Source organism: Halanaerobium kushneri (assembly GCF_900156285.1).
Taxonomy (GTDB): domain Bacteria; phylum Bacillota; class Halanaerobiia; order Halanaerobiales; family Halanaerobiaceae; genus Halanaerobium; species Halanaerobium kushneri.
In genome coordinates this window covers 1-53,628 of sequence record NZ_FTNC01000018.1, presented here as the reverse complement: position 1 = coordinate 53,628, position 53,628 = coordinate 1, and the positions used below count along the sequence as shown (strand labels likewise).

Below are 53,628 nucleotides of genomic sequence, written 5' to 3'. Positions count from 1 at the left end.
AGATATATTAAAAGCAATAGTTGGGAGGTTGATCCAAGATATGAAAGAAGAAAACTGGCAAGAAAATATGGAAATCCCATTCCATACCCCAGAAGACACAGACAAAGAGTGGTATAAATACGAATGTCCTAAATGTGGGGAGGAAGATGAAGTTCCAGGCTATGTGATAGATGAGTTTGCAATGGGAAAAGATTTGAAAGAGGGTGAGATGCCAGGAGTGGCATGTCCTGAATGTGGTGCGGAAATGAAGTTTAAATATACATTTGAAAGATAAAACCCTACTAAAGAAATATTAATTAACTTCTATAGTAGGGTGGCCGTCAGGCCATTTTGTTCTTAAAAAAGTTTATTATGTTATAGACGCTTTTCTCATCAGGTTTTAAAAGATGAATAAGTATAATGTTTGTGTAAGAGTATTTTTGGTTGTGGTAACTAGGAGTTCAGTTATCAAAATCTGAAGCAATAAGAGTTTTATCAATGGAAATAAGATGAACCTACAAATGTTATTTAAAACATATATTGATAATTTTTCTTTGTTCTAATAAAAAGTATCTTATAAATTTATTGCTTTATCATTTTAGTATATTAAACCTTGACATTGGCAAAGGAGCAAAATATAATACAAATTAAATAAACTTTAAACAAAAATTTTAAGATGGGGGTAAAAAGAAATGAAAAAAAACTCTGAGAAGCAAGAAGAGAAAATGGGACAAAGCAATTTTAATTCATTTTTAAAACTCTGTTTAACGGTTTTAGTAATTGTTGTAATTACCGAAATGTTTGGAACCAAGACCTTTAGACTGGGTCCGGGTAGGGTTGTTTTACTACCGATGTTATTTGCAGTCGTTATTGGAATGTTGATAACTCCTGATCTGCTGGGCAGTAAAATGGAAAGTTTAAAAAAGATTATTTCTATGGATGAGGTAAAGATGGCGGGATCATATGTAATGATTGCTCTGTTGCCATTAGGAGTTAAGTACGGAACACTTGTGGGACCAAATATTGTTGAAGTTGTAAAAGCTGGGCCTGCTTTTTTGCTGCAGGAATTAGGTAATTTAGGTACAGTCTTTATTGCTCTACCTTTGGCTCTATTTTTGGGGATGGAAAGGGAAGCTGTGGGTGCAACAGCAAGCATTTCTAGAGAACCTACTCTGGGAGTAATTGGAGAAAAGTATGGGATTTCATCTCCGGAAGGAACTGGTGTACTTGGTACATATTTAATGGGAACAGTATTTGGGACAATCTTTTTTGGATTATTAGGTGGTTATTCAGCAGCAACAGGACTCCACCCACTTGCCCTGGCAATGGCCAGCGGAATGGGAAGCGGTTCAATGATGGCTGCGGCCTCGGGAGCACTTGCAGAAGCAGTTCCAGAGATGAAGGATGGAATTCTGGCTTATGCTGCAACAAGTAATATGCTAACAGGAGTGACAGGTTTATATTCTGTTATCTTTTTAGGACTGCCGCTTGTTAATTTTCTTTATGACAAACTGTATCCATTTTTTTCAAAAAAGAACAGAGGTGATAAATAATGAGTCTTAACTTTGATAGAAGTTTAGAATATTTAAAGATGCTGATTATTGTTGGAGTTTTAATTTTAATTGGACAGAGAATTGGTTATGGAGTAAATGTGATGCCTGCACTACCAGGTATGTTAATTGTCATCTTAATTTCTTTTATTGCACTGACTATTAAAGATAGTTTTCCTGAGCTTAAGTTTCCAGCTTTTGCCTGGGCCTCATTAATTGCCCTGATTTTAAGTATGCCTTTTATGCCTACATCAGATATATTTTTGAAGTTTACAAATGAAGTCAACTTTTTGGGAACAACAACTCCAATTCTTGCCTTTGCCGGGATTTCCGTTGGTAATAAGATTCAAAAGTTGAAAAAATTAAGCTGGAAGGTATTTATAGTTGCTATTGCAGTATTTATAGGTACTTATTTTGGCTCTGCTATTATTGCCCAGATAGTTCTGAAGATGCAGGGTATTATTTAAAAATATTTATAATGAGGAAGTGTTCTGCTTGCAGAAAAGTGAGATAAAAGCAAAGATAATTGATGTTATTGAAAAAAATAAAGATCAGATCATTGAGCTGGTGGAAAAGATTTATAATAATCCTGAGCTCGGTTACAAAGAAGAAGAAACCACTAAAATTATGGCTGAAGCCTTTGCAGAATTGGAAATTGATTTTAAAGAACATGAAAACTTAAGTGGGATAAATGCTCACTTTAAAATGGAAAATCCGGGTCCTAAAATTGCTGTTTTGGGTGAGTTAGATGCGATTACCTGTGCTGAACATCCTGATTCTAATCCTGAGACTAAGGCTGTCCATGCCTGTGGTCACAATATTCAGCTTGGGGTAATGTATGGAGTTGCAGCTGCCTTAAAAAAAGCCGGAGTAGAATCTGAACTGGCCGGGAGTCTTAATTTTATTACTACTCCAGCTGAAGAATTTGTTGAGCTTGAATATAGAGATCAGCTCAAAGAGGCTGGGGAAATAAGCTATTTTGGTGGCAAACAGGAATTGGTTAAAAGAGGAGTTTTTGGGGATGTAGATATTTCAATTATGATGCATTCCCTTAATCTGGACTCAAAAAAGGCTCTGATTGCACCCAGAGGGAATGGTTTTATTGGTAAAAAGATTAAATTTATAGGAAAGGAATCGCATGCGGGCTCAGCTCCAGAAAAAGGAGTAAATGCTTTAAATGCCGCAGTTCTAGCAATTAATAATATTAATGCTCAGCGGGAGACCTTTGCTGAAGAAGATAGAGTAAGGGTACATCCTATTATTACCAAAGGTGGAGATATAGTTAATATTGTTCCGGCTGATGTTCGGCTGGAAAGTTATGTCAGGGCCAGAAATATTGAAGCAATGAAAAAGGCAAATCAGAAGGTTGATCGCTCTCTCAAAGGAGCAGCGATGGCGGTGGGGGCAGAGGTTGAAATCAAAGATATTCCCGGTTATCTGCCGCTTTTAAATAATCAGGATTTAGATGCTATTTTAAAATCAAATCTTTTAGAGCTGATTGATCAGAGTGAGCTTGCAGTCGGTGGTGATTTTACCGGGTCTTTTGACTTTGGAGATATTTCACATCTGATGCCCTCTTTACATCCGTTTTTTGGTGGTGTTATAGGAGACCTGCACACTAGGGACTTTAAAACTGAGGATCAGCAAACTGCCTATATTTTACCTGTAAAAGCCCTGGCAATGACTATAGTGGATCTGCTTTATAATCAGGCTGAAAAAGCTGAAGAAATAATAAAAGACTTTGAGCCCAAACTCAGTCAGGAAGAGTACCTTGAACTTTTAGAAGATTTTTCTTCAGAGTTAATCTTTAAAAGCTAATGATTAATCTTAATCAATTAAAATTTTAAAAATAAAAATTGTTTCAGCAGCGGCAGAGTTAATTCACTGCCGCTTTTGCTTGCTAAATACCTAAAGAATTATTATAATATGTATTAGTGGTAAAATTAGTAAGGTTATTTTATTGATTTTTTAATAGAAGAAAGGAATGATTTAAAATGGAATCAAATAAAACGCTCTGGCAGCTTTATAAATCGAAGCCGCTGGTTTTAAGGATAGGAATTGCATTTATTTTGGGTTCACTGCTGGGATTGTTTTTGGGGGAATCAGTACTTGTTTTAGAACCTCTGGGAACACTTTTTATTAAACTTTTAAAAATGATAATTATTCCAATTGTCTTTTTAACCCTTGTAGCTGGAATGAGAAGCTTAACCCCATCTAAGTTAGGAAAGGTAGGTGCCCAGACTGTTGCCCTTTATTTAATTACAACTGCTGTTGCAATAGTAATTGGTTTATTTACAGCAAATTTAATTGCTCCGGGAATAGGACTTACTTTACCATTGGAAGCAGAGATTATGACTAAGGAAGCGCCTTCACTGGCTGAGGTCTTTATGAATATTGTGCCCAGTAATCCTATTGCAGCCTTTGCTGAGGGTAATGTCCTGCAGACAATTTTCATTGCTATAGTCTTTGGTCTGGCTCTAGCTGTACTTCAGGAAAATGCAGAAGGTAATATTAAATCAGGTGTAGAGAGTATTTTTAATATGATTGAGGCTGGTGCAGAAGCGATGTTTAAAATAGTCTGGGGTGTTATGGAGTTTGGAGTTATTGGAGTCTTTGCGCTGATGGCTTCAGTATTTGCCAAAACAGGTGTTGACGCACTAGTTCCCTTTAGTAAACTTATTTTTTCTCTTTTAATAGCGGTAATTGTGCACATTGCTGTTACTCATCTGCTGGTAATAGTCAGCGGACTTTTAAAGCAGAGACCAATGGGCTTTTTAGCGGGCGTTAAAGATGCGATGCTTACTGCCTTAAGTATTAGATCGAGCAGTGGTACTCTACCGGTTTCCATGGCCAATGCAGAAAATAATTTAAGAATAGATGAAGAAATTTATAGTTTTACCTTACCGCTTGGGGCCACAATTAATATGGATGGTACTGCAATGTATCAGGGGGTAGCAGCTATCTTTGCTGCCAATTTAATCGGGCAGAGTTTAACTATTGCCCAGCAGGCTACAGTTGTTGTAACAGCAGTGCTGGCTAGTATTGGAACAGCAGGTGTTCCAGGTAGTGGTTTGATTATGCTGACCCTTGTTTTAACTCAGCTTGGACTTCCACTTTCAGTAGTTGGTTTTGTTGCGGGGATTGATCCAATTTTAGACCGCTTTAGAACAGTTAACAATGTAACTGGAGATTTGGCTGTAACTGCTCTGGTTGCAAAGTGGAATGATGCAATTGATTTTAGCTCAGGCAGCTGGAAGCAGTAGTGCTAATTTATTTGAATTGATAATGTTTTAAGTTAAAAAAATATATAAATAATAAAAAATCCCTTTTCTTAAAGAGTAGAATTTGCAGAGACTCCTTTGAGTAAGGGATTTTTTATATAATTGAGATATAATAATTTAAAATATAAAATTCAGCCTTTTAAATATCACTAAGTTTCTTTTTTTATATTTTTCCAGAAAAAGTCTATATGTTCTTCGGTTTCAGCTTCCAATTCTTCAAAACTGTCCAGTTCAAAGAGTAGATAACGCATTCTAAAAAATACAATGCCGCCAATGAATTCATTTGCCAGCAGAAAGCAGTTTAGATCACTCTTTATTTCACCTTTATCTTTCATTTTTTTGAAAAACCTTTCTCCAATTCTGACATTATTTTCGAGTCGCTCTTTCATTCTCTTTTTAACTTCAGGATGGCTGTGTTCCCGGAGCATAATTTTTAGCCACTTAGATTTATTTTTATCTTTCATCTCATCAATTATTAATCTGCCAAAAAAGTGAAGAATTTCAACTGGGTCTTCATTTTCATTCAATATTTTAGACTTATAAAATTCTTCTTCCATGTCAATCGGGGCCAGCTTTTTAAAGAGTTCAGAAAAAATAGCTTTTTTGCCCGAAAAGTGATTATAGATTGAGCTTTTCTGAATACCTACACTATCTGCTATTGCCCTGATCGAGGTTCCGTGATAACCATTTTTTGCAAAGAGATTTAAAGCAGAATTCAGTATCTTTTCTCTAGTATCTGCCAAATTATTTCACCTCCAAAAAGGCCGGTTTATAAATCAAAACTAAGGCCGGCAGGATTAAAAGTGAGCCAATTAAACAGCTGCCAACAGAGACTGTAACCAAAAAGGAAAAGAATTTAACCGGTAAAAAACCGGAGATTAATAAAACAGAAAAACCTACTATAACTGAGAGTGCATTAAAAACAATTCCTCTGCCTGATGTTAAAAGTGTTTTTAAGACCGCATCTTTTGCCTCCAGAGATTTTCTCTCTTTGCGGTAGCGCCAGAGGAAGTGGATTGTATAATCGATACCAACCCCGATCATAATTGAGGATAACATTGCTGTGATCATATTTAGTTCAATACTTAAATATCCCATTAAGCCAAAAAGAGAAATAACTGCAGTCAGTAGAGGTAATATTGAATAGAAGCCGGCTGTAAATGAATTGAAGAGGATCATTACAACTATGGCAACCAAAATAATGGATATCAAAAGACTCAGGACCTGACCTCTGATTACAACATCTACCATCTCAGATAAAAGGTCACCAAAACCCCCAACCATGGTAAAGATAGAAGCAGATTCTTTTTTGCTTTCCTCTCTTAAATAATGCACAGTACGGCTTATTTCATCTGTACTATTTGTCGGCATCCGGGCTGTGATCAGCGCATGCTGCCGGTTAAAATCGACCAGTTTATCCAGGTCACCAGACATTGAAAAGAGCAGAAAATACTGGGCCAGAGCATTACGAGAATCCGGTATTTTATCAAAGTTTATGTCACCATTATGCAGCTCTCTATTCATTTTTCTCATAATTTTGGAAACGGCAGTAACTTCACCAATCGTGTCATAAGTAGCAATATCTTCTTCAAATTCACTGATTTTCTGCATTATATCAGGTTCCATAATATCTCCTTCTGCAACTATGGAGATTGTGTTTGCTCCTCCAAATTTATTATTAACCAGCTCAGTTGCTTTAACTATTTCAGAATCTTTTTCATAAAAGCTCATTGGATTTGTGTCGATCTTTAAGAAGAAAATTCCACTGCTGATCATAATTAAGATAATTAGAGTAACAATAATAATTCTTTTGGGAAATTCAATAACTAGATTGGCAGTTTTACGGAGTATTTTTTCTAATATCCCCTGATCTTCCTCACTTTTTTTAAGAGGTGTTGCTACTTTTAAAAGGGAAAGAACTGCCGGGATAAATAAGATGCTGGCAACAATTGAAAAAGCAATACCTGCTGCTGCCAGAACTCCAAGCTGTCTGGCTGGAATAATGATATGACTGATCAGTGCTAAAAGACCAATCATCGTTGTTATTCCGGCTGCTATTACCGGCAGCCCGAGGTTGTTTACAGCATCTCTACTTATTTTTTTATCTAATTCAACATTTCTGGGGCCTGTTTTTTCGCCTTCTTCATCTAAGGCCAGCTCCTGATAGGCAGCAATAATGTGAATACCGTAGTCATTTGTAACGGCAATCATAATTATTGGTAAAATTATTGTAATTAGCTGAAACTTCCATCCTAAAATAGGCAGCAGGGCCAGTGAAAAAATTATTGACATTACAACAACCAAAAAGGGCAAAAACACTCCCCGGAGCTGTTTGAAAGCCAGGAATAAAAAAATCAACATAATTAATAAGCCAACCGGCATTAAAAGCCTCATATCGTGCTGGATTAGTTTTGCATTTAAGGCTCTAACTATCGGCAGGCCGGCCTTCATTAAGCTGCTTTGATCCGAAAATTTATTCTTTGCATCAGCAATTACCTGATCAATTTTATCTAAGACTACAGAGTCTGGAACATCTTCTTTGAGAACTGCTCCAATGGAAATCGCTTTGAAATCTTTGGAAACTACATTCCCGATAACCAGTTCATTACTTAAAAGGCGTTCTTTAAGTTCAGATTTTTCGGCTTCAGTACTGGGAATATCTCTGATTGCAGTTTCTATAATAAGCTGATTATCTTTACCTTCAATATCATTTAGGGTAAAGGGAGAATTAACCTTATCTATCTCTTTGATTTTCTCTAAGCTGTCTGAAATATATTTTACTTTTTCTAAAACACTTTTTGCTAACACATCATCTGCTTCAACTGTAATCATTACCATTTCCGTACCGCCAAAAATAGATTCGATTCCTTCAATTCTGCTGCGGGAGGGCATATGAGAAGGAATTAAACTCTTAATTGCAGTATCAAGCTGGATATTCTGCAGTTGAAAAGCAGCAGAAGTCGTGATCAAAAAGAAAATAATAATGATTATCCAGGGATGTTCAACTGCAGCCTGGGCAGCTTTTTTAATTATATTTCTTATCATTTTTTAGCACCCTCTCCTTAAAAGTAGCTGTTTATTCCCAGATAGATTAGCTCTTCATTTGCTCTGGCTAACTGACTTCTCTGATCATCATTAGCCTTAAGAACTGCACCTGCTTCTATTTCCATTGCTTCAGTGAGCGAATAGATAATCTTAGGTCTTAAAACAATGAGCTCAGAATTGAGATCATAGAGCAAATTGGCCTCCCAGCTGTGAAACTGCCAGAAAGGTTTTTCAGCGTGAAGAGAGATAATTTGAGAGTCATCGATATTTTCAAATAATCTTTTCTGATAATAATACTGACCTAAGAGATAGAGGTTATTTTCAAACTTGTAATCAAAGCCGACAACTGTCTCCAGCCCATCATTAAAGATGGGAGATTTGAAATCATTGTAAACCACTTCTGAAAAAATACCGATGTTTTTCTGGCCAATATCACCTGTGATATCAAAGCCTGCTTTAGTTACTTTGGGATATTCATTTTGATTATATTTCTCCAATTCATTACCCCTGAAGAGAGAAAGAGAAAAGTCAAAACCATGCCAGCGTCTTTTGGTAAATTTAAGGGCCTGCTGAAAATCATTAATATCTTCTCTTAAGCCAACTACAGCAGTAAAGTGCTGAACATTATTTAAATAATATTTAGCCTGCAGTGCATTAATACCTTCTCTGTTTTCTAAAGGGTTAATTGCACCGATGTCAATTGGATTGAAATAATTGCTGGGTTTAATGTTGTAGGAACTGCCCCAGTTAAAAATTTGTTTACCGGCTCTCCAGTCAATGTTTTCTGTATAATAATCGAAGTACCCTTCTTTAATTGAGAGTTCTGTTTCTCTATTTTTATTATTCATTAGATACTCAGAATAGCTTTCAAGCCCCAGATTAAGATAAAAGCCACCTGTATAGGAAAAATCTTTTTCAATTTCCAGGTTTAATTCTGTCTGATCCAGATTATTCTCATTTTCAAGATCATAGATATATTTTGTCTTAAAATCCCCTGAAAGAGAAAAAGGAAGTTCAGCTGCAGCCGTTGAGAAAGCACATAAAGTTACTAGAGTAATTAAAATTATTAAAGATAGATATTTTTTCATTTTTAGCACCCCATTTTATTTCGTTAAATTCTGCTATTAAACTATTATCTTTCTAAATAGCGGGTAGTAAAGAGCTGGTCATCAAGGTTAATGTTAAACTTGATTTCTGTCATTTTCATAACTGTTTTAGTTCCTTTTTGTTCGTTTTTAACTGTTATCTTTTGAGCAATCCAGTTATTATCTATTTTTTTAAAGTCTTCCAGCTGGACTGTTTTTAAAAGCTCTTCGGATTGATCATAAAATTCAACTTTTTTTGGGGACCAAATATCAGTTTTGACCCACATCTTACCATATTTATAGTTAATGTCGGGATCAGTCGGATTAAGTTTTAAAAGATATTCTTCGCTGCTGCTGTCTAAAACATCGGCCTGGTAATTATCTTTATAATTAGCTCCACTGAAAACAGTTAAATCAATATAGCTTAGATCAGATCCGACAAAATTGCCATTCTTTTGTGAACCAGAGATTTTTCTGACTGAACCAAGAACAGGTAAAAAGAGGTACATATCTTCTTCAGAACTGCTATTATCTTCCAGAGATAAGAATGCTGTCCCCGCAACATCAGCAGGAGAGGTAAATTCTATTAAAGATTTTTCTACCTCACCTTCTTTATGACGACTATTAAGCTGTCGGCTCCGCATATCACCGGCAGCATTATATAACTCCATAGTCATCTGCATGGAAGCTGTTTCGGCCTGACGGGCATTTTCAATGTTTGTTAGAACTTCTTCACCACTTAAATCCTGAGCAGCTGCGGCAAAAGAAAGAGTTAATATAAAAAGACCTAAAAGCAGAATCGTGGATATTTTTTTCATTTAAATCAGCTCCTATTTTGATTGATAATAATTTAAGCTAAAGTCAGAATAATTTATCTATCTTTATTTTAACGAACGGTCGTTAGTTTGTCAACCTTTTTATTTTGCTTAGAGGAATTTCTCTATTACTAAAGAAATATATTAATAATCAAAGCTTAATTATTGATTTTAGAATTGAGAAAATTTAAGGAGGGTTTAAGTTGAGTCGGGAATTTTATAAAGAAAATAAAATTTCTATTTTAAATTCACTTAATTCAGATTCTGATCAGGGTCTGAATAAAACTCAAGTTGAGAAAAAGAGAGAAAAATTTGGTTTAAATAAACTGCAAGAAAAAAGAGGAGTTTCAGTCTGGCAGATTCTTTTAAATCAGCTTAAAGATTTGATAATCATAATTTTGATCATTGCAGCTGTACTTGCCTTTTTGATTGGGGATACTCTGGAAGGCTATGCAATTTTGGCTGTCATTGTTTTTAATACAATTATTGGTTTTGTGACTGAATACCGGGCTCAGAAAGCAGTGGCTTCCTTAAAAAATGTTTTGAGCAAAAAGGCACTGGTAATTAGGGATGGGAAAAAGCAAGAAATCGAAGCTGTTGATCTGGTACCGGGAGATATAATATTTATTGAAGAAGGGGATCAGATACCGGCAGATGCAAGATTGATTGATACTAATAATCTAACTGTTAATGAGGCTTCGCTGACCGGGGAATCGGAAAGTGTTGCCAAAGAGGCAGAAGCTCAGTTTGATTCTAAAAAGACTCTGGCCGAAAGAAATAATATGGTTTACATGGGAACAACAGCTGCTCGCGGTAAGGGTAAGGCTGTAGTCACCGCAATTGCCGAGGAGACAGAAATCGGAAAGATTGGCGCCATGCTGGATGAAACTAAGGAGGGAAAAACTCCGCTTGAAAAGAGACTGGAGAGACTTGGAAAATCACTGATTAAAATTACTCTGGCAGTAATTGCAGTTCTGACAATACTCGGAATTTTTATGGGGCGGCCGGTCTACGATACAGTTAAAACTGGAATTGCCCTGGCAATTGCTGCAGTTCCTGAGGGTTTGCCGATAATTGCAACTGTGACCCTGGCCATCGGGATGAAGAAGATGGTTGAACATAATGCCCTAGTGAGAGAACTTCTGGCAGTTGAAACACTGGGTTCAGTTACCTCCATTTGTACCGATAAGACCGGAACAATTACTGAAAATCAGATGACACTCCGAAAAATTTACTTAAATGACCATCTAATTGAGATCAGTGGAACAGGCTATCAGCCGGAAGGAGATTTTCTGCTTGCTGGAGAAAAGATTGAACCGGCAGTTGAAGCGGGACTGGAGCTGACTTTAAAGTCCGGACTGCTCTGTACTTCAGCTGAATTAACTAAAGAAGATGGAGCTTATAAGGTGCTGGGAGAAGCAACAGAAGGAGCCCTCCTGACAGCTGGAAGAAAGGCTGGCTTTTCTAAAGAAAGTCTAAAAAATAAGGGATACCAGAAACTGGCTGAAATTCCTTTTAACTCAGATTATATGTATATGGCAGTTAGCTATGCTCTGCCTGAAGGAAAAGAACATCTCTATTTGAAGGGGTCACCGGATGTGGTACTTGAGATGTGTGATTCAATTATGCTTAACGGTGAGCAAAAAGAATTAACTGCTGCTAAAATAAATGAAATTCAGCAAAAAAATAAGAAGCTCGGTGAAGAAGGCCTCCGCATTCTGGGAGTTGCTTATAAAGAAGGCAAAAATTTAGATTCAGAAGAGAAGCTGCAGACTGAGATCAAAAGTTCGCTTACATTTCTGGCCCTGTCTGCGATTATTGATCCGCCAAGAGAGTCGGTTAAAGAGGCAATTAAAGAGACCAAAAAAGCGGGAATCAAAACTAAGATGATTACCGGTGACCAGATGGATACAGCTGCTGCAATTGCCAGGGAAGTAGGGATTACAGACAGCGATAGTGTAATCAGCGGTCAGCAGATCTCTCAGGCTTCTGCTGAAGAATTAAGAGAACTGATTAAAAACAATTCCGTTTTTTCGCGGGTTACTCCAGAAAACAAACTGCAGATCATTGATGCTCTGAATCAGGAAGAAGAGATTACTGCGATGACAGGTGATGGAGTAAATGATGCACCCGCTCTTAAAAAGGCCGATATTGGAGTTTCAATGGGGAAAAGAGGTACCACAGTTGCCAGAGAGGCATCGGATATGGTGCTTTTAGATGATGATTTTGCCACTATTGTTACAGCTGTTAGAGAAGGCCGAGTTATCTTTGATAACATCCAGAAGTTTATCTACTTTCTTTTTTCCAATAATCTGAGTAAAATTATTTATATTTTTTTGGGGATCATTTTCAATCTACCCCTGCCGCTTCTGGCGATGCAGATATTGTGGATTAATGTAGTAATTGATGTCTTTCCGGCTCTTTCATTGGCCTGGGAAAAAGAAGAGAATAATATTATGGGGAGGGAGGCCACAACCGAAAGAAATATAATGAACAGGGCATTTAAGAAGAAGGTTAGCCTGCACAGTCTTATTTTGGCAGCAGGTCCGATGCTCTTATATCTCTGGTCTTTAAATGCAGACTACAGTCTGGAACTCAGCCGAACTTTAAGCTTTGCTGCCCTCTCGTTTATCCAGTTGTTTCATGTTTTCAATGCCCGCCGCAAGTCAGGTCTGGCCTTTGATAAAACACTTTTAGAAAATTATTATCTCTGGCTTGCAGTAGGAATTGGAATTGTATTTCAACTGGCAGCTATTTATTTAGGACCACTGCAGAAGATACTTTCTACTGTTGCAATTCCAATAGAATTGCTGCTGCCAACAGCTGCAGCAATTATTCTGCCAATGTTTTTGATTCAGTTAATGAATATTTTTGCTGGTAGAGATAAAAAATGATTCTAATATCTGTTATCTCAATTTAAAACTGGAGGGATCAAAGCTATGTTTAAAGCAGTTATTTTTGATATGGATGGTTTGATGTTTGATACTGAAAGACTTTCTAAGAAACTCTGGCAGGAACTGGCAGCAGAAAGAGGATATAATTTTGCAGGTGATTTTTTTGATGAGCTGGTTGGTTTGGATCTGGAGGATACCAGAGAATCATTTAAAGAAGCCCATGGACAAGATTTTCCCTATCTTGAAATGAGAGAAGAGAAAAATCGATTATTAAAAAAATACGTAAGGGAAAATGGAGTTCCAGCTAAAGAAGGACTCATAGAAATTATTGCTTATTTAAAAGAAAAGCATTATCGGCTTGCAGTTGCTTCTTCCAGTTTTAAAGAAAAAATTGAATTTTATTTAGATTCTATTGCTATTAGAGATAAATTTGATTATATAATTGGAGGAGATGGAGTAGAAAAAAGTAAACCGGACCCAGAAATTTTTATTAAGGCAGTTAACGGACTTGGAGTTAGTCCTGAAGAAGCTTTGATTATTGAAGACTCTGTTCATGGAGTTATGGCAGCAAATAAAGCTGGAATTAGAGTGATTATGATTCCTGATTTAGTAGAGCCAGCAGCAGAAATTGAGAAACTTGTCTATAAAAAATTAAATAGTTTAACTGAATTAAAACAGGTTTTGGAATAGGTTGAAAATTATCAAATAATTTTGAATATAAAAATATTTTTTGCAAATTGAGTATTTTTTTTAATATAATAAAACTAAAGATGAGAAATTTTTAAGACATCTTAATGTCAAATTACCAACTAATTTATTGGTAAATTTTGGGAGGTTAATTTAAATGAATAAGAAAGCTGGAAAAAGACTAATCGGTTCAATACCCAAAATTGGAATTAGACCAATCATTTATGGAAAAGAAAGAGAGAGGAGGAGAATCAATTAAAAAACTGCAGTTAGCTGTTGACTTAACCGAATTAAAATCAAGTCTGAAACTTTTACAGCAGGTTGGAAAATATGTTGATATTATTGAATTGGGAACTCCCTTATTAATTTCAGAAGGAATTTCGATTATACCGATAATAAAGGAGCTTTATCCGGATAAAATTATTTTCGCAGATTTAAAAATAATGGATGGTGGAGATATTATTTCTGAGCTTGCCTTTAAAAAAGGAGCTGATATGATTTCTGTTCTGGCAGCCGCCAATGATGAAACAATTAAGGCAGCTATAAAAAATGCTCAAACTTTTAATGCAAAGGTGCTGGTAGATATGTGTGCTATTAAAAATATTAAAAAAAGGGCTCAGGAAGTAGAACACCTCAAAACAGATTATATTAGTGTTCACCGGGCGACGGATCGCGAAAGAGATGGTACAGATCCACTCAAAGAATTAGAACTTATAGAAAATATTAAAACAAAAAAAGCTGTAGCAGGTGGGATAAATTTAAATAATTTTGAAGCCGCCTGTCGAAGTACTGCTGATACAATAATTGTTGGTGGAGCTATTTATCGTTCAAATAATCCTGCATCTATTGCCAGAAAAATGAATAAAATTCTAAATAATGTGAGGTGAGCTGATGTTAGTTAATAAGAGTCAGCAGGTATTGGAAGATCTTAAATTAATTTTCTCACAGCTTAAAGAAAAAGAAATAAATGAGTTTAAAGATTTAATTTACAAATCAGAAAGATTATTTTTTGCTGCTGCAGGCAGGTCAAAACTTATGCTTAAGGCAGTTGCTATGCGTTTTATGCAGTATGGTTTTGAGATTTATCTGGTTGGAGAAACTAATACTCCTGCTTTTAGAGAAAATGATTTACTAATAGTTGCAAGTGGGTCGGGTGAGACAAAAAGTACAATTTTATTTGCGGAAAATGCTAAAAATATCGGTGGAAAAATAGCCTTGATTACTGCCAGTAAAAATTCAACTCTTGCTAAAATATCAGACCAGATTGTTGAAATTCCAGTCAATAGAGTAATCTCTGAAAAGGAAAAATCACTTCCAGGAGGCAGCTATTTTGAAGAGGCTCTACTTATTTTGGGCGATAATTTAATTATCAGTATTGTAGAACAAAGAGAAATTAAAAATGACAAATTATATCAAAGACATGCAAATCTTGAATGAATTTTGCAAATTGTTACTAACTTGACTTTTTAAATAAAATATGATTATTATTAGTAAGCAAATTAGATAATAATTTTAGTAAAAGGAGATTAAATATGAGTGAGCATCTTTGGTCAGAGATTAATAAAGATAGTCCGGTACCTCTTTATTATCAGATAAAAGAAAGTATTCAGGAGGCACTTGACGAAGGGATTTTTAAAGTTGGCGAATCCATACCGTCTGAGATGGAGTTGTGCAGTATCTTTGAAGTCAGTAGGCCTACAGTCAGGCAGGCAATCAGCGAACTTGTCAGCGATGGTGCTTTAAGAAAAGAGAAAGGTAAAGGTACTTTTGTTGCCAATAAGAAGTTTAATTATGGTTCAATGCAGGATATTGTAACTTATTATGATAAGTTAATTCAACGAGGTTATGACCCCCAGACTGATATTTTAGAAAAAAATTTAATTAAGGCAAGTAAAAAGTTAAGTGAGAAATTACAGCTTAAATTACATGAAGAAGTAATTAAAATTAAAAGATTAAGAAAAATCGATCAAGAACCGATTGTAATAATTACAAACCACATTCCCTATAAATTATGCCCGAAGTTAATGGAAATTGATTTAAAAGATAAATCATTATACAGAGTAATTGCTGAAAACTGTGGTTATAAATTACAGCGTTCTGAAGTGGTTTTTTATCCAGGCCTGGCAGACAAAATTGAAGCTGAGCTTCTGCATCAACAAAAAGGAGATCCACTGCAGGTGATTAATACCGTTTCTATTGCCCAGGATGGTGTGTTATTTGATTATTTTGAATCTAAATTTAGAGGTAATTATGGTAAGATCTATTCAATAGTTGAAAATTAGCTAATTTAACTTCAACTGGAGTTTAAAAAATTTATCTTAATAAAAATTAGTTTTTCAATATAATTTATTTTCATAAAATTCTTGCAACAGGAAGAGAAATAATTTATAATAATAATTGAGGTAGCAAAATATTTTTTTGGGCTAACCTGTAATTACATCTTTACATCACTTTTCGAAATATTCACTAATTTTGAAAGGGGGCGAACTTTAAACAAAGCATTATTATTAGGCTTATAAGTCAGAATATTTTCAAAAAAATAAGGGGGTAGTTTTTTCAAATGATTAAAAATTCAAGAATGTTGACAGTATTGGCGTTAATTGTGGTCTTTACTTTTGTTTTTACTGCAGGTACTTTTGCTCAGGAATATGATATAGCCGTAATAATTAAGGCTACAGATTCTGGTTTCTGGCAGGATGTGCTTACAGGTGCTAAAGCAGCAGACGAGAAACTTGATAATGTTACAATTACCACCCACGGACCTACTTCTGAATCGCAAATTGCCGAGCAGGTTGCTATTTTAGAAAATGTTATTACCAGACAGCCTGATGCAATTGTAATGGCTTCAACAAGTTCGGATGCAAGTGTTCCTGCTCTTGAGAGAGCTTATGATCAGGGAATTAAAATTATTACAATTGACAACAAAGTAAATACTGATAAAGTTCATTCTCACCTTGCTACTGACAATATTGTTGGTGGTAAATTGGCTGCAGAAATGTTTGTTGAAATGGCCAAAGAGCATGGTAAATCAGTAGATTCTGGTAAAGTTGGTTTAATAAGTGCTATGGCTGGAGTTCAGGTTCTTTCAGATCGTGATGAAGGTTTTATCACTGGTTTAAACGAATATGCTCCTGGTTTAGAAATCTTAGAAACCCGCTATGTTGATAATAGAATTCCAGAAGCTTTAAGTACTGCGGAAGATATTCTGACAAGTCATCCAGAAGAACTGGTTGGATTTTTTGCCGATAATAACCATACTGGTGCTGGTGTTGCCAGAGCAATTGCTGAAAGAGGTATTGCCGAGGAAATTCCAGTAGTTGCTTTTGATGCTGATGACGCAGAAAAAAGAGCTCTAGAAGAAGGTACAATTGATGCTTTAATTGTTCAGGATCCATTTAGAATGGGATATGATGGAGTTCGTTATGCAGTAAGAGCAATTGAAGGCGAAGAACTGCCAGCATATGTTGATACTGGTGTTACAGCAGTAACCAGAGAAAATATGGATGACGAAGAAATTCAGAATTTATTAAATCCTGATCAGAGAGCAAAAGCGGTGTTAGCAGAATAACTATTAAACAAATTATACCGCCCGGCATCGGGCGGTATAACTTAATTAAATTTTTTTCATTTTAAAAATTATATTGCACAAATTTTGTTTATTTTAATTTAATATGATCGAGGGGGTAATTTAATGAACTTTACCAAAGAAGAAATCGCTAAAACAATTGACCATACCTTTTTAAATCCAGATGGAAGAATGGCAGATATAGAGAAATTATGCGAGGAGGCAGCCGAATATGGATTTGCTTCTGTAGCAATTGCTCCTGATTTTGTTGAATATGCAGCTAAAAAGCTGGCAGGGACAGGTGTAGAAATTGATGGTACAGTTGGTTTTCCACTCGGCTATAATACAACAGCCGCAAAAGTATTTGAAGCCAGAGAAGAAATTGAACTGGGAGCAACAGAATTAGATATGGTAGTTAATATTGTTGCTGTAAAAGATCATAACTGGAATAAAGTTAAAGACGATATTCAACAGGTAGCTGAAGTCTGTAAAGATATTACTTTTAAAGTCATTTTTGAAACCTGTTATTTAACAGAAAATGAAATAAGAAAACTGGCAGAAATTTGTCTGGAAATTAAGGAAGTTGATTATATTAAAACATCTACCGGTTTTGGTCCCGAAGGGGCAACAGCAGAAAATGTAAAAATAATGAAAGAAGTTGTTGGTGATCAAAAGAAAGTTAAAGCGGCTGGAGGAGTAAGGACACTGGCTGATTATAAAAAAATGATAGAAGCGGGTGCTTCCCGAATTGGAAGCAGTTCAGGTCTCAAGATTATTGCAGAACTGGATGAATAAAAATTATTATGATTGATGGAAGGAGGAAAGTCATTGTCTCAAGAAGAATATGCAGTAGAAATGGAAAATATTACTAAAACTTTCCCGGGAGTCAAAGCTCTTGATCAGGTTAATTTTAAAGTAAAAAAAGGTGAAATACATGGTCTGGTAGGAGAAAATGGCGCGGGTAAATCGACCCTGCTTAAAATATTAATGGGGGTTCATCAAAAAGACTCAGAAAGTGGAGATATCCTTTTAAACGGAAAGAAAGTAGAAATTAATAATCCTATCATGGCTGAAGAACACGGCCTGGCAGCAGTTTATCAGCATATGATGCTTGCTCCCAAGCTGTCTGTAGCAGAAAATATATTCTTAGGTCAGCAGCCAACAAAAAATGGCATAGTTAATTGGGAATATATGTATCAGGAAACAGCAAAATTACTTAAATCACTTGATTTAGATGAAATCAATCCCAGAGCAAGATTAGATACTTTAACTAATGTACAGCAGGAAATGGTTGCTATCTCAAAGGCTATTTCTCATGAGGCAAATATTTTGATCTTTGATGAGCCAACCGCTTTACTGGCTGAAAAGGAGACAGAGGAACTTCATGATACAATGCTGGACCTGAGAGAAAAGGGAGTTTCCATTATATACGTTAATCACAGACTTGATGAGGTATTTGAGGTCTGTGATCGGGTAACTGTTCTTAGAGATGGCAAGTATATTGGAAGCAGAGAAATTTCGGAAGTTAAAGAAGATGATTTAATCACTATGATGGTTGGACGAGAAATTGGTGATTTATATTATAAAGAGGAGATTGAAAAAGGCGAAAAGATTCTGGAAGTGAATAATCTCAATAGTGGTAAAAATGTTAAAAATGCCTCTTTTGAACTACACAAGGGAGAAGTACTGGGCTTCTTTGGTTTAATTGGAGCCGGTAGAACTGAACTTCTACGGACAATTTTTGGTGCTGATAAGATTGATTCGGGAGAAATTAAGATTAATCAAAAGGAAATAAAAATTAGAAAGCCAATTGACTCTATTAAAGCAGGAATTGGATTGATTCCAGAAGACAGACAGAAACAGGGACTGGCCTTACCGCTGAGTGTGCAGGATAACTGTACTCTAGTTAGCTCAATCTATTCAAGCAATTTGGGAGTTCTTGATAAAAAGAAAGAAGAAAAAGAAACTAAAAGAAATGTTGATGAACTAAACATTAAAACTCCATCGATAAGACAGAAAGTAAAGTTTTTAAGTGGAGGTAACCAGCAGAAGGTGGTTATTGCAAAATGGTTAAATGTTGATGCTTCAATTCTCTTTTTTGATGAATCAACGGTAGGTATTGATATTGGTGCAAAAAAAGAAATTTATAAATTGATGGCTGACTTATTAAAAAATGATAAAGCTATAATATTCATTTCTTCTTATCTTCCTGAATTATTGGGGGTATGTGACAGGATTGCTGTAATTTCAGAAGGTGAAATTACAGGTATTTTAGATAGAGAAGAAGCTACTGAAGAAAAATTATTACAATTAGCTACTGTATAAATTAAAAGGATGGTGTATTTAAAGTGGAAGAAAAAACAGTACAAGATAATAAGTTACTTAATTATTTTAAAAACAATCTTTCTAAAGCCACTTTGTTTCTGGTTTTATTTGTAATGTGGGGAATATTGTCTATTTTAAGTCCATACTTTTTTACCTATAATAATATTTTTAACCTGGTACGGCAGACATCAGTTATTGCAGTTGTAGCTACCGGTATGACTTTTGTAATTATTTCTGGTGGTATTGATTTATCTGTAGGTTCCATTGTTGGCGCAAGTGGTATTATAGTAAGTATGCTCTTAATTAATGGGACTCCAATTCTGCTAGCAGTTTTAATTACTCTCTTAATTTGTCTGGGTTTAGGGGCTGTCTCCGGAATGTTTATCTATGAGGGTAATGTACCTCCTTTTATTGCCACTTTAGGTATGATGAGTATGGCAAGAGGCCTTGCCCTGCTTTTAAGTGGAGGTCAGATTTTAACCGGACTGCCCAGGTCTTTTATCAATTTTGCTCAGGTTACATTTCTGGGAATTCCAATGCTGACAATTGTTTTGATAGTAGTAGTTGCAGCAGCCTTTTTTGTTTTAACTAGAACTCGTTTTGGCCGCAATGTTTATACAATTGGAAGCAGTGATGAAGTAGCAAGATTATCCGGTATTAATATGCGGGTAAATTATTATGCAATCTATATGTTAAATGCTTTTCTTTCCGGGGTAGCCGGAATTATGCTTACTTCTCGCTTATCTTCTGGAATCCCTACTTCTGGTAATATGTATGAGCTGGATGCAATTGCTTCGGTTGTAATTGGGGGAGCAAGTTTATCCGGGGCTGAAGGTTCAGTTTTAGGTACCATTATTGGTGCCCTGATTATGTCAACTCTCCGCAATGGTGGAAACTTACTTGGTGTTGACCCATTTTGGCTTAGAATGGCTACAGGTTTACTGATAGTGCTGGCAGTATTATTTGATCAGGTACGGAAAAAACAATAGGCAGGAGGGATCAATTTGTCTAAAACAAAAATTACAGTTATCGGCAGCAATATGATGGATTTAATTACAAACATTAATCGGATGCCTCGTCTGGGAGAGACAATTGAAGCTCCTGATTTTGATCTTGGCTTTGGTGGTAAAGGAGCCAATCAGGCTGTTGCGGCAGCTAAGATTGGATCTGAGGTAGTGATGCTTTCCAAAGTTGGAGATGGATTATTTGGTAGAGAAGTAATTAAGAATTTTAAGAGTTTCGGTATTGATACAGAATATGTTGAAGTGGTTAAAAATACTACCAGTGGAGTTGCTCCAATTTTTGTTGATAAAGATGGTAATAACAGAATTTTAATTGTCAAAGGAGCCAATGCCCATTTAAAGCCAGCTGATATAGATAGAGCTAAAGATAAAATTCTGGGCAGTGACTTTATTCTACTGCAGTTAGAAATTCCGCTGGAGACAGTATATCATGCTATCGATTTTGGAGTTGAAAATGAGATACCGGTTATTTTAAACCCGGCTCCGGCTGCAGAACTGGACTTTAAATATGTCAAAAAAGCTTCGATTTTTATTCCCAATGAAACAGAATTAGAAACAATTACCAAAATGCCGGTTGATAGCCTGGAAAATATTAAAAAGGCTGCGGAGTCACTTTTAACCCAGGAACTTGAAAAAATAATTGTAACTATGGGAGAAAAGGGTTCACTGCTGGTCTCAAAAGATATTACAGAATTAGTTCCCGCTTATCAGATTGAACCAAGGGATACAACAGGTGCTGGAGATGCTTTTATTGGCAGTTTTGCAAATTTCTATGCAGAAACAAAAGATATTTTAAAAGCTATGGAGATGGCCAATAAATATGCTGCCCTCTCAACTCTTAATACAGGCACCCAGAAATCTTTTTACAGCAGAGAAGATTTTGAAAAATACTTTGAATAGATAAATGCTAAATAAAAAGTTTTAAACATTATCTGATCAAACAGGAGGTATTATATTATGGGGAAATATATTTTAGCCCATGATTTTGGTACAACAGGAAATAAAGCAACTTTATATAATAGTGAGGGTCAGCTTGTTGGCAGTCATTTATCTGAATATGAAACTTTTTATCCAGAGGTTAACTGGGCGGAACAGAATCCGGCTGACTGGTGGCAGGCAGTCTGTAAGTCAACAAAGGAATTGATTTCTGAAAGCGGAATTAAAAAAGAAGAAATTGCTGTCATTAGTTTTAGTGCTCAAATGATGGGCTGTCTACCCTTAGATAGGAATGGAGATCCTCTGCGACGCTCAATTATCTGGGCTGACCAGCGAAGTACAAAGCAGGCAGATAAACTCAGAGATAAAGTAGGAGCAGAAAAGGTTTATCAGATAACAGGGCATCGAGTTAGCCCCGCTTATTCGGTAGAAAAAATAATGTGGATTATGGATAATCAGCCCGAAATTTATGAGAAGACATATAAGTTTGTTCATGCCAAAGATTATATAGTTAATAAGCTGACCGGTGAATTTGTAACAGATTACTCTGATGCCTCAGGTATGAACCTCTATGATATTAATAAAAAAGAATGGTCAGCCGAGATAATTTCTGCAGTTGGCCTGGATAAGGAGAAACTGCCGGAGGTGAGATCATCTTTTGACATTATAGGTAAAGTCCAAAAAGAAGCTGCAGAAGAGATTGGCCTTAAAGCAGGTACACCGGTAGTTTTAGGTTCTGGAGATGGGGCGGCAGCAGGAGTTGGTGCTGCAGTTGTCAGAGAGGGAAGTGCCTATAATTATATTGGTTCGTCTTCCTGGATTGCCCTGGCCACCGAAAAGCCAATTTTAGATCCAGAGCAGCAAACTTTTAACTGGATCCATATGGACCCTGAAATGTATATGCCCTGTGGAACCATGCAGTCGGCCGGAGCCTCCTATAACTGGTTAAAAAACACTCTCTGTCAGGTAGAAGAGCAGGCTGCTCAGAATTTAGATCTTAGTGTTTATGAGCTGATGAATCTTTCAGTAGAAGATTCAAATCCCGGTGCCAATAACCTTCTTTATTTACCCTATTTGATGGGAGAGAGAAGTCCCCACTGGAATCCAAATGCCAGGGGAGCCTTTATTGGTCTGACTCTAAGACACGACAGAAAAGATATAATCCGATCAGTTTTGGAAGGAGTTACTTTCAACCTTAAAATAATCAGTAAAATCTTTGAAAATGAAATTGATTTTTCTCAGATTAGAGTTATTGGTGGTGGAGCAAAGGGCAGAACCTGGCGCAAAATAATGGCCGATATCTATGATAAGGAAGTTTTAATGCCAGAAATTCTGGAAGAAGCTACTTCTCTTGGGGCAGCAATTGCCGGGGGAGTTGGAGTCGGAATTTTCTCCGGAGTTGAGGTAGCAGAAGAATTAAATCCGATAGTGGAAAGACAGTTGCCAGATCCAAAGAATGTGGAGAAGTACAAAAAGCTTTATCCGGTCTTTAAAGATGCCTATTTATCTCTTGTCGGGGTCTATGACAGCCTTTCGAAAATTGATTAGGATTGCTTAAACTGGAATTTGGATCGAAATAATTTTAAAAAGCTGAGAATTTAATTTTTAGTGTTGATAAATTGGAGGGGTTAAAGTGCTTTATAGAAAATTAGGTAGTTCTGATTTAGAAGTCTCAGTTCTGGGCTTTGGCTGCTGGCCGGTGGGGAATGACTGGACAGAAGCCAACGATAAAAGTTCTGTAGAAACAATTAGAGAAGCGATTGAGTTGGGGGTAAATTTCTTTGATGTGGCTCCGGTCTATGGTTTTGGCCATGCAGAAAAAGTGCTCGGTGAAGCTATCAACGGAAAAAGAGATCAGATTTATATTGCCAGCAAATGCGGACTGCGCTGGGATGATTCCAAAAGAATAACCCGCAATCTTTCGCGTAAGAGTATTTTAGAAGAAATTGATTTGACTTTAGGCAGGCTGGATATAGATTATCTGGACCTCTATCAGCTGCATTGGCCCGATCCGAATACCCCTTTAGAAGAAACAATTTCTACCTTAAACGAGCTAAAAGAAAAGGGAAAGATCCGCAATATAGGCTTAAGTAATTATAATGTATTTTTGATCAAAGAGGCCCGAAAATATGGAGAAATTGTAAGTGATCAGGTTCTATATAATATGATAGACAGAAATTCTGATCACTATCACGATTTACCCCTAAACTACAGAACAGAGACAGAAATTTTACCCTATGCTGCAGAAAATGAACTGGGTGTAATTCCCTACAGTCCGCTCTGTCAGGGATTATTAACCGACAGTTTTGAAATCGAAAGACTTAATAATGGTGATGTAAGAACAGCCAATCCCGAACTTAGAGGTGAAAAGCTTCAGCATAATCTAAAAAAAGCGGCTGAGGTTAGAAAAATTGCTAAAAAGTTAGGAAAACCGATGGTGCAGCTGGTTTTAAACTGGCTTGCTGCTAAAAAAGGAATTTCGACAATTATTGCCGGCCCAACTAATGTGGAAGAGGTTAGAGAAAATGTCAGAGCCTTTGATTGGGAGCTGGATCCGGAGATAAGAACTGAGATTGACAATATTCTAGAGGAATAAGTTGATTTAAGTTTTTGATTATCTGAATATTAGTTTCAGCCATAAATAATTTTAAGAAAATTATTCTGAGAGTCTAATTTATCGAAAGGGGAATGATATTATGAAACGCAAGGGTATTTTAAACCGTGAAATTAGCAGAATTTTGGCCAGTCTGGGGCATGGACAGTATTTATTAGTCTGTGATGCCGGCTTTCCGATTCCAGAAGAAGCTGACTGTGTTGACCTCTCTTTGAAAAAAGGAATTCCTGATCTGCCAACAGTTTTGAGTACTATCAATGAGGAATTTATTAGTGAAAAGGTAATGTTTGCTTTTGAAGTACCTGAAAATAACGCACCTCTCTATGCTGAATTGGAAAGAATCTTTCCGGAAGTCGACTTTGAAGAAATTTCACATGAAAGAATTTTAAATGAAATTGCCTATGAAGCGCGGGCAATAATCAGAACCGGCGACTATAATCCCTGGGGAAATATTGTGCTGCAGGCAGGAACAGATCCTTATGCCTGGTTTGAAAAGGAAGGTTTAAAAATGCCTGATTTTTATAAAAAGCGGATTAAAGATATTGAAGAAACAGGAAAGAGAGATATGTTTTATAAGAGTGAGGAAGAATAGCTAGGAGGTAATCTATGGAGCTTTATGTTGATAGTGCAAATGTAGAAATAATAAAAGAATTAAATCAGTGGCTTCCTCTGGATGGAGTTACAGTTAATCCATCTATTGTTGCTGCTGAAGATAAAGAACTATTTCCTCTACTGGATGAACTATTAAAGTTAAGCAAAAAGCATCTTCATGTTCAGGTTTTATCAGAAAAAAAGGAAGAAATAATTAAAGAGGCTGAAAAACTGCATTCAATTTCAGAAAAAATTGTGGTTAAAATTCCGGTCAGTCAGCAGGGACTGGCGGCAATAAAGGAACTTGACACAGAGAAAATTAAAATTACCGCAACAGCTATCTTTACTGTGACTCAGGCTTTTAGTGCAGCCAAAGCAGGAGCAGCTTATCTGGCTCCCTATGTCAGCAGGCTGGATAGAATAGAACAGTCTGGTGTTAAAATGGTCAGAGAAATGCAGGAGATGGTTGAGCTTAACGACTTTTCAGCAAAAATAATTACAGCCAGTATAAAAAATGCTAACCAGGTTAAAGAACTGATTAGAACTGGTGCTCAGGCGATGACATTGAGTCCGGAAATACTTATTCAATCTCATCAACATCCCCTGACTGATCAGGCTGTAGAAATGTTTAGAGATGACTGGATCAATAAATTTAAAAATTATAATCTTGACTCAAAATTAAAATAGAATTTAAATTACAGTCTTTAATCGAAATAATTTCAGAACTGAAATTGCTATTTTTTTGCTAAGCTGTAATTCAGACAATCCTGCCCTTAAATTTAGGCAGGATTGTTATTCTTCCGGCTGGAAAATTGATTTATCAGGCTAAAATATCATCAATTTTGATTTATGTAAAATGACTAAAAGTAAAAATAATAAAAAATAAAAGAATTATAAATTTTTATAAAAAAATAATCAGCTAATAATACAAACATAAAAAAGAATTAAACAAAAAAGTTAAGAAAAAACTTGAAATTATTTTTAATTTATTATACAATTCAAATAGTTGCAAAACATTTAACAATTTTAATAATTTAATAAAATAAGTTATATTTTTGAAATTAAGAAAAAATATAAAACTATTTAATTTTTTAATAAAAAATCTGAAAGGGGTTTCAGATGGTAACAATATACGATATAGCGAGAAAAGCAGGTGTTTCAATTACAACTGTATCTAGAGTAATTAATAATCATCCTTATGTTAAAGATGAGACAAAAGAAAAAATAGAAAAACTTTTAAAAGAAACAGGATATGTGCCAAATAGTAACGCAAGCAGTCTAGTTAGTAAAAAAACAAATACTATTGCCGTAATACTGCCAGATATTACAAATAGTTTTTTTGCGAATATTTTTAGAGGTGCTGAAGAAAGAGCCAATTCTCAAAATTTTACTGTAATATATGGAAATACAAATGAGGATTCTGAAAGAGAAAAACAATATATTAATACTTTTATTGAAAAAAGAGTTGATGGTGTGATTCTTGATCCGATTTCAACAGATTTAGATATTATTAAACCTCTGGAACAAAATGATATCCCCTTTGTCTTAATTGATCGAAATATTAAGGGGGCCAAAAAAAGTCATGTCGGGATTCATAATAAAAAAGAGGCATTTCGGATTGTTAATTATTTAATTGAGCAGGGGAAGAAAAAAATTGCCCTTATTTCTGCCTCAGAAGAATTGTCAGTATATAAAGATCGAAAAAAAGGTTATATAAATGCCTTAAAAGAATCAGGTTTAGATGTAGAAAATGATTATATAAAAATTGGTACTAAGCCAATAAAAGAAGTTGGCTATAACTTAACTAAAAAAATGTTGCAGTCATCAAAACTACCGGATGCAGTTTTTGCAGCTAATAACTTTTTGGCAGTTGGAGTTTATAATGCTCTAAAAGATTTAGATTATAGGGTGCCGGAGGATATCTCTATTGTATGTTTTGATGATTTTGACACAGGAACAGTTATTTCACCATTTTTTACCTCTATAATTCAGCCGGCGAGTAAAATGGGGACAGCAGCAATGGACTTATTATTAGATAAAATTGAAGGAGGGGATAATAAAAGTGAGCAGATTTATCTAAAAAGTGAATTGTGTATCAGAAAATCTACTTAAAAATAATTTTTTTTAATATTGAAATAATTATTTGAGATTGGGGTGACAAATAAGTGGAAAATGATTTAATACAAATGAACAACATTGAAAAATCCTTTCCAGGTGTTAAAGCACTTGATAAATGTAAATTCAACTTAAAAAAAGGTGAAGTTCATGCTTTAGTTGGTGAAAATGGAGCAGGGAAATCAACTTTGATGAAAGTTCTTACAGGAGTTTATAAAGAAGATGCAGGAGAAATTTTTCATAAGAATCAAAAAGTAGAGATTAATTCTCCGAAAAAAGCTCAAGATTTGGGAATAAGTATTATTTATCAAGAATTAAATTTAATGCCTCATCTTACTGTGGCTGAAAATGTATTTATAGGCAGAGAAGAAAAGAAAAATAAGTTATTTATTGATAAGAAGAAATTGAATAAGAAAACAAAAGACTTTTTAGATATGTTAAATATTAATTTAGATCCACAAGCAAAAGTAAAAGATTTGACTGTTGCAAAACAGCAAATGGTTGAAATAATTAAAGCTTTATCTTATCAATCAGAAGTTTTAATTATGGATGAGCCTACAGCTTCTTTGACTGATTCGGAAATTGAAGATCTATTTAGAATTGTAAGAAGATTAAGAAATGAAGGGGTAGGAATTATATACATATCACATAGGCTAGAAGAATTAAAGCAAATAACAGATCGTATAACAGTTATGAGAAATGGAAAATATATTGATACAGTTGCGACTAAAGAGGCTGAGATAGATAATATTATTAATATGATGGTTGGAAGAGAAGTATATGAGACTTCGAGTAATAAAAATTCAAAAAATGAAAATGAAGTTATACTTGAAGTTAAAAATCTAACAAGAAAAGGTGCTTTTAAAGATATTAGCTTCAATTTAAAAAAGGGAGAAATTTTGGGTATGTCAGGTTTGGTCGGTGCAGGAAGAACAGAGGTTGCAAGAGCTATATTTGGTGCTGATGAAATTGATGCTGGAGAAATTTATATTCATGGTAAAAAAGTCAATATTGATAGTCCCAGTAAATCTGTTGAAGTAGGTATAGGTTATCTATCAGAAGATAGAAAACGTTATGGATTGGCTTTAGGCCGTGATGTAGCAACTAATATTGTTTTAGCAAATATGAATGAATATATGAATAAGTTTGGATTTATGAAGGAAAATAAAATAGAGAAATTTGCTCAAAATCAGGTACAGCAGTTAAATATTAAAACTCCAAATTTAAAACAAGATGTTAAAAATTTATCCGGAGGTAATCAACAAAAAGTTGTTATTGGAAAATGGTTGGATAAAGATAGTGAAATTTTAATATTTGATGAACCTACTCGAGGAATTGATGTTGGTGCTAAAAATGAAATTTATAAACTTTTAAATAATTTAGTTGAAGAAGGAAAATCCATTATTATGATTTCTTCGGAATTACCAGAAATTTTACGTATGAGCCATCGAGTTTTAGTTATGTGTGAGGGAAGATTAACCGGAGAACTTGGTATTGAAGAAGCTACGAAAGAAAAAATTATGAAATTTGCAACAATGCGTAAATAAAAATAAGATATTGGAGGCAATAGAATGGATGCTAATGCTAAAGAAAAGAAAAAGCTAATTTCAGCCGATTCAAAACAAAAATTACTTGCATTTTCTAGTTTGATTATGATGATAATTGTATTTTCATTTGCTTCACCTCATTTTGCAACATTTTCTAATTTCATTGGAATTCTTATATCTACAGCAGTAACAGGTCTTTTAGCAATTGGTGTAACATTTATTATAATAACAGGGGGGATCGATCTTTCGGTTGGAACTGTAATGACATTTGGCTCTGTTATGACAGGGGTTATTATTACTTTTATGGGATTACCACTCTGGATGGGAGTGCTTGGAGGTTTACTTGCCGGCACATTAGCTGGAACTGTCAATGGTGCTTTAGTTGCTAAACTCAAAATACCACCATTTATTGCAACTCTTGGTATGATGATGGTTGCTGAAGGTCTGAATCTTGTTATTTCTGGTACTAAGCCAATTTATTTTATGCAAACCCCGGTATTTAGAAAAATTGCAATGGGAAAATTCATGAATATTCCACATGCAGTTTTTGTTTTCTTGGGTGCTGCATTTATTGCAGGTATTATACTAGATAAAACTGTATTTGGTAAATATACATATGCTATTGGTAGCAATGAAGAAGCAGTAAGATTATCAGGTGTTAATGTAGATAAATGGAAAATAGCTATATATGCTTTAGGCGGTTTTTTTAATGGTCTGGCTGGTGTAATTATGGCTTCCCGATTAAATTCAGCTCAACCTGCTCTGGGAGCTGGTTATGAATTAGAAGCAATTGCTGCAGTTGTAATTGGCGGTACTTCTTTAAGTGGAGGAAAAGGTACAATATTGGGAACAATAATTGGTGCTTTTATTATGAGTGTTTTGACAAATGGATTAAGAATTTTGTCTATACCGCAGGAATGGCAGACAGTTATTACGGGTGCTATTGTAATTATTGCAGTATATACAGACATTTTAAGAAGAAAGCAGTCTGCTTAATTTAATGTTATTAAGCCTATATAAAGGCTTTATAAAAAAATAATAGGAGGTTATATTTATGAAAAAAGTATCATTATTATTAGTTTTGTTGGCGGTTTTTATGGCGTTTACCGGGACGGCTTTTGCTCAAGATAAACCTTATGTGGCAATTGTTTCTAAAGGTTTTCAACACCAATTCTGGCAGGCAGTAAGACAGGGGGCAGAAGAAGCTGCACAAGATTATAATGTGGAAATTACTTATGAAGGTCCTGAAAGCGAATCTCAGGTTGCAGTTCAGATTGATATGCTGCAGACAGCAATGGATAAAGATCCAGATGCACTTGTTTTTGCAGCTTTGGATACTCAGGCAGCATTACCTCTAATTGAAGAAGCAGAGTCTAAAGAAATTCCAATAATTGCATTTGATTCAGGTGTTGATAGTGATATTCCTGTAACCACAGCTGCTACTGATAACTATGCAGCTTCAGCTTATGCAGCAGATAAAATGGCAGAATTAATTGGATATCAAGGTAAAGTAGCAGTTATTGTTCATGATCAGACAAGTGTTACTGGTGTAGAAAGAAGAGATGGATTTTTGGATAGAATGAAAAATCGCTATCCAGAAATTGAAGTTGTTGATGTTCAATATGGTGGAGGAGATCACTTAAAATCTACTGATTTAGCTAAGAGTATTATGGAAGCAAATCCCGATTTAGATGGATTTTTTGGTGCAAATGAAGGTTCAGCTGTAGGTGTTGTTAATGGTATAATGGAATTAGGTAGGGAAGATATAGCAACAGTTGGTTTTGATTCCGGAAGTATTTTGCTTAATGCAATTAGAAATGGAATTATGGATGGTGCTATTACTCAGAACCCTGTCGGTATTGGTTATAGAGCGGTAGAAGCAGCTGTTAAAGCAATGAATGGTGAAGAATTACCAGAAATGATTGATACAGGATTTTATTATTATAATGCAAGAAATATGGATTCAGAAATTCTACAACCTTTACTATATGAATAAAATTAGGACGCTTTAGCTTTATTTTATCAGTTTAATTGATCAATAATTTATTTTAATAGGCCGGGTTAATTATTTTGCCCGGCTTATTAAAATACATAGTAGTTATCAGCTCTGAAAAAATATGTTTCCCAGAAAAAGGAGTTATTTTATGTTAAAAGGAATTTCTAAAATTATCAGTCCTGAATTAATAAAGATTTTAATGGAAATGGGTCATGGAGATGAAATTGTAATTGCAGATGGAAATTTTCCGGCTGAAAGTAAAGGCCAGCGAGTTGTCCGTTTAGATGGACATAAGGTTCCAGAGGTGCTCAGTGCTATTTTAAAATTATTTCCTCTGGATTCATATGTAGATAATCCAGTGATTTTGATGGAAACTACAGTTAAAGATAAAGACTTAAAACCTCAGATTTGGGATAAATATAATAAGATAGTTAATAATAATTCTAATGATAAAATTGAATTTAAACAGATAGATCGATTTGATTTTTATAAAAGAGCAGAAAAAGCTTATGCAGTAATTGCAACAGGAGAAATGGCTCTTTATGCTAATATTATTTTAAAAAAAGGGATAATAACAGATTAGAATTAAAGTTTAATATAAATAATGAAGCCCATAATTTTTTAACTTTTTGAGTAAAGCTAATAATTAATTGCAAAAAATGAGAGGGAGGCAAAAAATGAGTGATTTTAAAGGTAAAAAAAGACTAATAGGTTCAATGCCTAAAATAGGAATTAGACCAATCATTGATGGAAGAGAAAGAGGAGTCAGGGAATCCTTAGAAGACCAGACGATGGGGCTGGCTGAAAGAGTAGCTGAGTTTTTAGAGAAAAATTTAAGACATCCTAATGGAATGCCGGTTGAATGTGTGATTGCTGACAGTACTATTGGTGGAGTGGCAGAAGCAGCAGCAGCTGAAGAAAAGTTTCAGCGTGAAGGTGTTGGTGTCTCCTTAAGTGTAACCCCTTCCTGGTGCTATGGAACTGAAACCATCGATCAGAATCCTCTCAGACCAAAAGCTATCTGGGGTTTTAATGGCTCCGAAAGACCGGGGGCTGTTTACCTGGCAGCAGCGGCAGCAGGACATAATCAAAAGGGCCTGCCTGTCTTTAAAATTTATGGTGAGGATGTACAGGACGCTGGAGATGAGAGTATTCCAGAAGATGTTAAAGAGAAAATACTTAAATTTGTCAAAGCTGGCCTGGCAGTTGCAACAATGAAAGGCAAGTCTTATCTATCGATGGGTGGAGTTTCAATGGGTATAGCAGGCTCCATTGTAGATGAAGAGGTTTTTCAGGATTACTTAGGTATGAGAAATGAATATATAGATATGAGTGAGTTTACTCGTAGGATAGAAGAAGAAATATATGATCAAGAAGAGTTTGAAAAAGCCATGGAATGGGTCAACGAAAACTGCACCGAAGGTAAGGATAATAATCCTGAGGAAGAGCAGTTCAGTAGAGATGAAAAAGATGAGCAGTGGGAATTTGTAGTTAAAATGACTCTGATAGCTCGAGACTTAATGGTTGGTAATCCTAAATTAAAAGAAATTGGTTATGGAGAGGAAGCTATGGGTCATAATGCAATCGCAGCAGGATTCCAGGGACAGCGGCAGTGGACAGATTATTTTCCTAATGGAGACTTTATGGAGGCAATTCTTAATTCATCTTTTGACTGGAATGGAATTAGAGAAGCTTATATAATGGCCACTGAAAATGACAGCTTAAATGCAGTGCCGATGCTTTTTAACCATCTTCTAACAAATAGAGCTCAGATTTTTTCAGATGTAAGAACCTTCTGGAGTCCAGAGGCTATTGAAAGAGTAACAGGAAAAAAACTAACTGGTAGAGCTGAAAATGGAATAATCCACTTAATCAACTCAGGCTCAACAACTCTTGATGGAACCGGTAAGATGAAAGATGAGGACGGAAATCCAGTAATGAAAGAATTTTGGAATATCAGTGAAGAAGAAGTAGATACCTGCCTTGAGGCTACAGAGTGGCGCCCTGCAAACTTAGGTTATTTTAGAGGGGGAGGCTATTCTTCTCAATTTCTATCTGAAGGTGGAATGCCTGTAACAATGGCCAGAATGAATACAGTTAAAGGTTTAGGGCCGGTTTTACAGATAGCAGAAGGTTATACAGTTGATATAGATCCTGAAATCCATGAAGTATTAAATCAGAGAACAGATCCAACCTGGCCGACAACCTGGTTTGTGCCAAATCTGACAGGAGAAGGAGCTTTTAAAGATGTTTATTCAGTAATGAACAACTGGGGCTCAAATCATGGAGCAATTAGTTATGGACATATAGGAGATCAGTTAATTACCCTGGCGTCAATGCTCAGGATACCAGTCAATATGCATAATGTCGGAGAAGAAAGAATCTTTAGACCGGATGCCTGGAACCTTTTTGGCACCAAGGATTTAGAAAGTGCTGATTATAGAGCCTGTAAGAATTTTGGACCTCTCTATGGCTAATCAGACATCAAAATTATTCTACTGAGATATAAATAGAATAAAATTAAATAATCAGCAGGTCTGGAGTTTATTAGCGGATCTGCTGGTTATTATAATTTGAAATAAGAAATAGGCGGTGAACAAATGGGAAATTCATATTTAGGAAAACTATTTGCAATTTTTATTAATAATGATGATCCATATTTACCACTTATTTTTACTGGCTTTGAGGTTGGAATGCTGGGAATTCCTTTGTTTGGAACAATTTATGGCTTGGATAATGTTAAATTCATGGGGGTAGTTGATATTGGACAGGAATTATATGTCTGGTTTATTTTATTAGCTTTTTTATTACAGCTTAAAAATGACAAACATAAACATAATGACGGTTTTAAAAATCTTTTTAAAGCATTTATCTCATCACCTGTAATAATTTCAATTATTTCTGCTTTATTTATTAACATTACAGGTATTACTCGGCTGATTGGAGAAACCTTATTCTATACTTCTCTTATAAATACTTTAGATTTACTGGCAAGTTTAACCATCCCTTTAATTTTAATTGTTATTGGTTATGAAATTGATTTTAAATTGAAGGATATATCTCTTTCAGTTGGGATAGTAATAATTAGATTGTTTTTTTATATAATTTTTGGTCTGCTGATTGCTAAGTACATATTTACAGATTTACTTTCTTTATCACAGATGTATTCCAGAGCCTTATTAAGTGTTTTAATTTTACCTCCACCTTTCATTTTACCTCTTTTCATAAAAAAAGAAGATTTAAAAAATAGGCTTTATATAAATAGTACATTATCACTGCATACACTCTTATCAATTGCTATTTTTGTTTTAATCAGTTTCATTATATAACTGCATAATAAATTATATAACATAATGTTTTAGATGATAATTCTATAGTGAGGCTCAGCTAGTTGGCAGTCATCTATCTGAGTATTATTTATTAAACTTCTAGAAGGGAAAGGAATGATAAAATGAAAGCTGCACGTTTAAAATCTTTAAAAAACTTAGAAGTAGTTGAGATGGATAAGCCTGAACTTCAGGCCGGAGAGGTTCTAGTTCGGGTTAAATCAGGTGGAATCTGCGGTACGGACATGCATATTTTTGCCAAAGAAAATGCCTTTTCTCATCATTTGGGCCATGAATTAAGCGGAGAAGTAGTAGAAAACAGGAGTGAGGAATATGACTTTAAACAGGGAGATAGAGTTGTAATTGACAATGCAACAAACTGTGGAGTCTGTAAATTTTGCAAAAATGGCCAGCCGGAATACTGTTCAGATATTAGAAATCTTTTAATGGAAGAGCGGCTGAGCTTCCAGGAATATGTTGCAGTCCCAGCCAGAAGTCTTTATAAATTTAAGGATCTTTCTTTTCAGGCAGCTGCTCTGGCGGAGCCTTTTACGGTGGCTTTAGAAATGATAGCCACAGCTGAAGTAGAAGCAGGACAGGATATTGCTGTTTTTGGACCGGGACCAATTGGTTTAATGGCTGCTGCATATGCTAGACATATTGGAGTCAATAAGATCTACCTCACCGGCCGCAGCCACAGCAAAAAGCGGCTGGAGCTGGGCCGAAAAATTGGAGTGGATGAAATTATAGAGGTTGATCAAGAAGATACAGTTGAGTTTTTTAAAGAGAGAAATTTAAAACTGGACCGAGTTCTAATTACTGCTCCCCCTTATACAATTAAAGACGCCGTTCAGATTCTCCGCTTTGGTGGAATTTTAACCTATATTGGCTTTAGCTTTGACGGCCGTGAAAATGTGGAGCTTAATTTTAATGATATTCATCTTAATAAACTGCAGATTAGAGCAACTCACGCGATACCAAACCGCTTCTTTCCGGCTGCCTTAGAAAATATTAAAAAGGGAGTTATCAATGCCGAAGACTTTATAAGCAGAGAGTTTATGCTGGCTGATGTTCAGAAAGCTTTTGAATTCACTTTAGATAATGAAACAATTAAAACCCTGATCAATATTGACTGATTAAAATTAAAGCTATTTCCCAATAAGCTTTAATTTTAAACTAATTATTGCTATACTGTCTATAGTTATTAAAATAGAAGCAGTTAGAGGTGATATGATGGCCGGAAATAAAAGAGCAGATATTAAAAAAGGTTTAAAGGTTAAAGTTGTGCAGAAAAAGGATCAGCGCAGTGGAAATTTAACCGAGGGTGTTGTGAAGAGAATTTTAACCAATTCTGCAACTCATCCGCACGGAATTAAAGTTATGCTAGAAGATGGTAGGGTTGGCAGAGTTAAAGAAATAATTGAATAAAATAAGTAATCACTACCCATGTCTCTGCGATATGGGTAATTTTTTTGGCTTTTTACTTATGTTTTATTGTAATAAGAATTAATTAGCTGTATAATTGAGTCAAGGAGATGTTGAATATGACCGCCAATGATTTAAAATTACTTCCTCCAGAACTTAATCCAGACCAGAGCCAAATTTTAAAGCAATTAATTCATTCTCATAAAGCTCTGGCTGAATTGAAGGGGTTTTCAGAGACGATCCCCAATAAAAATATTTTAATAAATTCTGTCACAATAAATGAAGCAAAGGATAGTTCTGAGATTGAAAACATTATTACTACTCATGCTGAATTATTTAAGGCAATTAGCAAAGATAATTATAAAAATCCCAATGCTAAAGAAGTAGTGAATTATAGAAGAGCTCTCTGGCGGGGATTTGAGTTAATAAGAGAAAAGCAGCTTTTAACAACGAATATGATTATAGAGATTCAGAATACTATCGAAAATAATAAGGCTGGGATTAGGAGAGTTCCAGGAACAGTTATAAAAAATCCTCAAACTGGAGAAGTAATCTATACTCCTCCTGAATCAGAATCAAAAATCAGAGAACTGCTAAATAATCTAGAAAATTATATTAATGATGACCGGGATGGAGTTGATCCACTGGTTAAAATGGCAGTTATTCATTATCAATTTGAATCAATCCATCCTTTTTACGATGGAAATGGCAGAACGGGTCGAATTATCAATATTTTATATTTGGTATTAAAAGATATTTTAGACAGTCCCATTCTTTATTTGAGTAAGTATATTCTTGAAAATAAAAATAGATATTATACTTTATTTAAAGAAGTAAGAGAAAATAAAAGCTGGGATCAGTGGATTATATATTTTTTAAAAGCTTTAGCAGAAACAGCCAGGACAAGCTTAAATATCTTAAAAGAAATTAATCTTTTAATTGAAGAAACTGCTCTCGAGATGCAGCAAAAGGTCCCAAAAATTTATTCAAGAGAACTTTTGGAACTTTTATTTATAGAATTTTATACAAAAATTTCATATATTCAGGAGGGACTTGGGGTAACACGTAAAACTGCTTCTAATTATCTTTCAACCCTTGAAAATAAGGGGTTTTTAAGTTCTGAAAAATTAGGCAGAGAGAAGATATATAAGAATATCAGGCTATTTGAACTCATTAAAAAAATGAATCAAAAAATTTAAACAAAGGATGATAAAATGCTGAATAAAATTAAAGGATTTTTTCAAAAAATGAAGGATAAAAAGGCTTTTAAGGTAGGAATTAAAAAGCTGGACAATGGCTATTATCAAGAAGCGGCCAGGATACTCTTACCGCTGGAGGACAGTCCTCATCTCAATCAGGAAATGCTCTATTTTAATCTGGCAGGTGCTTTAATCGGTCAGGATAAACTAAATAAAGGAGAAAAATACTTAAAAGAGGCAATTGAAATTGATGCCGAACAGGACTACCTCTGGGCCACCCTGGCAGAAGTAAATATTCTGCAGGAAAAATGGGGGAGCGCCGAAAAGGCGATTAAAAAAGCTCTGAAGTTGGAGCCGGAAAAGAAAATTTATCAGACGAAAAAGGATGTAATCTACGGCAGCCAGGAATTGAAAGAAAACTATTTAAAATACTTTAAGCTGCTTAAAGAATCAATAGAAGAACAGAAGCAGGAAAACTGGAAAAAGGCTGTGGAACTGCTGATTGAGGCAGTAGAACATTATGATAAAACAGGTTATGTCTACAATCAGATTGGGGCAATTTACAATAATAATCTAGGCAATAAAGAACTTGCGGCAGAATTTTTTAAAAAAGCAATCGAAAGAGAGCCAGAAAATGAAGTTTTTAAACGGAATTTAAAACAGGTTTTAAGATAGTAAAATAAATGCACTAAAAAGTAGGTACGAATACACTTTATACCTACAAAGAAGTGCAAATCTATGTTGCTAATCAGTAGAAAAAGGAGTATAATTGCATTAGAAAATAGGTTTTATGCTACTTTATACCTACAAAGAGGTGCAAAAAATGATTGAATTTAATATTGTTAAAGAAAACTTTATACTGAATGGCGGGGTTCTAAAGACTTCTGAATTAAAAAAACTTGGCCTGAGTAGCAGACAGATAAAAAAACTAATGAAGAAAGATAAAATTGAAAAAATAAAATATGGGTTTTATACTATTAAAAATTATTTTCCTAAAGAAGAAGTTCTTATTTCCCGTTTTTTTCCTGAAGCAGTGATTTTTTTGGAAAGTGCTCTGAGATTTTATAACTATATTGATCGAATTCCCAGAGCCTGTCAGATTGCAGTAGAAAACCACAGCAACCCTAATAAATATGAGCTTTCATATTTCGAGGTAAAACCATTTTATATTATCGAAAAATATCAGAAACTGGGTATTAAAACTTATGAAATTGATAATGTTAAAGTTAAAATTTATGATAGAGATAAGAGTATTTGTGATCTGGTCCGCTATGAAGACAAAGTAGATCCTGAGATTTTCAGCACTGCCCTCAGAAGATATATAGATGATGAGCAGAAGAATATTAACTCGCTAATAAAGTATGCTCAAATACTAAATATTAGAGAGAAAATAGATAAATATATAGGAGTGTGGGTATAATGAAAGATATTGCTGCTTCTGTACTGGCCAGGCTTAAAAATGAATCTAGATCAAGAAATATTCGATTTCAACAGCTGATTATGCTTTTTGCTCAGGAAGAATTAGCAAGGAGAATATCAAAGTCACGCTTTAAAAATAATTTAGTACTAAAAGGAGGTTTTCTTCTTTTTGCTCTCAGTAATACTGCTTTTCGACCTACTGTAGACGCTGATTACTCTTTGAATAAATTTTCGAATAATTTAGAAAATATCCAAATGATGATTGAAGAAATAATTGATATTAAAACTGAGAATGATTTTGTTGAATTTGAAATCAAAGATTATGAAGATATAGCCGAACAACAAAAATATCCCGGAATAAGAGTAAATTTGATTACAAAAATAAAAAATACCAGAACCCATATCAGTATGGATTTTGCAGTTGGTGATAAGATAATTCCGGAGATTCAGAAAAGGAAAATTAATACTATTTTAGATGATTTTAAAAAAGTTGAACTTCTATCATATCCCCTGGAGACAATAATTTCTGAAAAACTGCATGCTATTGTATCAAGAATGGAGCTAACAAGTCGGATGAAGGATTTTTACGATATCAATTATCTTGTAAATAATTATAGTTTTGAGGCTCAGTTAATTAAAGAAGCAGTTATTAATACCTTTTCCTATCGAGAGAGTTCTTTAAATAATAGAACTGTTGAAAATATTTTAAGGCTGGGAGATGATCCTAAAATCTCAAGGAGGTGGATTAATTTCTGTAGAAATATTGTCAATGAAGAATTAGATTTCGAAAAAATACTTAAACTGATAGTTGAGTTTTTAAATCCGCCTCTACAGGCTGCTGTTAACAATAATGAAATCAACTCTACCTGGGATCCAGAAAAGCTGCGCTGGTTTGAAAAATAAGCCAATCTTTTTCCTGATTATCATTGTTCTGCCCGACTAAATATAATATAATAAAATATAGACCTAAATTGGAGGCATAAAAATGAAAGTTGACTTCAAAGTGATAAAATCATTATTAATAGAAGAGCTAAAGGCTGAATTGATCTATCTTTTTGGCTCGTATGCAAAAGGGAAAGAGCGTCCGGATAGTGATCTGGACCTGGCATTTTTAAGCTCCAGAGAGATAGATGATTATCAGCGCTTTTTAACAGCTCAAAAACTGGCTTCCAGACTAAATATTGAGGTTGATTTGATTGATCTAAAAAAGGCCTCTACAGTATTTAAGGTTCAGATTATTCAGGGCAGGCTGCTATATGCTGAAGATAAATTACAGCAGCAGGAATTTGAGATGCTGGCTTTAAAAAAATATGCTCGTTTAAATGAAGAAAGAAAAGAAATTATCGAAAAGATAGAAAGAGGTGCTGAGAATGGATGATATCTTGATTAATAAAACTCAAACAGTTAAGCGCTGTCTTGAAAGGATTAATGAGGAATATCAGGGTGATCCTAAAAATCTTGAAAACTATACAAAACAGGATTCGATAATTTTAAATATTCAGCGGCTCTCAGAAGCAGCAATTGATATTGCGATGCATATTGTAGCAGAAAAGGAGTTTGGAGTACCTCAAAATAGTCGGGAGGCCTTTGAACTACTGGCTCAAAATAAGATAATCAGTCAGAAGAAAGCAGAAAAATTAAAAGCTATGGTTGGTTTTAGAAATATTGCAGTCCATGAATATCAGAAGTTGAACCTGAAAATTGTGGAGGCAATAATAGAAAATGAAATTGAGGAAATTAAAGACTTTTCTCAAAAGATGCTTCAAAAAATGGCAGCTGAAGGCAGAGAAAGCGAGAAATAAATTTATGCTCAATAAAGATATAATTAAAGATTTAGTTTCAAATAAAATATATAGGCGCGGGATTAATTATTACAATCAGGGCCGGGTACTGCAGTACAGAATCAATAAGCTGGAGCCCAACCTTTACCAGATTTCGGCTCAGGTTTCCGGTTCCAGACGCTATAAGGTGAATTCGGAAATCAGGCTGCATCAGGACAGCCTTGAAGTAGAAAGTAGCTGTGACTGCCCCTATGACTGGGAAGAATACTGCAAACATGAGGTGGCTGTACTCAACAAATTTATGGAAGAGGATTTTCGTTCGGCCAAGGTTAATTATGAGCCTCAGTTTGAGGAAGATGAAATATCAGAACTTAGATTTTCCAGTGACGATTCTGATTATGATATTGTGGAACAGCGGATTGCTGACCGCAGTTTTAATAACCTACTGGAGATAACAAAAAATTATGATCAGACTGAAGTACCCAAACTCGACTACAGTGTTAAAGGATTTTTAAATCAGGATTTGAAAAATTTTAAGCTTATTTTTAATTCAAATTACCTCAGTCAGCAGGAGCTGGAGGAAGTTGTCAATTCTTTGAATGATGATTACAGTTATACTTATTATCGAGATGGCCTGCTCCAGAAGTATTTTTACGGGGAGGAACTTGAGCTTTTGGAAGAACTGTCGGCTTTGTGCAAAAGCAAGGGACGCGGCAGTTCTCTACTTTTAAATAAAAATGAAGAAAACCTTGACTTTCTGCTGGATTTGAGCCAGAAATTTAAATTGGAGCTGGAGGAAAATGGAGTTATTATTAAAAAAGGAAAAACCCTGCAGCCGGAGCTCAGGCTCAGCGGTGATTTAGAAGAAATAAAAATTGAACTTAAGGATAATGATTTTCCAATTTATCAGGGAAGTGAGGAGCAGTGCCGCTGGACTCTGATTGGCAATAAAATTCATAAAGTTGATTTCTATAATTTTTCTGAACTGCCTACAAGTTATTTAATTCCGGTTCAGAAGCAGGGAGAATTTTTATTTGAAATCATGCCGACCCTGGAAAAAAACCTAAAACTGGAAACTGCGGAAGAACTGCAGCAATATGAACTAATTAAGGAGAGTCCGGAGATTAAATTAAAGCTGGATTACAAAAGTCAGCAGATCAGCTGTGAGCTGGAAGTTGAATTTGCAGGTGAAGAATACAGCAACACAGAGCTTTTGGGGCTGGATACTGATAAAAATATTTATAAAAAAGATGATAATGATCCTCTGCTCTGGTATGGTCGAGACAATAAAGCACTGGCAGAGGTGATCGGTTTTCTGGATGAATATAATTTCAAGGTTCGACCTGAGCATTTTATTATCAAAGACAATGCTGATATTCAGGAATTCATTACTGATGGGATTACTCATCTACCTGAGGACTGGCAGGTGGATAGCAGTCAGAGTTTTGATCAGATTGAAATTAAGGAAGTTAAACTGGAGCCAATTGTTGAGATTGATGACAGTGAGGGGATCAACTGGTTTGATTTTTCAATCAGCTATAACTTAGGAGGCAAAACTTACAGCCGCCAGGAGCTGCAGCAGCTGATCTCCTACAATAAAAAAGGAGAAGCTTATATCAAGCTTGATAATCAGTATTTCATTTTAGAGAGTGGAGCCGAAGAAGAAAAGGTTGAGCAGATGCTGAGCGGTGCTGAAGCCAGGGATGAAGGCTACAGAGCCCCCTATCATAATCTTCTATATTACAAAAATCTGGTCGAAAAGAGCGGAATTCAATTTAAAGGAAATAGAGTTTTTAATGAGCTGGAAGCTGAGATCAGCGGAACCAAGGTAGTTAAAGAAAGAGAAATTCCGACTGAAGTCAAAGATAAACTGCGTGACTATCAGAAAAACGGTTATAACTGGCTCCGCTTTCTGCACAAATATCGCTTCGGCGGTATTCTGGCAGATGATATGGGACTTGGTAAAACTCTGCAGATGCTGACTCTCTTAAAAAGTTTGAAGACGGAAAAACCAGCGCTGGTGCTATGTCCCCGGACTTTAATTTATAACTGGCAGGAAGAATCGGATAAATTTTTTGATGATTTAAAAACCCTTGTTTATTATGGAACACCCTCCGAGCGGGTTAAGATGCGGGATAATTTCAGCGATTACGATCTGATTATTTCTTCCTATTCGACGATCAGCAGAGATGTGGAGGAATTAAATGCTGAGGGAAAAGTTTTTTCTATTTCAATTTTAGATGAGGCCCAGCATATCAAAAATCACCGCACTAAAAGGGCAAAAGCTGTAAAAAATATTGAAGCAGAAGCAAGGCTGGCCCTGACCGGTACTCCACTGGAGAATTCAATTGAAGAGCTCTGGTCGATTTTTGACTATCTGATGCCCGGTTATCTCGGCAACTATAGCTATTTTAGAAAAGAATTTATAACTCCGATCAGCAAAAATAATGAAAAAGACAAGTTAAAGGAGCTAAAAGAAAGAGTTGCTCCCTTTATTCTGCGCCGACGCAAAGAAGAGGTTTTAAAAGAACTGCCGGAAAAAATAATTAATGTTCATCCTGTCAGTATGACCCAGCTCCAGGAAGACAGTTACCAGACAGTACTTGCTGAAGTTAGAGGAGAACTGGAGCAGACTGTGGCTGAAAGAGGTTTTAATCAGTCCAGAATTAATGTGCTGGCTGCTCTGACAAAACTAAGACAGATCTGCAATCATCCATCACTGGTGCTGGGAGATGAAGGAAAAGCTCATAATTCCGGGAAACTGGAGGCGCTGCGGGAACTGCTCAGTGATGCTTTAAGTGGGGGTCACAAGCTGATTATTTTCAGCCAGTTTGTAAAAATGCTGAAGCTGATCAGAAATGATTTGGATCAGCAGGGTATTAACTACCGTTATCTTGACGGATCAACCAGAAACAGAATGGAGCGGGTAAAGGAATTCAACAATGACCCGGAAATCGATGTTTTCTTAATCAGTCTTAAGGCTGGAGGAGTTGGTTTAAATCTGACGGCAGCCGATATGGTGGTCCATGTTGACCCCTGGTGGAATCCGATGGTCGAAAGACAGGCAACAGATCGTGCTCACCGCCTCGGTCAGCAAAACAGGGTAATGGTTTATAAGCTAATTACCCGGGGAACTGTGGAAGAAAAGATGTTAAAACTGCAGCAGCGCAAACAGGACCTATTTGATAATGTTATTGAAAATAATGTCAATCCGATTAAAGCTATCAGCTGGGAAGATATTCAGGACTTATTATCTTACAAATAAAAATAATGAGGAGCGCAGAATATGGAAGAACTTATTTCTAAAGAAGAACTTTATCAGACAATATTTAAGCGGAAATCAATTAGAAAGTACCACCAGGATAAATTAAGTGGTGATCAACTTCAGTCTATTATGGATTTCTTAAATGAGGCAAAAGCTTTAGATTCAGAAATTAACTTTGAAGCCCAAATTGTCGATTCAGATCAGGTTAAAAGTTTGATTCCAATTAAGGCCCCCCACTATCTGCAGTTTTTTTCAGAAGAAAAGGGAGATTACCTTTTAAATGCCGGCTTTATTCTGCAGCAGCTTGATCTTTATCTGGCAGCAAATAATCTTGGCAGCTGCTGGTTTGGAATGGCCAAGCCAAAAAAAGAAATTATTGCAGACTCCGATCTAGAATATGTAATTACTTTAGTTTTTGGTAGAGCTGCTGAAGATAATCACAGAGATTCGATTGAAGATTTTGAGCGCAAAACACTTTCAGAAATAAAATCAGGTAGTGATTACTATGATCTTCTAGAGGCGGCCAGACTTGCTCCTTCGGCCACAAATGGTCAGCCCTGGTATTTTAAAGTAGGGGCGAAACAAATTCATGTTTTTCAACATCAACCCAATTTTATCAAAAAGTTTTTTTATGAAAAAATGAATAGAATTGATATGGGTATTACATTATCTCACCTCTGGCTGGCGGCCGAAGAGCATGGATATAAATTTAAATTTGAAAAGTATTCCTATGATCCTGCTTTGGTAGAGGGATATAATTATTTAGGTACAGTTAAAATATAGACTTAGTTTTGATAAGATTAAATTCTGCTAGCAAAAAATATAGAATTAGTTGACAGGAGATGATTTAGTGAAAAGAAAGATTATTATTGACACAGATCCGGGGATAGATGATGCGGCAGCATTGAGCATTGCCTTAAATAATCCTGAGCTTGAAGTTTTAATGTTAAGCACAGTTGCTGGAAATGTTAATTTAGATTATACAACAGAAAATGCAAAAAAGATTTTAGATTTTTTTGAAAAAGATACTCCTCTGGCCCGCGGTAATTCTCTGCCTCTGCTGAGAGAATATGAGGATGCCAGTCAATTTCATGGAGAAACAGGGATGAACGGCTATGATTTTCCTACAAGTGAACGTCATGTTCTGCCTCAGCACTCAGCAGTTGCTATGAAGGAAATGATTTTAAAGAGTAAGGATAAGGTTACCTTAATTACAATTGGTCCGCTGACCAATGCTGCTTTACTGCTCAGCATGTATCCAGAGGTCAAAGACAAGATTGAGGAAATTGTAATTATGGGCGGTTCCACAATTGGCGGTAATACCAATACAGCAGCTGAATTTAATATTAAGGTTGATCCCCATGCAGCACAGATGGTGATTAACTCAGGTCTGCCGGTTACTATTTTTGGACTTCGGGTTACAACCAGAGCTCTTTTGAGTAAGGCTGATATTGAAAAAATCAAAGAACTTGGAGAAGCCGGAGAGATGCTACATTCACTTTTTAGCCACTATCGAGGTGGAGATATTTATGGTCCGGGTTTAATGATGCATGATATCTGTACAATCTGCTATCTGTTAGAACCCGAGATTTTTGATTATCAAGAAACTCAGCTGGAGGTTGCTCTGGATGGTCCGGCTGCAGGTACTACTGTTGCCGATCTTTATTCTCGCTATACTGAAGAAAAGAATGTTAAGCTGGCTGTTGATATTGATCAGCAGAAATTTAGAGACTGGGTGACTGCTGAGATTTCGAAGTTAAAATAAATATTTAGAGAAGTCAAAATTGGATATTTTATTATTAGTCAAGAGCCAGAGTCACTGGCTCTTTTTCTTCTGTCTTCATTTTTTCTATAAATTTCTGATAGCTTTCCCTATCAACAGCAATTTTAGTATAAGCATTAAGAGCATGATATTTAAGCCAGGGATCACTGCTCTTTGATATTATTTCTTCCAGCAGCTCAGCCAGATCAGAAGCCTCAGTACCAAATGTCCCCAGAATATCAAGCAGAAAATACTGGGCTTCAGAACTAAGATTCAGCTCATTTCTTTTAAGCAGCAGATTTTTTAGAGGAACTAAAACTGTCGGTTCAGCTAAATCAACTGCCACCACTGCTGATTTCTTTTTGACTGGATAAGGAGCTTCAATAATTAATTTTAAAAGCTCTGCACTGATAATTGATTTTTGCTTTTTATAGTTTTCTTGCTTTTCCAGTTCTTCTGCTATTAATTTAGAATTGAGATTAAATCTAACTGCTTTCTTAATAATCAAATCTACCGGAACTGGATTGAGCAGGGCTGCCAGCTTTAAATAAATGGTGCATTTTTTACTGGAGCTGCAGTGTCTCAAATGATTCTTAATCATTGCTTCAAATTCTAAAGTCTGCTCATGATTTTCCTGCTTGAGAAGTCTGTTTAATCCAGCTCTCACCTGTTTTTGTAAATTTTGATTTAAATAAGGTGCCAGTTTTATAATTAAAGAAAAGTTATGACTCTGCTTAATGTAAAAAGAAATTGATTTGAGCAGGAGATAATACAGCAGAACTAGCACTGCCAGAAAGATAATAATTTTTAAAAGCCCAAACTGATAGTAGAAAAGCAGCAGTAGGGGCTGGAGTAAATAGGCCAGGGTTGAGCAAATTAAAAAGATGAAAACTCCGCTCAGACCATATTTCTGCCAGCAGAGATAGAAAAATAACAGGGTGGCAAGGAATAAAGAAAAGTAGATACTTAACTGCAGCAAGAGATAGAGGCCGCTGGCCTGGCTTAAAGCTTTAAAGCTATTAATTTTGCCGGCTCCAAGTTTTTCCTCCACAAAGAGGGGATCATTAATTTCAGCAGCAGTATCTTCAATTATTTTTAGACCGGCTTCAATGCTAAGCTCCGGCCTTAGGCTTAAAAGATTAGCCAGCAGAGCAGTAAGTTGAGGAGCAGCAAAAGAAGTCCCACTAATTTTATAAGTACGGCTGTAATTTAAAGCAGGAAGATAATCTCTCTGAGTGATTTCGATAACCCCAGGAGCCGAAAAATCAACTTTGCTACCATAATTTGAACCCATCATTTTTTTGTTATTCTCCAGGGCAGCAACTGCAGTAACTTTATTAAAAAGAGCAGGATAACTGAGCTTTTGTCTATTATCATTTCCGGCAGCTGCAATCAGAGCAATATTATTAAGAGCCGTTATTTGCTTAATGATTTCTGTCTGAAACTCACTCTCTTCAAAACCGAGACTGATATTGACCACAATTTTTTCTTCTGGATGCAGTCTGGTGTAATTATAAATCTTATTTAGAGCATTTAAATAACTGTTTTTATCAATTCGTTTGATAATATTTTCTGCCGAAAAAGATCTGATTTCGACCCGACTCTGACTGCGGATGATGGCTGCTACCTTGCTTCCGTGAGAGCTATTTGGCTGAATTTTAAGAGCAGGACTATTGAGAAATTCTTTTTCAACTTCAGAATCCAAAATAAATATTTTAACCGAATTGCTGCTCAATAACTTATCTTTTAGAAAAAAGGAGGTAATAAAGATAACCAGGATAATTAATAGAAAAATCAGTGGTTTTTTGATAGCAGTTCCTCCTTTCAGTATTAGCTAGACTAATTATAACATAGATTAAATCAAATGATTAATATAAAAAAATTAAAAACCAAACAAGGAAATCGGTTTACTATCTTTAATATAATATAATAGGAAAGAAAATTTTTGAAAATTTAAGGACGTGGATTAGTTTTAAAAAGACAAGAAATTTAAAGGAGGAATAAAGATGATTCCAACACGCAAATTGAAGACAGGTGATGAGATTCCAGTAATTGCTTATGGAACCTGGGATATTGCAGAAGAAAATGTGGGAGAAAAAGTTGAAATTGCTCTTAAGGAAGGTTATAATCACATTGATACTGCTGAGGGCTACCATAATGAAGCTGGAATTGGTGAAGTGTTAAAAAATTATGACCGAGATGAGTTATTTATTACTTCAAAAGTTTTACCATCTAATTTAAATTATGAAAGTGTTATTAAGGCCTGTAAAAGATCTCTAAAAAAATTAGGAACTGACTATCTGGACCTTTATTTAATTCACTGGCCAAATCCTGCTATCTCTTTAAGAGAAACTCTGCAGGCAATGAAGTATTTATCTGATGAAGGTCTGGTTAAAAATATTGGAGTCAGTAATTTTTCGGTTTATCAATTAAAAGTTGCTTTAAAGATTACTCAGGTACCAATTACTGTCAATCAGGTTGAATTTCATCCCTGGTTGTATCAAAAAGAACTGCTTGAAGTATGTGATCAAAATGACGTTATTCTTGAAGCATCTGCACCACTTGCCAGAACTGAGGTATTAAAAGATGAGACAATTTTAGAGCTTGCTGATAAATATGATAAATCACCTGCTCAGATTGTCCTAAAATGGGAACTGCAGAAGGGAATTGTACCACTTCCTAAATCAAAAAGTAAAGCTCACATTGCTGAAAACTTAGAGCTCTTTGATTGGGAACTCAAAGCAGATGATATGGCAAAAATTGATAATATTGATACAGAGAAAAGAGTTTACATGATCACTCTTGATGATGAAACCTATGGAATTAGCTCCTAAATATTTTAAATAAGAGCTTAAATATTGTTTTAGATTGGATATTAGATGGGCGGTTTTTGCTGCTCTCTAATATCTTTTTTTATTGAAAAGAATTTTACTATGGAGTGAAATATATTCTTAGAAAAAGCCCACTTTATTGAAAAGTGGGCTAGTTAAGTTAATTAAAATTTATTCTGCTTCAGGACCAAAGTTTTCAAAAACAAGCAGCATATTTTTCATTTCAAAGTAGAATGTGTGACATGAAATAGTAGAACCAGAAATTATGTCTACTTCTGGATCAAATGAACTTTTAAGACTTAAACCATAATATCTGCTTAAAAACTCTTCCTGCTTCATTTCTGGATGATGGTCATTTGCATCAAGAGGTTTCCATTTTTTGATTACTGCCATGCTTTCTTCAGTCTTAGAATTATTTGCCATACCAATTACAGCAATAAAATCTTCTGGATGAGAATAGATAATTGTATTTACCCAGCTACCATAACCAATAAGTTCTCCCTCTTTGTAAAGAGGTACAAATGGGTACTTAACTTCATTTCTTTCTGGATAGAAGATATCCCCAGCTTCATCAGCATCAGCTAATTCTAATAAAGAATTTACGTAATCATCAATTGTCCTGCCGGTAGAGATTTCCTGCTTTTCTCCTCCACCAACAACATCAAGAGTGTGGGCTGTAGCAAAAGCCATTCCTGAGAATGCTAAGACTAAAACCAGAATCATTGAGATAACTAAACTTTTTTTCATTTTTTTACCCCCTAATAAATTTTTAGATATAAGATGTGAAAATATAAATTGTTATGTTATATATATCACAATAAAAATTATAGCACTTAAGTTATTACTTGTCAATAGTTTCACAAGATTAAATTTGAATTATTATCAGAAAAATTAAATTTTTCCCACAAAAAAATATTCAAAAAGAATATTTAATCAGAATAAATGAAAAAATCTGAAAATAAAGAAGGATTTTTAATATTTGTATTGAATAAAATATAATAGACAGACATCAGTCGTCTGACAAACTAAAATTTTTAAAGGAGGAGTTAAGATTTATGCTTAAAAAGTCAAAAAGATTAATGGTGGTAGCTTCATTATTTCTGATTTTTTCTCTTGTTTTTACTGCAGCGGCTCAGGCTGAGGTAAAGAATATCATTTTAATGATTGGTGATGGTATGGGAATCGGCCAGATGGACATGACTAGATATATGGCTGGAGACAAGGATTATAAACTTGAAATGATGAAGATGCCCAATGTTGGTCTTATGATGACCAGTTCTACAGAAGGGGTTACTGATTCTGCTGCCGCTGGTACAGCGATGGCTACAGGTAATAAAGTATACAATGGTGCTGTGGCTATGAATAAAAATGGAGCAGAGTTGGATTCTGTATTGGATTTTGCTGAAGTAAGAAACAAAGCGACAGGGATTATAAGTACCAATATGGTTACAGATGCTACTCCAGCTACTTTTGCTGCCTCTGTTAAAGATCGCGGTATGGGGGGAGAAATTGCAAAACAGATTTTAGATAACGATGTAGACGTTGTTCTTGGTGGTGGACGAGAAGATTTTATGAAAGAAGAAGCCGGCGAAGATTTAATAGCAAAGGCTAAAAAAATGGGTTATCAGTATGTAACAGATAAGGAACAATTAAAAAGAGTAATGCCAATGAATGGTAAAGTGGTTGGCCTGTTTAATGATTCTTATATGAATTATATCAAGGATCGTGATGATCTAGATTCAAAAGAACCAAGTCTTTTAGAAATGACTACAAAAGCGATTGATGTTCTTTCTGAAGATGAAGATGGATTTTTCTTGATGGCAGAAGGAGCAAGAATTGACCATGCAGCTCATGCAGCAGATGTACCGGGAGTTGTAGCAGAAACTCTTGATTTTGATGCAAGCATAAAATATGCTGTTGACTGGGCCAGAGAAAATGGGAATACAATGGTGGTTGTTGTTGCAGACCATGAAACTTTAGGATTTTCTGTAACTGAACCTATTAATAAAGAAGCTCTAATGAATATTGAAGTTTCTCCGGAATATATGGCCGGTAAATTAGTTGAAACTGAATCTGGAAATGCATATACAATTGATAGTATTCAGCGCGTATTTAAAGAATATGCTAATCTTGAATTAACTGAAAGAGAAGCTAGAGAGTTTAATAGTAATATTGTAAATGAAGATGATGGTTCACTTTATTATCAATATAAAGTAGGCTGGCAAATTGGATCAATTATTGCTAAAAAAAATAATGTTGGCGTAGTTGCTGCAGATGTACGGGCAAAATCTGATACTGGTGGACATACTCTTAATTCAGTTCCAATTTTCGCTTTTGGACCTGAGACTGAAGGCTTCAATGGAGTTATCCAAAATACTGAATTCTCCAAAGTACTATTTGAAGCAATGCGTCCGTAAAATAAATAGATAATCTATAAAATAATAGTTTTACTCAAAAGTGGCAGATTCTAATCTGCCACTTTTAAATTTTATAACTATATAAAATTGCTGTCAGAAATTATAACTTGACAAAAATTTACTAATCTTGATATAATTAAGGTTAATAAAGAGTTAGAAACTCTTTTTAATAAAGGTAAACTTATCGTGAGGTAAGGACACAAAGCTGAGGATCTCAATTTGAGATAGCCGGCTGCTAAAAGGAGGATAAAATGAAGCTTAAATTTCGAGTGATAAGTGGAATTAGTTTAATGTTTATGATTTTATTTCTGAATTTTTTTCTTACTACTGATTATGTTGAAGCTGCTGCTAAAAAGAAGAATTTAATTGAACGAAGTGTTCAGACTGAAGCCAGGATTCCGGTTTTTCAGAGAGTAGAAGTAGTTGATAAAGCTGATATCGACTATACTTTTTTGATGGCAAATTACAGTGGAAGTAGAGAAATCATTATCGAAGATGGATTAAGTATTGAAATTCTAAGTAATGCTGATTGGTATCTCCGGTTAAATAATAGAAATTTAAATACCACTGTTATGATAAAAAAAGCTGATCAAAGTGATTTTGAGTGGCAAAAATTGAATTCAACCACAGCTAAATTTAGAGGAGAAAAAGGTGTCAGACAGATAAGTTTTGATTTAAAGTTTATTTTAGATCCTGATTATAGAGCTTCAGTTAATAATTTGGAACTTGATTTAAGACACAGTATTACTCCTGTTTTATACTAAAATAAGTAATCAAAATACCTTCAGGTAGATAGTTCTTTTAGTTAGACTTTCTACCTGGAGGTATTATATTAAATCAATTATTTTTGTTTTTCAGTTTGTTTAAAAGGTTGCCTACTCTTTTTTGGGCAGCCTTTTTTTCATTTTTGTTGAGTTCAAATTCAATATTTAAAATACTTCCTTCCTCAGTTCCTTCTGGTAGCTCACTTAAGGGAAGATAAAAGTCTAACTTTTCTTCCGGGCGAATCAATAATCTTGCTTTTTCTGCTTCAATTTTATCAACAGTTACCTTCATCAAATCATCCTTTCTTTATTTTTTAATTTGCTATCTTTTACCTGTAAATTTTAATTTACAGTAATTTTGTTCTGCCAGTGTTTAAATTTTTCTTCACCAATACCATCGACTTCTTTAATTTCTTCAATTTTTTTAAAATAGCCATTCTTTTCTCGATAACTGATTATCTTTGCGGCTGTTGCCGGTCCAATACCCCAGAGCCTGTCTAAACTAGTTTCGCTGGCTGTATTAATATTAATTAAACTGTTATATTTCTCAGCAGCAGCTGATTTAGTTTCGGAATAAGTTTTGCTATTTTTTAGATCAGTAATTTGATCAACTTTGACTGTATAATTGTTTCCATCAGCTGTAACTACAATATTACCATTTAAGTCGTTTCTGTAAACCCGGGCTCCTAATTTTTGATAAAGTTCCACAATCTCTGCTGCTGGATGATCATAATGATTATCAGCCCCTACCTGAATAACTGCCAGTTCAGGTTCTAAACTGTTAATCCAGCTTTTTAAACCGGAAGTTTTACTTCCATGATGAGGTACCTTGATCAAATTCACCTGAAGTTCAGGATATTCAGACAGCAGTTTATTTTCAACTTTTTTTTCTATATCTCCAGTAAATAAGAATTTCTGGGTATCATATTCAAGTACAAAGACCAGCGAGGAATTATTTAAACTATAATTCTCTAATGATTCCTCAGGATGAAGAAATGTAATTTTACTTTCACCAATTTCAAATTGATCCCCACGTCGGGGTGTTTTAAAATTAATATTCTCCTGATCGATTTTGAGCAGATAGTTCTCATAAGTTTGAGATGTATGTATTTTACCGCTGTCCAGTACAGTTTTCACTTCAAAGCTGTTAATTATATCAACCAGCCCCCCTATATGATCAGCATGGGGATGGGTACTAATAATATAATCCAGTTTTTTAACTTTCTGTTCCTTTAGATAGCTAATAATCCTGGCAGTTATACTATCTGTCCGGTCACCACCATCAATCAGTATATTCTGTCCTCCTGCTTCTTCAATTAAAATTGAATCTCCCTGACCTACATCAATAAAATGAATTTTTAAATTTTGAGCTGTGGTATTAAGAGTGAATAATATACAAAATAATATAATTAAAAACAGCAGAATTGTTTTCTTTTTGCTAAGATTAAAATTAAGCATATCCGTATCCTTTCTCTGTAAAATATTAATTTAACTAATTTATAATTTCTAGATTTTAACTAATAATCCTTTTTTCTCAATTGAAAAAGCTGGATAAGCAATGTATACTTATAATAAGTAAATTTTATAGTTTAAATTGAGGGGATAAAAGTGAGCCAAAAATTAGAAATTATTATTCTAGCAGAAAATAATGTTGAAAAAAGAAAGCTACTGGCTGAACATGGACTTTCCTTTTATTTTAAGTATAAGGGACAGAAATATCTTTTTGATACGGGCCAGGGAGAGGTTTTATTTTCAAATGCAGAAAAGTTGGGGATAGATCTAGCAAGTATTGATACAGTCTTTTTAAGTCACGGTCATGATGATCATACAGGGGGCTTAAAAAAACTGCTGCAGATTAATCCTGAAATCAGGGTATTTGCTCACAGTGAGATTTTTCTGCCAAAATATAAAAATACTGAAAGAGGGCTCGAATTTATCGGGACAGAGCTTAAAAAATCTGAAATTAATAACTTTGAGGCAGCTGAGACTGCAATTACTGCAGCAGCGGGAATTTACAATACAGGTGAAATTCCGGCTCGTCGGGAAACATATATTAACCCCAGATACATAGTTAAAAAAGAGGGCAAAGAAATTATTGACCATTTTAATGATGACACTTCTTTATATATCGAGACTGAGAGTGGAATTGTGATTCTGCTGGGCTGCAGCCATAAAGGGGTAAAAAATATAATTAATGAAATTAAAGCTGAAGTTGGAGATAGAAAAATTGCTGCAATTTTAGGTGGAATGCACCTTAAACGTGCTACCAGCAAAGAGTTGGAAGATTTAATTGACTATTTTGAAGAAATTAATTTTGAGCTGCTGGCACCAATGCACTGTACTGGGCGTGTGGCAGCTGTAAAATTTAAAGGAGCATTTGGAGACAGAGTCAGGCTGGTTTCAGTTGGTGATAGATTTGAATTTTAATTTTCTGGAGGCAAGATAATGGAATTTAAACAGATCAAAAATAATAAAGTTTACGAACAGGTTATTGAACAGATCAGGCAGATGATTTATGAAGGGGAACTTCAGAGAGGAGATAAACTCCCCTCAGAGCGGGAGTTAAAAAAACAGCTTGGAGTCAGCAGAGCTTCAATCAGGGAGGCTTTTAGTGCTCTGGAAATGATTGGTTTGATCGAAAGTCGTCCGGGAGAAGGTACATTCATTCGAGACAGTTTTGATGAAGATATTTTTAATCCGCTTTCTCTTATCTTACTTTTAAATGATAATGTTGCCGAAGAACTGCTGGAATTAAGAAGGGTACTGGAGATTGACTGTGTTAAGTTGGCGGCAGAACGGGCAACTGAAGCTGAGATTAAAGAAATGCAGTCCTATATTGAGGATCTTCTCTCCAGTTCAGGTTATGAGGAAGAAAGCATAAAAGCAGATAAGATGTTCCATTATACCATCGCCAGGGCCAGCGGTAATAAAGTATTATTATTTTTTATGCGCTCAATTTCGGAGGCAATGGATTTTCATATTAAAAATACCAGAACAAAGCTGGTTTCAAAAGAAGAAACAATGGCCGACTTTGCTGTACAGCATCAAAAAATCTTTAAAGCTTTAAAAGAACATAATTCTGAGCAGGCTGCTGTTGAAATGAAAAATCATTTAGATTATGTAGAAAAATTGATAAATAAGGAAATTGAAGGATAAAAAGGGAATGGATTAAGCCAGAAATATATTTGAAATTATTTAAAATAGAATATTTCTTAAAAATTCGCCTGTAAAGGCGGATTTTTTGATTATATAGGAAATTATGCTTTTGCAGGAATGTGGATAACTTTGTAGAAGGATAAAAATATTATGAGCCCAAAACAAAGAGGAAAACGTATTAAAGTTAAAACAATATTGAATGATCACTGGGAAGAGTTTAAGATTAAACATCTTCC

The 53,628-nt window shown here is 35.0% G+C and carries 49 protein-coding genes, 1 pseudogene and 1 riboswitch; of the genes and pseudogenes, 42 read left to right on the top strand and 8 right to left on the bottom strand.

What is annotated here, in order from left to right; translation table 11 throughout:
- The 5 genes and pseudogenes from BW929_RS11330 to BW929_RS11310 form a co-directional block, all read left to right on the top strand.
- A pseudogene (locus BW929_RS11330) lies at nt 1-274 on the top strand (hypothetical protein); the annotation flags it as partial.
- 397 nt (nt 275-671) lie between these two features.
- Nucleotides 672-1,532: a DUF3100 domain-containing protein gene (locus tag BW929_RS11325; RefSeq protein WP_076545603.1), complete on the top strand. Its 861-nt coding sequence runs from the start codon at nt 672-674 to the stop codon at nt 1,530-1,532.
- On the top strand, nt 1,532-1,996 hold the full coding sequence (locus BW929_RS11320) for a hypothetical protein (RefSeq protein WP_076545602.1): 465 nt from the start codon (nt 1,532-1,534) through the stop codon (nt 1,994-1,996). Before BW929_RS11325 ends, BW929_RS11320 begins: the two co-directional genes overlap by 1 nt.
- Nucleotides 1,997-2,024: 28 nt before the next feature.
- The gene (locus BW929_RS11315; protein ID WP_076545601.1) at nt 2,025-3,347 is read left to right on the top strand and encodes an amidohydrolase; all 1,323 of its coding nucleotides are present in this window, start codon (nt 2,025-2,027) and stop codon (nt 3,345-3,347) included.
- Nucleotides 3,348-3,523: 176 nt separating this feature from the next.
- Nucleotides 3,524-4,792, top strand: coding sequence for a dicarboxylate/amino acid:cation symporter (locus tag BW929_RS11310; RefSeq protein WP_076545600.1), 1,269 nt, complete (start codon nt 3,524-3,526; stop codon nt 4,790-4,792).
- Nucleotides 4,793-4,959: 167 nt separating this feature from the next.
- Here the strand turns inward: BW929_RS11310 and BW929_RS11305 are convergent, their stop codons facing one another.
- From BW929_RS11305 to BW929_RS11290, 4 genes are read right to left on the bottom strand one after another with little or no spacing between them, the layout of a single operon-like run.
- Nucleotides 4,960-5,553 carry a TetR/AcrR family transcriptional regulator gene (locus BW929_RS11305; RefSeq protein WP_076545599.1) on the bottom strand — a complete coding sequence of 198 codons (594 nt, stop codon included), beginning with the start codon at nt 5,551-5,553 and terminating at the stop codon, nt 4,960-4,962.
- Nucleotide 5,554: 1 nt separating this feature from the next.
- Entirely contained in the window at nt 5,555-7,855 is a 2,301-nt protein-coding gene (locus BW929_RS11300; protein WP_076545598.1) for an efflux RND transporter permease subunit, read from the bottom strand.
- 17 nt (nt 7,856-7,872) lie between these two features.
- Entirely contained in the window at nt 7,873-8,943 is a 1,071-nt protein-coding gene (locus BW929_RS11295; protein WP_076545597.1) for a hypothetical protein, read from the bottom strand.
- A gap of 44 nt (nt 8,944-8,987) precedes the next feature.
- Nucleotides 8,988-9,758, bottom strand: a complete 771-nt coding sequence (locus BW929_RS11290; RefSeq protein WP_076545596.1) for an outer membrane lipoprotein-sorting protein — start codon at nt 9,756-9,758, stop codon at nt 8,988-8,990.
- 200 nt (nt 9,759-9,958) lie between these two features.
- Between BW929_RS11290 and BW929_RS11285 the strand changes: the two genes are divergently transcribed.
- From BW929_RS11285 to rihC, 32 genes are all read left to right on the top strand, one after another.
- The gene (locus BW929_RS11285; RefSeq protein WP_076545595.1) at nt 9,959-12,649 is read left to right on the top strand and encodes a cation-translocating P-type ATPase; all 2,691 of its coding nucleotides are present in this window, start codon (nt 9,959-9,961) and stop codon (nt 12,647-12,649) included.
- Between the two features lie 45 nt (nt 12,650-12,694).
- Nucleotides 12,695-13,339, top strand: a complete 645-nt coding sequence (locus tag BW929_RS11280; protein WP_076545594.1) for an HAD family hydrolase — start codon at nt 12,695-12,697, stop codon at nt 13,337-13,339.
- 221 nt (nt 13,340-13,560) lie between these two features.
- On the top strand, nt 13,561-14,223 hold the full coding sequence (gene hxlA / locus BW929_RS11275) for a 3-hexulose-6-phosphate synthase (protein WP_076545593.1): 663 nt from the start codon (nt 13,561-13,563) through the stop codon (nt 14,221-14,223).
- A 4-nt stretch (nt 14,224-14,227) separates the two neighbouring features.
- On the top strand, nt 14,228-14,773 hold the full coding sequence (gene hxlB, locus BW929_RS11270) for a 6-phospho-3-hexuloisomerase (RefSeq protein ID WP_076545592.1): 546 nt from the start codon (nt 14,228-14,230) through the stop codon (nt 14,771-14,773).
- Between the two features lie 95 nt (nt 14,774-14,868).
- Nucleotides 14,869-15,618, top strand: a complete 750-nt coding sequence (locus tag BW929_RS11265; RefSeq protein WP_076545591.1) for a GntR family transcriptional regulator — start codon at nt 14,869-14,871, stop codon at nt 15,616-15,618.
- Nucleotides 15,619-15,896: 278 nt separating this feature from the next.
- Nucleotides 15,897-16,904, top strand: coding sequence for an ABC transporter substrate-binding protein (locus BW929_RS11260; protein ID WP_199505778.1), 1,008 nt, complete (start codon nt 15,897-15,899; stop codon nt 16,902-16,904).
- 123 nt (nt 16,905-17,027) lie between these two features.
- A complete protein-coding gene (deoC, locus tag BW929_RS11255; RefSeq protein WP_076545590.1) occupies nt 17,028-17,696 on the top strand; it encodes a deoxyribose-phosphate aldolase in 669 nt (222 codons plus the stop codon).
- A gap of 33 nt (nt 17,697-17,729) precedes the next feature.
- Entirely contained in the window at nt 17,730-19,226 is a 1,497-nt protein-coding gene (locus tag BW929_RS11250) for a sugar ABC transporter ATP-binding protein (protein ID WP_233493726.1), read from the top strand.
- A gap of 23 nt (nt 19,227-19,249) precedes the next feature.
- On the top strand, nt 19,250-20,215 hold the full coding sequence (locus BW929_RS11245) for an ABC transporter permease (RefSeq protein WP_076545589.1): 966 nt from the start codon (nt 19,250-19,252) through the stop codon (nt 20,213-20,215).
- Nucleotides 20,216-20,230: 15 nt separating this feature from the next.
- Nucleotides 20,231-21,148: a ribokinase gene (rbsK, locus tag BW929_RS11240; protein WP_200805243.1), complete on the top strand. Its 918-nt coding sequence runs from the start codon at nt 20,231-20,233 to the stop codon at nt 21,146-21,148.
- Nucleotides 21,149-21,205: 57 nt separating this feature from the next.
- Complete coding sequence (gene xylB / locus BW929_RS11235) at nt 21,206-22,732, top strand: xylulokinase (RefSeq protein ID WP_076545588.1); 1,527 nt, start codon at nt 21,206-21,208, stop codon at nt 22,730-22,732.
- A gap of 85 nt (nt 22,733-22,817) precedes the next feature.
- Complete coding sequence (locus BW929_RS11230) at nt 22,818-23,780, top strand: aldo/keto reductase (RefSeq protein WP_076545587.1); 963 nt, start codon at nt 22,818-22,820, stop codon at nt 23,778-23,780.
- A gap of 100 nt (nt 23,781-23,880) precedes the next feature.
- Nucleotides 23,881-24,390, top strand: a complete 510-nt coding sequence (gene rbsD, locus BW929_RS11225; RefSeq protein WP_076545586.1) for a D-ribose pyranase — start codon at nt 23,881-23,883, stop codon at nt 24,388-24,390.
- Nucleotides 24,391-24,404: 14 nt separating this feature from the next.
- Nucleotides 24,405-25,076 carry a transaldolase family protein gene (locus BW929_RS11220; protein WP_076545585.1) on the top strand — a complete coding sequence of 224 codons (672 nt, stop codon included), beginning with the start codon at nt 24,405-24,407 and terminating at the stop codon, nt 25,074-25,076.
- 432 nt (nt 25,077-25,508) lie between these two features.
- Nucleotides 25,509-26,501, top strand: a complete 993-nt coding sequence (locus BW929_RS11215; RefSeq protein ID WP_076545584.1) for a LacI family DNA-binding transcriptional regulator — start codon at nt 25,509-25,511, stop codon at nt 26,499-26,501.
- A gap of 53 nt (nt 26,502-26,554) precedes the next feature.
- Nucleotides 26,555-28,051: a sugar ABC transporter ATP-binding protein gene (locus BW929_RS11210; RefSeq protein ID WP_143414038.1), complete on the top strand. Its 1,497-nt coding sequence runs from the start codon at nt 26,555-26,557 to the stop codon at nt 28,049-28,051.
- 24 nt (nt 28,052-28,075) lie between these two features.
- A complete protein-coding gene (locus BW929_RS11205) occupies nt 28,076-29,047 on the top strand; it encodes an ABC transporter permease (RefSeq protein WP_076545583.1) in 972 nt (323 codons plus the stop codon).
- A gap of 58 nt (nt 29,048-29,105) precedes the next feature.
- The gene (locus tag BW929_RS11200) at nt 29,106-30,047 is read left to right on the top strand and encodes an ABC transporter substrate-binding protein (protein WP_076545582.1); all 942 of its coding nucleotides are present in this window, start codon (nt 29,106-29,108) and stop codon (nt 30,045-30,047) included.
- A gap of 148 nt (nt 30,048-30,195) precedes the next feature.
- Nucleotides 30,196-30,630 (top strand): L-fucose mutarotase, encoded by a 435-nt coding sequence (fucU, locus tag BW929_RS11195; protein ID WP_076545581.1) that lies wholly within the window; start codon nt 30,196-30,198, stop codon nt 30,628-30,630.
- 94 nt (nt 30,631-30,724) lie between these two features.
- The gene (locus BW929_RS11190; RefSeq protein ID WP_076545580.1) at nt 30,725-32,524 is read left to right on the top strand and encodes an L-fucose isomerase; all 1,800 of its coding nucleotides are present in this window, start codon (nt 30,725-30,727) and stop codon (nt 32,522-32,524) included.
- 123 nt (nt 32,525-32,647) lie between these two features.
- Nucleotides 32,648-33,376 carry an AEC family transporter gene (locus tag BW929_RS11185; protein WP_076545579.1) on the top strand — a complete coding sequence of 243 codons (729 nt, stop codon included), beginning with the start codon at nt 32,648-32,650 and terminating at the stop codon, nt 33,374-33,376.
- 122 nt (nt 33,377-33,498) lie between these two features.
- Nucleotides 33,499-34,509: a zinc-dependent alcohol dehydrogenase gene (locus tag BW929_RS11180; protein ID WP_076545578.1), complete on the top strand. Its 1,011-nt coding sequence runs from the start codon at nt 33,499-33,501 to the stop codon at nt 34,507-34,509.
- A gap of 97 nt (nt 34,510-34,606) precedes the next feature.
- Nucleotides 34,607-34,801, top strand: a complete 195-nt coding sequence (locus BW929_RS11175) for a YwbE family protein (protein ID WP_076545577.1) — start codon at nt 34,607-34,609, stop codon at nt 34,799-34,801.
- A 116-nt stretch (nt 34,802-34,917) separates the two neighbouring features.
- The gene (locus BW929_RS11170; RefSeq protein WP_076545576.1) at nt 34,918-35,997 is read left to right on the top strand and encodes a Fic family protein; all 1,080 of its coding nucleotides are present in this window, start codon (nt 34,918-34,920) and stop codon (nt 35,995-35,997) included.
- A 15-nt stretch (nt 35,998-36,012) separates the two neighbouring features.
- Nucleotides 36,013-36,672: a tetratricopeptide repeat protein gene (locus BW929_RS11165; RefSeq protein WP_076545575.1), complete on the top strand. Its 660-nt coding sequence runs from the start codon at nt 36,013-36,015 to the stop codon at nt 36,670-36,672.
- A gap of 148 nt (nt 36,673-36,820) precedes the next feature.
- Complete coding sequence (locus tag BW929_RS11160) at nt 36,821-37,417, top strand: type IV toxin-antitoxin system AbiEi family antitoxin domain-containing protein (RefSeq protein ID WP_076545574.1); 597 nt, start codon at nt 36,821-36,823, stop codon at nt 37,415-37,417.
- Nucleotides 37,417-38,319: a nucleotidyl transferase AbiEii/AbiGii toxin family protein gene (locus BW929_RS11155; protein ID WP_076545573.1), complete on the top strand. Its 903-nt coding sequence runs from the start codon at nt 37,417-37,419 to the stop codon at nt 38,317-38,319. Before BW929_RS11160 ends, BW929_RS11155 begins: the two co-directional genes overlap by 1 nt.
- Nucleotides 38,320-38,401: 82 nt before the next feature.
- Nucleotides 38,402-38,794 (top strand): type VII toxin-antitoxin system MntA family adenylyltransferase antitoxin, encoded by a 393-nt coding sequence (gene mntA / locus BW929_RS11150; RefSeq protein ID WP_076545572.1) that lies wholly within the window; start codon nt 38,402-38,404, stop codon nt 38,792-38,794.
- Nucleotides 38,787-39,218 (top strand): type VII toxin-antitoxin system HepT family RNase toxin, encoded by a 432-nt coding sequence (gene hepT, locus BW929_RS11145; protein WP_076545571.1) that lies wholly within the window; start codon nt 38,787-38,789, stop codon nt 39,216-39,218. Before mntA ends, hepT begins: the two co-directional genes overlap by 8 nt.
- Nucleotides 39,139-42,462, top strand: a complete 3,324-nt coding sequence (locus BW929_RS11140) for an SNF2-related protein (RefSeq protein ID WP_234978099.1) — start codon at nt 39,139-39,141, stop codon at nt 42,460-42,462. Before hepT ends, BW929_RS11140 begins: the two co-directional genes overlap by 80 nt.
- 21 nt (nt 42,463-42,483) lie before the next feature.
- A complete protein-coding gene (locus tag BW929_RS11135) occupies nt 42,484-43,245 on the top strand; it encodes a nitroreductase family protein (RefSeq protein WP_084566189.1) in 762 nt (253 codons plus the stop codon).
- A gap of 67 nt (nt 43,246-43,312) precedes the next feature.
- Nucleotides 43,313-44,227: a ribonucleoside hydrolase RihC gene (gene rihC / locus BW929_RS11130; RefSeq protein ID WP_084566188.1), complete on the top strand. Its 915-nt coding sequence runs from the start codon at nt 43,313-43,315 to the stop codon at nt 44,225-44,227.
- Between the two features lie 34 nt (nt 44,228-44,261).
- Here the strand turns inward: rihC and BW929_RS11125 are convergent, their stop codons facing one another.
- On the bottom strand, nt 44,262-45,959 hold the full coding sequence (locus BW929_RS11125) for a S8 family peptidase (protein WP_159437162.1): 1,698 nt from the start codon (nt 45,957-45,959) through the stop codon (nt 44,262-44,264).
- 271 nt (nt 45,960-46,230) lie between these two features.
- Between BW929_RS11125 and BW929_RS11120 the strand changes: the two genes are divergently transcribed.
- Nucleotides 46,231-47,058: an aldo/keto reductase gene (locus BW929_RS11120; protein WP_076545567.1), complete on the top strand. Its 828-nt coding sequence runs from the start codon at nt 46,231-46,233 to the stop codon at nt 47,056-47,058.
- Nucleotides 47,059-47,226: 168 nt separating this feature from the next.
- Here BW929_RS11120 and BW929_RS11115 read toward each other — a convergent pair whose 3' ends face one another.
- Nucleotides 47,227-47,802 carry a hypothetical protein gene (locus tag BW929_RS11115; protein WP_076545566.1) on the bottom strand — a complete coding sequence of 192 codons (576 nt, stop codon included), beginning with the start codon at nt 47,800-47,802 and terminating at the stop codon, nt 47,227-47,229.
- 308 nt (nt 47,803-48,110) lie between these two features.
- On the opposite strand from BW929_RS11115, the gene BW929_RS11110 reads away from it, so the two are divergent.
- Together BW929_RS11110 and BW929_RS11105 are read left to right on the top strand one after the other, a co-directional pair.
- A complete protein-coding gene (locus tag BW929_RS11110) occupies nt 48,111-49,472 on the top strand; it encodes an alkaline phosphatase (protein ID WP_076545565.1) in 1,362 nt (453 codons plus the stop codon).
- Nucleotides 49,473-49,636: 164 nt separating this feature from the next.
- Nucleotides 49,637-49,712, top strand: a riboswitch (cyclic di-GMP riboswitch).
- Nucleotides 49,713-49,723: 11 nt separating this feature from the next.
- Nucleotides 49,724-50,236, top strand: a complete 513-nt coding sequence (locus BW929_RS11105; protein ID WP_076545564.1) for a hypothetical protein — start codon at nt 49,724-49,726, stop codon at nt 50,234-50,236.
- Between the two features lie 73 nt (nt 50,237-50,309).
- On the opposite strand, the gene BW929_RS11100 is transcribed toward BW929_RS11105, so the two are convergent.
- Both BW929_RS11100 and BW929_RS11095 read right to left on the bottom strand, forming a co-directional pair.
- Nucleotides 50,310-50,528, bottom strand: coding sequence for a DUF3006 domain-containing protein (locus tag BW929_RS11100; RefSeq protein ID WP_076545563.1), 219 nt, complete (start codon nt 50,526-50,528; stop codon nt 50,310-50,312).
- 50 nt (nt 50,529-50,578) lie between these two features.
- Nucleotides 50,579-51,694: an MBL fold metallo-hydrolase gene (locus BW929_RS11095; protein WP_076545562.1), complete on the bottom strand. Its 1,116-nt coding sequence runs from the start codon at nt 51,692-51,694 to the stop codon at nt 50,579-50,581.
- Nucleotides 51,695-51,844: 150 nt separating this feature from the next.
- Here BW929_RS11095 and BW929_RS11090 point away from each other — a divergent pair, with 150 nt between their 5' ends.
- A complete protein-coding gene (locus BW929_RS11090; RefSeq protein ID WP_076545561.1) occupies nt 51,845-52,663 on the top strand; it encodes an MBL fold metallo-hydrolase in 819 nt (272 codons plus the stop codon).
- 18 nt (nt 52,664-52,681) lie between these two features.
- Nucleotides 52,682-53,392 carry a FadR/GntR family transcriptional regulator gene (locus tag BW929_RS11085; RefSeq protein WP_076545560.1) on the top strand — a complete coding sequence of 237 codons (711 nt, stop codon included), beginning with the start codon at nt 52,682-52,684 and terminating at the stop codon, nt 53,390-53,392.
- Nucleotides 53,393-53,628: the final 236 nt, after the last annotated feature.

Bases quoted from the DNA above. Each gene is read 5' to 3' on its own strand.
- BW929_RS11325 (WP_076545603.1), top strand. From the start codon at position 672: ATGAAAAAAAACTCTGAGAAGCAAGAAGAGAAAATGGGACAAAGCAAT.
- BW929_RS11320 (WP_076545602.1), top strand. From the start codon at position 1,532: ATGAGTCTTAACTTTGATAGAAGTTTAGAATATTTAAAGATGCTGATT.
- BW929_RS11310 (WP_076545600.1), top strand. From the start codon at position 3,524: ATGGAATCAAATAAAACGCTCTGGCAGCTTTATAAATCGAAGCCGCTG.
- BW929_RS11300 (WP_076545598.1), bottom strand. From the start codon at position 7,855: ATGATAAGAAATATAATTAAAAAAGCTGCCCAGGCTGCAGTTGAACAT.
- BW929_RS11295 (WP_076545597.1), bottom strand. From the start codon at position 8,943: ATGAAAAAATATCTATCTTTAATAATTTTAATTACTCTAGTAACTTTA.
- BW929_RS11290 (WP_076545596.1), bottom strand. From the start codon at position 9,758: ATGAAAAAAATATCCACGATTCTGCTTTTAGGTCTTTTTATATTAACT.
- BW929_RS11280 (WP_076545594.1), top strand. From the start codon at position 12,695: ATGTTTAAAGCAGTTATTTTTGATATGGATGGTTTGATGTTTGATACT.
- hxlA (WP_076545593.1), top strand. From the start codon at position 13,561: ATGGAAAAGAAAGAGAGAGGAGGAGAATCAATTAAAAAACTGCAGTTA.
- hxlB (WP_076545592.1), top strand. From the start codon at position 14,228: ATGTTAGTTAATAAGAGTCAGCAGGTATTGGAAGATCTTAAATTAATT.
- BW929_RS11265 (WP_076545591.1), top strand. From the start codon at position 14,869: ATGAGTGAGCATCTTTGGTCAGAGATTAATAAAGATAGTCCGGTACCT.
- BW929_RS11260 (WP_199505778.1), top strand. From the start codon at position 15,897: ATGATTAAAAATTCAAGAATGTTGACAGTATTGGCGTTAATTGTGGTC.
- deoC (WP_076545590.1), top strand. From the start codon at position 17,028: ATGAACTTTACCAAAGAAGAAATCGCTAAAACAATTGACCATACCTTT.
- xylB (WP_076545588.1), top strand. From the start codon at position 21,206: ATGGGGAAATATATTTTAGCCCATGATTTTGGTACAACAGGAAATAAA.
- rbsD (WP_076545586.1), top strand. From the start codon at position 23,881: ATGAAACGCAAGGGTATTTTAAACCGTGAAATTAGCAGAATTTTGGCC.
- BW929_RS11220 (WP_076545585.1), top strand. From the start codon at position 24,405: ATGGAGCTTTATGTTGATAGTGCAAATGTAGAAATAATAAAAGAATTA.
- BW929_RS11215 (WP_076545584.1), top strand. From the start codon at position 25,509: ATGGTAACAATATACGATATAGCGAGAAAAGCAGGTGTTTCAATTACA.
- BW929_RS11205 (WP_076545583.1), top strand. From the start codon at position 28,076: ATGGATGCTAATGCTAAAGAAAAGAAAAAGCTAATTTCAGCCGATTCA.
- BW929_RS11200 (WP_076545582.1), top strand. From the start codon at position 29,106: ATGAAAAAAGTATCATTATTATTAGTTTTGTTGGCGGTTTTTATGGCG.
- fucU (WP_076545581.1), top strand. From the start codon at position 30,196: ATGTTAAAAGGAATTTCTAAAATTATCAGTCCTGAATTAATAAAGATT.
- BW929_RS11190 (WP_076545580.1), top strand. From the start codon at position 30,725: ATGAGTGATTTTAAAGGTAAAAAAAGACTAATAGGTTCAATGCCTAAA.
- BW929_RS11185 (WP_076545579.1), top strand. From the start codon at position 32,648: ATGGGAAATTCATATTTAGGAAAACTATTTGCAATTTTTATTAATAAT.
- BW929_RS11180 (WP_076545578.1), top strand. From the start codon at position 33,499: ATGAAAGCTGCACGTTTAAAATCTTTAAAAAACTTAGAAGTAGTTGAG.
- BW929_RS11175 (WP_076545577.1), top strand. From the start codon at position 34,607: ATGGCCGGAAATAAAAGAGCAGATATTAAAAAAGGTTTAAAGGTTAAA.
- BW929_RS11170 (WP_076545576.1), top strand. From the start codon at position 34,918: ATGACCGCCAATGATTTAAAATTACTTCCTCCAGAACTTAATCCAGAC.
- BW929_RS11165 (WP_076545575.1), top strand. From the start codon at position 36,013: ATGCTGAATAAAATTAAAGGATTTTTTCAAAAAATGAAGGATAAAAAG.
- BW929_RS11160 (WP_076545574.1), top strand. From the start codon at position 36,821: ATGATTGAATTTAATATTGTTAAAGAAAACTTTATACTGAATGGCGGG.
- BW929_RS11155 (WP_076545573.1), top strand. From the start codon at position 37,417: ATGAAAGATATTGCTGCTTCTGTACTGGCCAGGCTTAAAAATGAATCT.
- mntA (WP_076545572.1), top strand. From the start codon at position 38,402: ATGAAAGTTGACTTCAAAGTGATAAAATCATTATTAATAGAAGAGCTA.
- hepT (WP_076545571.1), top strand. From the start codon at position 38,787: ATGGATGATATCTTGATTAATAAAACTCAAACAGTTAAGCGCTGTCTT.
- BW929_RS11140 (WP_234978099.1), top strand. From the start codon at position 39,139: ATGAAATTGAGGAAATTAAAGACTTTTCTCAAAAGATGCTTCAAAAAA.
- BW929_RS11135 (WP_084566189.1), top strand. From the start codon at position 42,484: ATGGAAGAACTTATTTCTAAAGAAGAACTTTATCAGACAATATTTAAG.
- BW929_RS11120 (WP_076545567.1), top strand. From the start codon at position 46,231: ATGATTCCAACACGCAAATTGAAGACAGGTGATGAGATTCCAGTAATT.
- BW929_RS11115 (WP_076545566.1), bottom strand. From the start codon at position 47,802: ATGAAAAAAAGTTTAGTTATCTCAATGATTCTGGTTTTAGTCTTAGCA.
- BW929_RS11110 (WP_076545565.1), top strand. From the start codon at position 48,111: ATGCTTAAAAAGTCAAAAAGATTAATGGTGGTAGCTTCATTATTTCTG.
- BW929_RS11105 (WP_076545564.1), top strand. From the start codon at position 49,724: ATGAAGCTTAAATTTCGAGTGATAAGTGGAATTAGTTTAATGTTTATG.
- BW929_RS11100 (WP_076545563.1), bottom strand. From the start codon at position 50,528: ATGAAGGTAACTGTTGATAAAATTGAAGCAGAAAAAGCAAGATTATTG.
- BW929_RS11095 (WP_076545562.1), bottom strand. From the start codon at position 51,694: ATGCTTAATTTTAATCTTAGCAAAAAGAAAACAATTCTGCTGTTTTTA.
- BW929_RS11085 (WP_076545560.1), top strand. From the start codon at position 52,682: ATGGAATTTAAACAGATCAAAAATAATAAAGTTTACGAACAGGTTATT.